This window comes from Pantoea wallisii, from assembly GCF_002095485.1.
GTDB lineage: Bacteria > Pseudomonadota > Gammaproteobacteria > Enterobacterales > Enterobacteriaceae > Pantoea > Pantoea wallisii.
Window position 1 is genome coordinate 1 of sequence record NZ_MLFS01000049.1, and the last position, 40,534, is coordinate 40,534.

Below are 40,534 nucleotides of genomic sequence, written 5' to 3' on the forward strand. Positions count from 1 at the left end.
TTGAGCTGGGAGCGGCGCGAGCGCGCGCCCTTCGCCAGCACGCGCACGCGCCCTTCGCTTTCGCTGAACAGATCGAGGAGCAGGCTGGTTTCGCTGTAGGGGCGACTATGCAGCACAAAGGCGCGTTGCCAGCCTTCCATCAGTTAATCGTCTGTATAGCCCAGGCTGCGCAGCGCACGTTCATCGTCCGCCCAGCCCGATTTAACTTTAACCCACAGCTCAAGATGCACTTTTGCTTCGAACATCTCTTCCATGTCTCTGCGCGCTTCAATCCCGATGGTTTTGATTTTGGCCCCTTTGTTGCCAATCACCATCTTCTTCTGGCCTTCACGCTCAACCAGAATCAGGCCGTTGATGTCATAACCGCCGCGCTCGTTCGATACAAACTGTTCGATCTCAACCGTAACCGAATAGGGCAACTCGGCGCCGAGGAAGCGCATCAGCTTCTCGCGGATGATCTCAGATGCCATGAAGCGCTGTGAGCGATCGGTGATGTAATCTTCCGGGAAGTGGTGATCGGAGAGCGGCAGACGTTTGCGCGCGATCTCCGCGATCGCATCCACGTTCTTCCCCGTCTCTGCGGAGATCGGCACAATCTCAAGGAAGTTCATCTGCTGACTCAGGAACTGCAGGTGCGGCAGCAGAATGCTTTTGTCCTGAATGTTGTCAACTTTGTTGACGGCCAGCACCACCGGCACCGTGCCGTCGCGCAGCTTGTTTAAGACCATTTCGTCGTCCGGCGTCCAGCGCGTGCCCTCGACGACGAAAATGATCAGCTCAACATCACCAATCGAGCTGCTGGCTGCACGGTTCATCAGGCGGTTAATCGCCCGCTTCTCTTCCATGTGCAGCCCTGGCGTATCCACATAGATGGCCTGATAAGCGCCTTCCGTGTGGATGCCCATGATGCGGTGACGCGTGGTTTGCGGCTTACGCGAGGTGATCGACACCTTCTGCCCCAGCAGCTGGTTCAGTAAGGTGGATTTGCCGACGTTAGGCCGGCCAACGATCGCAATAAAACCGCTGTATGTTTCGAGTTCGCTCATTCGAGTCCTGACGTGATCAGCGCCTGATGGCGCTGCGATGTACCTGTTTATTCGAGACCAAGCTTAATTAGCGCCTGCTCGGCGGCTGCCTGCTCTGCTTTACGGCGGCTGGAGCCTACGCCCACCACCGGTTCTGCCATGCCACTCACCTGACAGTGAATGGTAAATTCCTGATCGTGGGCTTCGCCACGCACCTGCACTACCAGATAAGAGGGCAGTGGCAGATGGCGCCCCTGCAGATACTCCTGCAGGCGCGTCTTGGGATCTTTCTGCTTATCGCCAGGGCTAATCTGCTCCAGGCGATTCTGATACCAGTCGAGGATCAGCTTTTCAACGGTCTGAATGTTGCTGTCGAGGAAGATGCCGCCAATCAGCGCTTCCACGGTGTCCGCGAGGATCGATTCACGACGGAAGCCGCCGCTTTTCAGCTCGCCTGGCCCAAGGCGCAAACACTCGCCCAGTTCAAACTCACGCGCCATCTCAGCCAGCGTATTGCCGCGCACCAGCGTGGCGCGCATACGGCTCATATCGCCCTCATCCACGCGCGGGAAGCGGTGATAGAGCGCGTTGGCGATCACATAGCTCAGAATAGAATCGCCCAGGAATTCGAGACGTTCATTGTGTTTGCTGCTGGCACTGCGGTGAGTCAGCGCCTGCTGCAGTAATTCCGGATGAGTAAAAGTGTAGCCCAGTTTGCGCTGCAGCTTATTAATGAGGATGGGGTTCATGCGATTCCAGTTAATCTGTGCGTCTGTCACTCTGCATACCAAACAGGGCTGAGCTTCCAGCACGTTCTGTTTGGTGTGCAGTGGCTTCCTGATAAGCAGGAAGCCACCCGTTTTTTATCAGTGGATGCCGCCAATGCGACTTAAGCGCACGCCGGTTGGCCACTGTCCTTCCTGTTTCTCAAAGCTCATCCAGATGGCTACCGCTTTACCGACCAGGTTCTTCTCAGGCACAAAGCCCCAGTAGCGGCTGTCGGCGCTGTTATCGCGGTTATCACCCATCATGAAATATTGCCCCTGCGGCACAATCCAGGTGGATTGCGGCTGACCTGGCTGCTGATAGTACATACTTGCCTGGCTCTGCGCTTCATTCACCAGCAGGATGTCATGGGTTACGTTGCCCAGCGTCTCTTTACGTGTACCGAGACGCAAGCCGCCGCGCATGGTTTCACCCTGCGGAACCTGGAAGAAGCCGTTACCGGTTTCGTTACCATCAAAGCCGCTAAATGTCTGAATAAAGTCGCTGGGCTCAACGCCGGTATAGGTAACAGGCAGCGCGGTATCGCACTTGCCGCTGCCGCAGCCCGGGTTGATGGTCAGGGTTTTGCTGTACGGATCGAACACCACTTTGTCACCCGGCAGGCCGATCACCCGCTTGATGTAATCCACGCTGGGATCTTTCGGGTATTTGAAGACGGCCACATCGCCGCGCTGCGGATGCCCGGTCGGGATCAGCGTGGTTTGCGTGATGGGATCTTTGATACCGTAGGCAAACTTCTCCACCAGAATGAAGTCACCGATCAGCAGCGTTGGCATCATGGAGCCCGAGGGAATCTGAAAGGGCTCAAAGATAAATGAACGCACGATCAGGACCACGGCCAGCACCGGGAACACCGACGCTGCCGTCTCTACCCAACCCGGCTGCGCCGACACTTTTGCCAGGGTTTTGCCGTCGAGCGCATTACCCGCCTGCGCCTGAGCCGCAGCCTGCTTTGCACGGCGTGCGGGTGCCCACTTAAAGCGATCGATACACCAGATGATTCCGGTTACCAGTGTAGCAATCACCAGAATCAGGGCGAACATGTTAGCCATTACAGTTCCTTATTTGCTGTCTTTACCGACATGCAGAATGGCAAGGAATGCTTCCTGCGGCAGCTCAACGTTGCCGACCTGCTTCATTCGCTTCTTACCGTCTTTCTGCTTCTGCAACAGCTTTTTCTTACGGCTGACGTCACCGCCGTAGCATTTTGCCAGGACGTTTTTACGCAGCTGCTTCACTGTTGAGCGAGCGATAATGTGGTTGCCGATTGCCGCCTGGATCGCGATGTCAAACTGCTGGCGTGGAATCAGATCTTTCATCTTCTCCACCAGCTCGCGACCACGATACTGTGAGTTATCACGGTGGGTAATCAGCGCCAGCGCATCGACACGTTCTGAGTTAATCATCACGTCGACGCGCACCATGTCAGAGGCCTGGAAACGTTTGAAGTTATAATCCAGCGACGCATAGCCGCGCGACGTTGATTTCAGACGGTCAAAGAAGTCGAGCACCACTTCTGCCATCGGAATTTCATAGGTCAGCGCAACCTGGTTGCCGTGGTAAACCATGTTGGTCTGTACGCCACGCTTTTCAATACACAGCGTGATCACGTTGCCGAGGAACTCCTGCGGCAGCAGCATGTGACACTCTGCGATCGGTTCGCGCAGTTCTTCAATATTATTTAACGGCGGCAGCTTAGAGGGGCTGTCGACGTAGATCACTTCACCGCTGGTGGTCTCAACTTCGTACACAACCGTAGGTGCGGTGGTGATCAGGTCAAGATCGTATTCACGCTCCAGACGCTCCTGAATGATCTCCATGTGCAGCAGGCCGAGGAAGCCACAGCGGAAGCCGAAGCCCAGTGCCGTGGAGCTCTCTGGCTCATAGAACAGGGAGGCATCGTTCAGGCTCAGCTTGCCCAGCGCGTCGCGGAAACTTTCGTAATCATCAGAGCTGATCGGGAACAGACCGGCATAAACCTGCGGCTTCACTTTTTTGAAGCCTGGCAGCGCTTTGTCCGCCGGGTTACGCTGCAGCGTCAGGGTATCGCCCACTGGCGCGCCGAGGATGTCTTTAATGGCGCAGACCAGCCAGCCTACTTCACCGCACTTCAATTCTGTGCGATCTACCTGCTTCGGCGTGAAGATACCGAGACGATCGGCGTTATACACCTGACCGGTACTCATCACCTTCACTTTGTCGCCTTTGCGCAGCGTGCCGTTTTTGATACGGATCAGCGAGACAACGCCAAGGTAGTTATCGAACCAGGAGTCAATAATCAGCGCCTGCAGCGGACCTTCCGGATCGCCTTCCGGTGGTGGAATATCACGCACCAGACGCTCCAGCACATCCGGCACGCCTACGCCGGTTTTCGCCGAGCAGCGCACCGCATCTGTGGCGTCGATGCCGACGATATCTTCAATCTCTTCCGCCACGCGCTCAGGATCGGCAGCAGGCAGATCGATTTTATTCAGTACCGGTACTACTTCCAGATCCATTTCCATTGCGGTGTAGCAGTTTGCCAGCGTCTGTGCTTCAACGCCCTGACCTGCATCGACCACCAGCAATGCCCCTTCACAGGCAGCCAGCGAGCGGGAAACTTCATAGGAGAAGTCAACGTGCCCTGGGGTGTCGATAAAATTGAGCTGGTAAGTTTCACCGTTTGGCGCGTGGTAATCGAGCGTTACGCTCTGCGCTTTGATAGTAATGCCGCGCTCGCGCTCCAGATCCATAGAGTCCAGAACCTGCGCCGCCATCTCACGATCGCTCAGGCCACCACAAATCTGAATCAAACGGTCAGAGAGCGTTGATTTACCGTGGTCAATGTGGGCGATGATGGAGAAATTTCTTATGTGCTTCATTTATATGAATATCTTCACGTAGAACATCAGTGGAAAACGTGAGCACAGACACATTCAGGAAAGTGAACTTTCAACGGAACCCTGTCGGCCTCATTAATGACGACGCATATTACACTGTTAACGCCGCGCGTTAAAGAATGGAACTGTGGGGAATCGCAACAGATTTCAGCGGTTAAGCCAGGAGGAGAAGGCCGCATTATGTGCGGCCCGAACGGGGATTAACTTTCGTTTTCTACCCGCAGCGCGTCCGGCGGTAGCGCCACGCTCAAAATCACCGGCTGAAAAGCTTCACGATCGCCATAACGGCTGGAAACACCTTTAGCGATAATAAAGCCGCCCACGCCGCCCAGCAGCGCGCCACTGGCGGCAGCGAGATCGCTGTGGAACAGCATCTGGAACAGGCCAGCCACCAGGAACAGCCCAAACAGCGGCGTCATGTACACCAGCAGTGCGGAGCCCAGTAGGCTGCTTTCACGAATACCCAGCTCGATACGCTGACCCGGCTGCAGGGGCTCCGGGCTGGCAATCGTCATCACGTGGGCGTTTTTGGGCCCCAGCTTATTCAGGGCGTGGCTGCCGCAGCCTTTACGCGCTGAGCAACTGTTACAGGAGGTTTTCGCCTCGGAATGCAGCGTCGCGACGCCCTCTTTCCATGCCACTACGGTGGCCCACTCTCTCATCATTTTGCTGAATCCGAATTTATGCTGTCCGCGATACGTTTAGCCGTGGCCGGTGGCAATTCGCCGACCACGGTAATTTCACGATTATCGCGCACTTCGGTCTGCACCGTACGACGTCCAGTGCGCAATGATTGCGGCGCACTGCTTTTATCGGCTGGCGTAATGTTGATGGCAAAACTGAACAAGCCATCGCTATATAGCCGCGACTCAACGGTTTTGTTCATTGCCGGGATATCGCGGCGGCTTTGAGAGATCAACTGCATGCCAGACGGCAGCCAGCCGGGTTGCCAGCTCAGCTGCACTTTGTCGCCTGCCGGTAACGACAGCGACGGCGGCAGATTGGCTTTTTCCAGACCCTGCATCAGGTTCCGCACGCCTTCATCAACGGCAAAACTGATGACGCGGAACTGCTCCAGCGTCTCACCATCGCGATCGAGCAGATCGATACGCAGCGGCAGTTTGGTATCGACGTCCAGCCAAACAACGTAGCTGTAGCGCGTACCATCACGTGAAACGATGCGCACCACTTCGCACATCTGGTCAGCCATGCGTGATCGGCCAACCGGAATAAAGTCGTAGGCTGTGCCTAATCGGGGAAAATCAGCGAACATCAGCGCGGGCAGCGCATCAATAATGTGATTGCCAGGCAGCGAAAACGGGTCGAGACCCGGCTCAAAGTAGCTGATGTCGTTACCGCGCTGGATCACTTCACGGCGCGGCCCATCCATCTGCAGAAGCTGGGCGAAAACACGATTATCGATGACAGCATGGCGGTAGCGCAAAGATTCAATGCCCAGTCTTGAGACATTGATGTAGGCGAATTCGTAGTTGAGGTTCTGGCTTGCCTGCTCCATCTGCTGTAACAACGCCCCGGAGGCAGTTGTCTGCGCCGGGGCGGTAGAGGACCAAAGCAGGCTGCCTGCCAGCAGGCTAACGGCACACCAAAGCTGCTTCATTACTGCTGTTGAGTTCCTAACGACTGAGTACCGGGAACGTTCGCCTGTGCCTGCTGCGGATCGTTTTTCTCAAACTGAACCTGATCGGCATGCAGACGGCGCTGTAACTCATAATCCTGCAGCATGGCATTAACGCGGCGACGCTGCTCCTGCACCTGCTGATTAGAGCTGTTGGTATCGAAAGCATCAGATGGCACACCCAGGCTAACCGGCGACGCTTTACCCATCATCGGCAGCGTATTGAACGCTGGCGCATCCGAGGTTTCACTTGTACTGCCAGCAGGCTGGCCGTTGTAGTGCTGCACGCCCACGATCACCGCCAGTGACACACAGGCAGCCACGCCAATTTGCGTGACCTGCGCCACCCAGTTGCCGCCACGACGCCAGAAAGGCATCTTCTGCCAGCGTGCGGGCTCAGGCTGCGCTTCAGGGATCAGAGGTGCCACTTTACGCACCGGCTCGTTTTCAATGGCCGCGGCCACGCGAGCGGAGATATCAAAATGCAGCACTTCACCGACATCACCCCGTAAGGTGTCGCGGATGAGATGGTAGCTCTCCCAGCTTTTTTGTAGATCTGCATCCTTCGATAACGACGCCAGCAGCTCGTTATCTAAAGTTTCACCATCCATTAAAGCGGAAAGTTTTTCTTTCTGCATGTTTTGGTACCCTTCCAGTAGCCGTTATCACTGACGTTGGATAAGCGGTTGAACTTTATTATCAATGGCTTCTCGGGCGCGGAAGATACGCGAACGTACCGTACCGACCGGGCAATCCATGATGGCGGCGATCTCTTCGTAACTCAGACCATCCAGCTCCCGAAGGGTTATGGCCATACGCAGATCTTCAGGAAGCGCCTCAATGGTCCGAAAAACAATTTGTTTCAGTTCGTCTGACAACATTAAGTTCTCAGGGTTCGAAATTTCTTTTAATGCACCCGCACTTTCGAAATTTTCTGCGTCGATCGCATCCACATCGCTGGATGGCGGACGACGCCCCTGAGCCACCAGGTAGTTTTTTGCCGTGTTGACCGCAATGCGATACAACCACGTATAAAAGGCGCTATCGCCGCGGAATGACTCCAGGGCACGATACGCTTTAATAAAGGATTCCTGAACCACATCAGGCACATCGCCCGATGGGACATAACGTGAAACCAGGCTCGCCACTTTATGCTGGTATCGAATAACCAGTAAATTAAATGACTTTTGATCTCCTTTCTGAACCCGCTCAACGAGAACCTGATCCGTTAACTGCTCGCTCATCCGAGGTAATGTCTCCCCAAATCTCTTTTTATGCGTAAGTGAACTGCCAGCACATCTCATGTGTTGTGAGCAAGCATGCGCTTAGAGTCCCATCCTGGCCTGAAGTTCACTACGACCTGATATTTTCCGTATCGGAACCACGACATCATTGTTGTTGATTGTCTTTCAGTGTAGCGATTGCCACGCTGGCGGTGTCGTTTGCGGCACCGATAATCGCTGGCAGAGTACCTTATGACGCCGCATTTTTCACCTTTATTCCCTGAATTTTCAGAGTGTTTGGTATAAAAAACACTTACTGCTTATTTTAAGACATAACTTACTGAATTAGCGTTATTATCTCGCAGTGCTGACTGATTTCGTCATGTCACCTGTTTAAAATACTTCACATCTGCTGGCTGCGGGCCTATGCTCGGGTGAATTTTTGTTTAGTAAATTAAACATCATGACACCACAACCCGATTATCAGTGCGATGTATTAATTGTGGGCAGCGGCGCCGCCGGGCTTTCGCTGGCGCTGCGGCTTGCCCCCTATTATCAGGTGACCGTGCTCAGCAAAGCAGAGGTCAATGAGGGATCGACGCTCTACGCGCAAGGCGGTATTGCCGCCGTGTTTGATGAGACGGACAGCATTGAATCACACGCGGAGGACACGCTGATTGCGGGTGCCGGCTTGTGCGATCGTGACACCGTTAACTTTATCGCCCGCAATGCGCGCGCCTGCGTACAGTGGCTGATTGATCGTGGCGTGGCGTTTGATAAAGAGACACAACAGAACGGCGAGGCGCGTTATCACCTGACGCGCGAAGGTGGCCATAGCCATCGCCGCATTCTGCACAGCGCAGATGCGACCGGCCGCGCGGTGGAGACCACGCTGGTGAGTCAGGCCCTCAGCCACCCTAACATCCGCATTCTTGAGCGCACTAATGCGGTAGATGTGATTCTTTCCGACAAGATAGGTCTGCCCGGGCAGCGCCGCGTAATGGGCGCGTGGGTCTGGAACCGCAATCGCGAGCGAGTAGAAACCTGTGCGGCACGCGCGGTAGTGCTGGCAACCGGCGGTGCGGCCAAAGTGTATCAGTACACGACAAATCCGGATGTCGCCTCCGGAGATGGTATCGCCATGGCATGGCGTGCCGGTTGTCGGGTAGCTAATCTGGAGTTTAACCAGTTCCACCCTACCTGCCTGTTTCATCCGCAGGCGCAAAACTTTCTGCTAACCGAAGCGCTACGCGGTGAAGGCGCCTGGCTATTACGTCCTGACGGCACCCGCTTTATGCCCGATTTTGACGAGCGTGCCGAGCTGGCTCCGCGTGATATTGTGGCCCGCGCGATCGACCACGAGATGAAACGTCTGGGGGTCGATTGTATGTATCTCGATATCAGCCACCAGCCGCCCGATTTTGTGCGCGCGCACTTCCCGATGATCTATGAAAAGTTGCTGACTTTTGGCTTCGACCTCACCCGTCAGGCCATTCCGGTTGTACCGGCCGCGCACTACACCTGCGGCGGCGTGATGGTCGATCGGCATGGCTGTACCGACGTTAACGGGCTGTATGCCATCGGCGAAGTGAGTTACACCGGCCTGCACGGCGCCAACCGTATGGCGTCGAACTCACTCCTGGAGTGCCTGGTATATGGCTGGTCCGCCGCGGAAGATCTGCTGCGTCGCTTGCCAGAGACTGCTGCCCCGCAAACCCTGCCGGCCTGGGATGAAAGCCGCGTGATGATGCGGATGAGCGCGTAGTGATTCAGCACAACTGGCATGAGCTGCGGCTATTGATGTGGGATTATATGGGGATTGTTCGTACCACTAAGCGGCTGGAGCGTGCGATGCGCCGTATCACGCTGCTGCAGCAGGAGATCGACGAGTATTACGCCCATTTCCGGCTCTCCAGCCCTCTGCTCGAATTGCGCAATCTGGTGCAGGTTGCGGAGCTGATGGTGCGTTGTGCGCTGGCGCGCAAAGAGAGTCGCGGATTACATTTCACCCGCGACTATCCGATGTGCCTGCCTGATGCGCTGCCGACCATCCTGCAGCCGAACGTTAGCGGAACAGATAGAACTCTTTCACCAGACTGAGCCAGTCCGCTGAGTAGCTCTTATCCTCATCGCGAATGGCCAGCCGCTCCTGCACTGTCTCACCGGCAGCGGGCGAAAGCCCTAACACCAGACGGTTTGGCGGACGTTGCGCATAAGGTGCCACATCATAGCGGTAACGCAGATGCCAGCCTTCCGCTCTGGCCAGCGTAATCAGCGCCTCGCCGGCCTCCGCCGGCAGTACAACGCAAAACAGCCCGTCCTCTTCAAGAAGCTGGGCCGCACAGCGCAGCAGCGTTGGGTGATCCAGCGTGGAGGTGCTGCGCGCAGTATCGCGCTCCGGACTGCCGGATGCCGTGCCTGGCGTAAAGAAAGGCGGATTGCTGACGATCAGTGAATAGCGCTTTTCGCTCTGTTCGCTCCAGCTGACAATATCCTGATGATGCACCCTGATGCGCCCGGCCCAGGGTGAAGCCAGAACGTTCTCCTGCGCCTGCGCTGCCGCGCTGCCCTCCAGCTCAACGGCATCAATGGTGACCGCATCCGGCGTGCGCTGCGCCAGCATTAGCGCAATCAGCCCGCTGCCGCTGCCAATATCCAGAATACGGCGCACGCCGGCGATCGGAGCCCAGGCCCCCAATAGCACACCGTCCGTGCCCACTTTCATCGCACAGCGGTCGTGCGCGACAAAAAATTGCTTAAACGTAAAACCATCTTTTCTTAACATCGTCCGCGCTGGCGGTTGTGGCTGAGGCATGCTGTACGACCATTGAATTTATTACTGCCGGAAGTGTAACGTGGTCACGACGTGAATTCACCTTCGCCTGTTGTACACAAACAGATGAAGATTGTGGCTGAACTGTCTATAATCAGCGCCCCAAACTGAGGTAGACCATGACCGTAACCACATTCTCCGAACTCGAACTCGACGAAAGCCTGCTCACTGCTCTGCAGGAGAAAGGCTTCACGCGCCCGACAGCCATCCAGGCTGCGGCCATTCCTGCCGCACTGGAAGGACGCGACGTTCTGGGTTCGGCTCCAACCGGAACGGGGAAAACGGCAGCCTATTTGCTGCCTGTTTTACAGCACCTGCTCGATTTCCCGCGTAAAAAATCCGGCCCGCCGCGCATTCTGATTGTTACCCCAACCCGTGAGCTGGCGATGCAGGTAGCAGACCACGCGCGCGAACTGGCGAAACATACGCATCTGGATATCGCGACCATCACCGGCGGCGTGGCGTATATGAACCATGCCGAAGTGTTCAGCGAAAATCAGGATATCGTGGTGGCAACCACCGGCCGTCTGCTGCAGTACATCAAAGAAGAGAACTTTGACTGTCGCGCGGTGGAAACCCTGATCCTTGATGAAGCTGACCGAATGCTCGACATGGGCTTCGCCCAGGATATCGAAACCATTGCGGGCGAAACCCGCTGGCGCAAACAGACTCTGCTGTTCTCCGCCACGCTGGAAGGCGACAACATCAAGAACTTCGCCGAGCGCCTGCTGAACGATCCGGTGGCGGTCGAAGCTGAACCGAGCAATACCGAGCGTAAGAAGATTCAGCAGTGGTACTACCGCGCCGATGATCTTGAGCACAAAACCAAGCTGCTGATCCACCTGTTGAAGCAGCCGGAAGTGAAGCGCGCCATCGTGTTTGTACGTAAACGTGAGCGCCTGCATGAGCTGGTCACCTGGATGCACGAAGCGGGAGTGCGCAGCAGCTATCTCGAGGGCGAGATGGTGCAGGCGAACCGCAACGAGGCGATCAAACGCCTGACCGAAGGCCGCGTCAACGTGCTGGTGGCGACCGATGTCGCGGCACGTGGTATTGATGTTGATGACGTCACGCACGTGATCAACTTCGACCTGCCGCGCACGGCGGATGTTTATCTGCACCGTATCGGCCGTACCGGCCGTGCAGGACGTAAAGGCACGGCGATCTCTCTGGTAGAAGCGCATGACCATACGCTGCTGGGGAAGATTGGCCGTTACGTTGACGAGTCGCTGAAAGCGCGCGTTATCGATGAGTTGCGTCCGACCACGCGTGCGCCGGGGCCAAAAGTGACCGGTAAACCGTCGAAAAAAGTGCTTGCGAAGCGTAAAGAGAATAAAGCCAAAGAAGACGATAAGCCGCGTGTGAAGAAGCGCCATCGCGACACGAAAAATATCGGTAAACGCCGCAAACCAAGCGGTGCCGAAACGCCGGATTCTGGTGCAGAATAAAACAGCAGCGCTGACATTAAATCGCCTCTTCTGAGGCGATTTTTTTGCGTTTGAGCCTGATAAATAGCGGTTTTACGCTGCGTTAAACGGCAAAGGCTCGCTTCTTATATTAATAAACAAAAAAAGCCGCGCTGATAAGCATCGATGCGGCCTGGCTTGCTGTGTGCTTTTTCGTCTGCCGATCGATTACAGGCTTTCAGTAAAAGTACGGGTAATTACATCACGCTGCTGTTCTGGCGTCAGCGCATTGAAGCGCACTGCATAACCAGAAACGCGGATGGTCAACTGCGGATATTTTTCCGGATGATTTACGGCATCCTCCAGCGTTTCACGACTCAGTACGTTGACGTTCAGATGCTGACCGCCTTCAATGCGCACCTGCGGTTTCTGCTCCAGGGGGATTTCGCGGTAAGCAATCTCGCCCAGGTCACTGATTGCAACAACCTGATCTTCCGTGAAATCACCCTTTGCACACAGGCAGCGGGCTTCGGCTTTCTCACTGTCCAGCAGCCAGAATGAGTTCAGCAGCTGCGGGTTGTGTGCCTGCGTAATTTGAATACCGGTAATCATAGAGGCCTCCAGGGCTTGGCGCTGTAGTAACAACACAGCGCGGATCGTAAGGAATGTGACGCTCTGGTATAACACTGCTCCTTACCGGGAGTGTTGACCTGTATCAATTTTGTCCGGCTTGCATAGCGTCACATCAATCAACCCATTGATTTTATACATATTATTGATTTAAATTTCTTTGTATTTTTTCAAATTATTTTTACCCTTCTGCTGCCGCGTGTGAAAGGCTAAGCTAAGTGCATTACTTTGCAGGGAGTTAACAATGGCTGAGAAGCTGACCTGGCACGATGTGCTGGCTGAAGAGAAAGAGAAACCGTACTTCAAGGATACGCTGAAAGCGGTTGCGAACGAGCGCGCGGCCGGCGTTACCGTCTATCCGCCGCAGAAAGATGTGTTTAACGCTTTCCGTCTGACAGAGTTAGGCGATATCAAAGTGGTCATCCTGGGGCAGGATCCCTACCACGGCCCCAGGCAGGCGCACGGGCTGGCCTTCTCGGTTCTGCCTGGCGTGGCGATTCCGCCGTCGCTTCTGAATATGTATAAAGAGCTGGAGCAGGACATTCCAGGCTTTCAGCGTCCGCAGCATGGCTTCCTGGAGAGCTGGCAACCCAGGGCGTACTGCTGTTGAATACCGTGCTGACCGTTGAAGCGGGCAAAGCACATTCACATGCGCGCTTCGGCTGGGAGACCTTTACCGACAATGTGATCAGTGCGATTAACAGCCATCGTGAAGGGGTCATTTTCCTGCTATGGGGGTCGCACGCGCAGAAAAAGGGCAGCATTATCGATGCACAACGCCATCATGTGTTAAAAGCGCCGCACCCTTCTCCACTCTCGGCACATCGGGGATTCTTTGGCTGTAAACACTTCTCACAGGCGAACGCGCTATTGAGCCAGGCAGGTGAGACACCGATTGACTGGACGCCGGTGTTACCTTAAAACAAAAACGGCCGCACGAGGCGGCCGCTTTTACGCTGCAAAGGCTTAGCCTTTGGCTTTGGATACGGCAACCATCGCCGGGCGCAGCAGACGACCGTTAAGGGTATAACCGCGCTGCATCACCATCAGTACATGGTTAGGCGCCACCTCTTCAGACTCCACCATCGACATGGCCTGATGCACATCCGGATTAAATGGCACGTGGGTTTCGCCCACGACTTCTACGCCAAACTTGCGCACAGCGCCCAGCAGTGACTTCAGCGTCAGCTCGATGCCTTCAATCATTGAAGCCAGTTCGCTGTTCTCTTTGTCCGCCACTTCCAGCGCGCGTTCAAGGCTATCGATAACCGGCAGCAGCTCGTTCGCGAACTTCTCCAGCGCAAATTTGTGCGCTTTTTCTACGTCCATTTCAGCACGGCGACGGATGTTCTCAATCTCCGCCTGAGCGCGCAGCTGTGCCTCACGCACGCCGCCCTGCGACTGGGCTAATTCAGCTTCCAGTTGCGCGATACGCTCATCACGCGGGTCCACCTCAGTTGCTGTCTCCGCGTCCGGTTGCTGTTGTTCCTGCTGAATTTCGTCTGAGACTTGCTCGTTTGGGGTGTTCTGTTCTTTACTACTCATGAATTTCTCCGCGTTTTGCACATTCATCTCGCTGGTTGGCTTATTATGGGGATCAGTTTGACGGTTTCAAGTGAACCCATCACATTGCCTGGCCGTTTTGGCTTATGAGGAACACCCGCTAAATGAACAAACACTTTAACTGCATTGGGATTGTAGGGCATCCGCGTCATCCTACTGCGTTAACCACCCATGAGATGCTCTGGCGCTGGCTAACGGCAAAAGGCTATGAGGTGATTGTCGAGCAGCAAATCGCGCGCGAACTGAACCTGAATGATGTGCGTACCGGCAGCCTGGCTGAAATTGGTCAGTATGCTGATTTGGCCGTTGTGGTTGGCGGCGATGGCAACATGCTGGGCGCGGCGCGGGTACTGGCGCGCTATGACATCAAAGTCATCGGGATTAACCGCGGCAACCTTGGCTTCCTTACCGATCTCGATCCGGACAACGCCCAGCAGCAGCTGGATGATGTCTTGCAGGGCGACTACTTTGTTGAAAGTCGTTTTCTGCTTGAAGCGCAGGTTTGCAAAGAGGATTGTTCACCGCGGATTGGCTCTGCCATAAATGAAGTGGTACTGCATCCGGGCAAAGTCGCGCACATGATTGAGTTCGAGGTGTATATCGATGAGGTGTTCGCCTTCTCGCAGCGCTCCGATGGGTTGATTATCTCGACGCCAACCGGTTCGACGGCGTACTCCCTCTCCGCGGGCGGCCCGATTCTGACGCCATCACTGGATGCCATTGCGCTGGTGCCGATGTTCCCGCATACGCTCTCGGCACGCCCGCTGGTGATTAATAGCAGCAGCACTATTCGCCTGCGTTTCTCCTCGCTGCGCAGTGACCTGGAGATCAGCTGCGATAGCCAGATCGCGCTCCCGATTCAGGAAGGAGAAGATGTGCTGATTCGCCGCAGCGCCAATCGGCTTACCCTGATTCACCCTAAAAATTATAACTATTTTAATACGTTAAGCTCTAAACTCGGCTGGTCTAAAAAATTGTTCTGAAAATCGGGGCTGGCTACTTTACTGGATAAAAAACCAGTTTATACTGTATGAAAAACCATATCTGTTTTTACATACAGGTGATTTATGCTGGCACAACTGACCATCAGTAATTTTGCTATCGTTCGTGAACTGGAGATCGATTTTCATCGCGGTATGACAGCGATTACGGGCGAAACCGGCGCGGGTAAATCCATTGCCATTGATGCGCTGGGCCTGTGCCTCGGCGGCCGTGCAGAAGCAGATATGGTGCGTCAGGGAGCCAGCCGTGCGGATATCTGCGCGCGCTTTCAGCTGAAAGCCTCACCCTCTGCGCAGGCGTGGCTGGTGGAGAATCAGCTGGATGATGGTAACGAGTGCCTGTTACGCCGCGTTATCAGCGCTGATGGTCGCTCACGCGGCTTTATCAATGGCACATCAGTGCCGCTGTCGCAACTGCGCGAGCTGGGCCAGTTGCTGATCCAGATCCACGGCCAGCACGCGCATCAACTCCTGCTGAAATCCGATCACCAGAAACATCTGCTGGATGCCTATGCGGCGCACGACACGCTGCTGGCTGAAATGCGCCAGCACTATCAGCGCTGGCATCAAAGCTGCCGGGCGCTGGCCCAGCATCAGCAACTATCACAGGAGCGTGAAGCGCGTCGTGAGCTGCTGCAGTATCAACTGAAAGAGCTCAATGAATTTGCCCCGCAGCCGGGTGAGTTTGAGCAAATCGATGAAGAGTACAAACGTTTAGCGAACAGTGGCCAGCTGCTCTCTACCAGTCAGCAGGCGCTGCAGATCCTTGCCGATAGCGACGACACCAACCTGCAAAGCCTGCTGTATAGCGCGCGTAATATGCTGGGTGAACTGGTCACGCTGGATGACAAAGTGAGCGGCGTCTTTAATCTGCTGGAAGAGGCCGCTATCCAGCTCAGCGAAGCCAGTGATGAACTGCGCCACTACTGCGAGCGTCTCGATCTCGATCCCAACCGCATGTACGAACTGGAGCAGCGTCTCTCACGTCAGATTGCGCTGGCGCGTAAGCACCATGTCTCTCCGGAAACGCTGCCGGTGCTGTATCAGCAGCTGCTTGATGAAGCGGAGCAGCTGTCACAGCAGGAAAGCGATCAGGAGGCCTTGCAGAGCGATGTGGTCGCGCACCATCAGGCAGCCTTGGCCAGCGCGGCTACGCTGCATCGGCATCGTGAACAGGCCGCACAGGAGCTGAGCCATCTGATTACGCAAAGCATGCGTACGCTGGCGATGCCGCACGGCCAGCTTGCTATCGTGCTGGAGTTCAATCCTGATCAATTGACGGCGGAAGGCGCCACCCGAATTGATTTCCGCGTCACTACAAACCCCGGACAACCGCTGCAGCCGCTTGGCAAAGTGGCCTCGGGTGGTGAGCTGTCGCGTATCGCACTGGCGATTCAGGTGATCACCGCACAGAAAATGGAAACACCGGCGATGATTTTCGATGAAGTCGATGTCGGTATCAGCGGACCCACCGCCGCCGTGGTGGGCAAAATGCTGCGCCAGCTTGGCGAATCAACCCAGGTGATGTGCGTTACGCATCTGCCACAGGTGGCTGGTTGTGGTCACCAGCACTTCTACGTCAGTAAAGAGACCGATGGTGCAATGACAGAAACACATATGCAGCCGCTGGATAAACGCGCCCGACTGCAGGAGCTGGCCCGCCTGCTGGGCGGCAGTGAGGTCACGCGTAATACGCTGGCGAACGCAAAAGAACTTTTAGCAGCCTGAGAACGCACTTTTTTCCGGCCTGGTGGTCATATGCTTGCTCTGTAGAGGTTTCCAATAGGTCAAAGGTTTATTATCATCGGCAGCTATATCGCCATAATAAAGCCTGCCGTATGCAGAGTTCAGAATTTGATGGCAACAAAACTGCCTGTTGAAGGCGTTTGGCCCCAGAAAAGGAATGTAGAGATGCGCTGTAAAACGCTGACTGCCGCGGCAGTGGTAATGTTGATGATGACCGCCGGATGTTCCACCCTTGAGCGCGTTGTGTATCGTCCGGATATCAATCAGGGAAATTACCTGGTCGCCAATGATGTTTCGAAAATTCACACCGGCATGACGCAGCAGCAGGTTGCTTATACGCTCGGCACGCCGATGATGCACGATCCATTCGGCAGCAACGTCTGGTACTACGTGTTCCGTCAGGAGCCAGGTCATGAGCGCGTGAAACAGCAGACGCTAACGCTGACCTTCGATAGCAATGGTACGCTGACCAACATCGATAACAAACCGCGCCTTACCGGTAGTGAAGGCTAAGTTCCCGGCATTAAAAAAGGCGCACAGGCGCCTTTTTTATTTCATGCTGTTATGCACTTACTTGTTTGCTGCTGAGCGCTCGGCACGCTGCCGACGCATCTCTTTTGGATCGGCAATCAGCGGACGATAAATCTCAACCCGATCGCCGTCAGCCACCACGTCGCCAAGTTTTACCGGGCGGCTAAAAATCCCCACCTTATTGCTTTGCAGGTCGATATCTTTGCGTAACGACAGCAGACCAGAGGCTTGAATCGCCTGCTCTACCGTCGCGCCCTCTTCCAGCTTTACCGCCAGCAGATACTGCTTATCAGGTAATGCATACACTACCTCGACATGAATATCAGCCACGGTAAACCTCTTTGGCACGCTGGGTGAATGCCTGCACCATGCTGTTTGCCAGCTCTTTAAAGATGCGGCCAAACGCCATCTCTACCAGCATATTGGTAAATTCAAAATCGAGACTCAGCTCAACTTTGCAGGCGTCGTCACCCAGGGAGACGAAGTTCCAGCCGCCGGTCAGCTTGCGAAAAGGTCCATCAACCAACTGCATATGAATGCTTTGGTTATCGGTTAACGTATTCCGCGTAGTGAAAGTTTTACTGATGCCCGCTTTCGAGACATCGACCGCTGCCGTCATTTGATTTCCGCTGTTATCCAGCACGCGACTGCCGGTACAGCCGGGAAGAAATTCAGGATAAGCATCTACATCATTCACGAGCCGGTACATCTGCTCAGCGCTGTAAGGGACCAACGCTGAACGACTAATCTGGGCCATAATGGTTCCTGTTCGTCACAAAACCGTTGAATTATACCATTTTAAGCCATTAAACAAAAATTCACGGCTTTGCCAGCTGTGCTAAAATAGTGTGTTTTTTACCGCCCCGCAGGACAGGGGATGCGCCCATAAACTGAGTGATGTAGACTACGCCGTACTATGACAAAGAAAAAAGCTCACAAACCCGGTTCAGCCACTATTGCCCTCAATAAACGCGCCCGCCACGAATACTTCATTGAAGAGGAGTTCGAAGCGGGGTTGTCGTTACAAGGATGGGAAGTCAAATCACTCCGCGCCGGTAAAGCCAACATCAGCGATAGCTATATTCTGCTGCGCGATGGCGAAGCTACCTGTTCGGTTCCACTTTTCAGCCGCTGGCTGTCGCCTCCACGCATGTGGTGTGCGATCCCACGCGCAACCGCAAACTGCTGCTAAATCAGCGTGAACTCGATTCACTCTACGGCCGCGTTAACCGCGAAGGCTTTACCGTTGTGGCGCTTTCGCTCTACTGGAAAAATGCCTGGGCCAAACTGAAGATTGGTGTGGCGCGCGGTAAGAAAGAGCACGACAAGCGTGACGACGTTAAAGAACGCGAATGGAAGATGGATAAAGCACGCATTATGAAGAATTCAAAGCGTTAGCACTGGATTCGGCAGTCATCTTTCTGTAGTATTGTAGTTTCTTGGGGCTGATTCTGGACTCGACGGGATTGTGAAGCCTTAGGAGCATGCCGAGGGGCGGTTTGCCTCGTAAAAAGCCGCAAAAAAATAGTCGCAAACGACGAAAACTACGCTTTAGCAGCTTAATAACCTGCTTTGAAGCCCTCTCTCCCTAGCTTCCGCTCTTAAGACGGGGATCAAGAGAGGTCAAACCCAAAAGAGATCGTGTGGATGCCCTGCCTGGGGTTGAAGCATTAAATCTAATCAGGCTAGTCTGTCAGTGGCGTGTCTGTCCGCAGCTGCCAGGCGAATGTAAAGACTGACTAAGCATGTAGTGCCGACGGTGTAGTAATTTCGGACGCGGGTTCAACTCCCGCCAGCTCCACCAAAATTCTTCAAAGATGGTTCCAGAGCCATCCGTAGAAGTCCTGAAAGCCCGCACGGCACAAGCCCTGCGGGCTTTTTTGTGTCTGTAACCGTCCGATACGATCCGCCTGAATCCACAGATAATTGGTACACGAATTGGTACACGTTATAATGTGCATCAAAAACGTGTACCAATTATGGACGGAAACCAGTCATGGCGCGGATGACACGCCCACTCACCAATAACGAAATCCTCAAAGCTAAGCCTCAAGAGAAAGACTTCACACTACATGATGGCGACGGCCTTTTCCTGCTCGTCAAAACATCAGGTAAGAAGCTGTGGCGTTTTCGCTATCAGCGGCCAAATAGCAGCAGCCGCACAAATCTTAGCCTTGGCTCTTACCCTGCCCTGACGCTCGCTGTTGCACGCCAGATGCGTGACCAATATTTGTCGCTGCTTGCGCAAGGGATCGACCCGCAAAAACAGCAAGAGGAAGTATCAGAGCAACGACAAATTGAGCTGGATAGCATTTTCTCAGTTGTGGCTGGGAGATGGTTTCAGCTCAAAAGCAAAAGCGTCACCGAGGATTATGCGAAGGATATTTGGCGTTCGCTGGAAAAAGATGTCTTTACCGCTATTGGTGAAATTCCTGTCCAACTACTTAAAGCTAGAACGATAGTAGAATCGCTTGAGCCTATCAAAGCGCGCGGAGCGCTTGAGACAGTTCGCCGTCTTGTTCAGCGTATTAACGAGATCATGATTTATGCGGTCAACACCGGGTTGATTGATGCTAACCCTGCTTCAGGTGTTGGGATGGCTTTTGAAAAACCCAAAAAGCAAAACATGCCGACATTACGACCGGAAGAACTGCCAAAGCTAATGCGTTCATTAGTGATGTCCAATCTCTCAATAGCTACCCGATGTTTAATAGAGTGGCAACTACTCACCCTGGTTAGACCTTCAGAAGCCTCGGGAACAGAGTGGGCAGAAATCGACTTGGATTCGAAACTTTGGGTTATTCCAGCAGAACGCATGAAGGCCAAGCGCGAACATATCGTTCCGTTATCGAAACAAGCTCTAGAGATTCTTGAGGTCATGCGTCCTCTCAGCGCCAACCGACAATATGTATTTCCAAGCCGAAACGACCCTAGACAACCAATGAATAGCCAAACAGCAAATGCTGCTATAAAACGGATAGGATATGGAGGGAAACTTGTTGCTCATGGTTTGAGATCTATAGCTAGTACAGCAATGAATGAAGCTGGTTTTAATCCTGATGTGATTGAAGCATCGCTTGCCCATAGTGATAAAAATGAAGTTAGAAAAGCTTATAATCGCTCTACATACTTAAGTCAAAGAACCGAACTAATGAATTGGTGGGGTTTACAAGTCAAAAAGCATTGATAATTGGGCAGCCATGATGGCTGCCTTTTGGTTCATAGAATATAAACACCTATTATGTTCCGATAAAATATTGAAGCCCCTTCCCCCCTGATTATAACTTCCATTGTATGTAAACCTCTAAAAGAGGTTGCCTCCGGAACGATTAATGTTTGGAACCCGAGATGACTTTCAAGATAAACACGATCAGCCCCATTTTGTTTTTGAAGCAAACCGTTTGTTAAGCTTACATTCAAGTCTTCTGCCAAGTCATCGCCTGCTTCTTTACCATGATTTCTTTTACAGAAAGTTATGTTTAATTTTTCAATTCCGGGGAATATTTTCAGTTTAAACTTTATAAGCTTGTGCTTAGATAAGAAAACTGAAAGTGATTTATATTCAACTTCAACTTCATTATTAATGGTGAAGCATTGAAATGAAAAATGATTAGGGTACAACACTGATGACGCCATCTTCTTATCATTCAATTTAAATGGCAATAGATCTTGATATGCATTCATGTCAAGAAGCTTTATTCTTCTATCTATTGACTTGCCATTTCCATCTGTTATGTTTGGTTCAATATACCTCATTATTTCGCCAGATCTTAATTTGTATTTTGTATATTCATTCGGGAAATCGACATAATCTAAAATACCTTGGCCTAACATAGCTGTATTTTTGTCAGCAAGTTGTTGAAGTTTAGCAGTCATATCGACTGGCAATCCTAATGCAGTTACTTCGCAAGACTCCCCTAATCCAAAATTGCCCCATATAACTTCATTTTCCGAACCGTAGTCCAAACCAATCCTAACGCCTAAATCAATATCTGTACCTAAATCATCATTAAGAGAAGGAAATATATAATCCGTAAGTATAAGCCTTAATGTTGATGCCGCATTAATTGCATCAGCAATAGCATTTTCCTTTAAAACATCTGAGCGTCCAAAAAAAGCCATTAGTGCATCACCCATCAACCTATGGGGATACCCATCTAGCGCCCTTACTATATCAATGCATGCTTGTAATATTCTATTCTTGACTATATAGGCTTGCTCTAGAGGCAATAGTAGAGATAGCCTTGAACTTTTTCTAATATCAATAAACATTGTTACTACATATTGACTGTGAGTAGTATTCAAACCGTTCAGCATTGCTAATTCCGGGTGAGTACCGATCCTATGTTCATTCACCCCTGCCTTGCTGAAATATGGCCTTATTTCATTTTGATATTCATATTCAATAAAATTACTGGGACTTGTTGAAAAAGACTCTGAAATTTCAACACTGTCATATCTATATGATTCCATGCCGAAATCAGGCCTACTATCCATTGACATAGATTTTCTTATTGCAGTACTTTTAATACCTTTGAAATTTTTCTCTGTAATAGCTTTCAGGCTCATGCGAAAACTCCATTAATGTAGTCAATAAACTTCAAAATAACCAGAATAATGATAACGACAAACGCAAACTTGGACCAACCAACTGCTGATGAAAAATGATTGAATTTAACCTTTGCAATATTTGATAGAATGTAGCTTTGTTCGCACATGTCAATTAGAATTTCATCTTCCGAAACGGATTTAAATTTATTATAATACTCTTTGTAATCACTATTTCTTGATATATATACGAATGAAATATTTGAAAGTGCATTAGCATCCTCTAAAGTACTTGTCCTCATATCTGGCACTATGCTTTTCAAAGAGTATGAAATCGATAACAGTATCGATGATGAAATTAAAAAAATAAAAACAAAAAAAACAAGGCTATAAGCATCACTCTTACCAAACAGATTAGAAAACTCACTTATCTTATTGGTGAAAATCGTCGCTAACGCTCCATTTGCAGCAAGGAGTAGTGCAGCCTTATTATTAGTTGTTGAAATATACCCATCCGTCCTTTTAATCACATCAAACTGCAATTTAATTCTTTCTTTATTCTTTTCAATATCCATACACCCTCTCACGAGTTCTTTAAAACAAAAACATAAATCAACCCTAAAAACAATATACAAACACCAACCCACCACTCATTTCATAATTCAATTCAATTCAATTAGAATATTTTTTCACTTAATTTTCTTTATTATTAAACTTGCCATTCAAATCCGCAAAAAGCGCCTAGCCCTATTAAAAAATAATTAAAATTATCATTTATTTATTCACGCATGAATTTAATGCATTTTTTATCTAAATTAACACATTGATTTGGCTGCTAAAGCTAGCAGGAAAGCTAAGCTCTACATGAGATCATGTTTGATTGGTATGTAGTTCAACAGTACTACATATACTCGCAAATAATAAGTAAATCTTTAGTTTTTAGTCAAAAATGTTGAGGTATTCACAATATCATCAGCAGATATTGTTAGTGCCAAACCCTCTAATTGCTGCAAAGCTCATAACACTTGAAATTCCTGCGGTTTGATCATTCATTATATGCTGGCGCGCAATGCTATCCCCGCCACGCCTGCCCGCTTTATGCATCACTTTTCATGCAGATGCATAATGCGGTCAAAGCCGCGCCCGGTATGGCCTGAACGGTGGAGAGCGATGCATAGTTTTGCATGCAGATCCATGCATGCTATACATGCACGGCTCTTTACAAAGCGGCTGGCCAGAAAAAGGGCTTCAAAAAGGTAAAGGACAGGCACACAAAAGCCGCTGGTCAGGCAGCGGCGGTGTGGGTTAATGAACCTGCCGGAATGCAGAACCATAACGTCCCAGCGTTTGACGTTCTCTTGCCGGTTCCGGTGGTACTTCCGGTACGTTTTCCGGCTGTGGCGGTGCGGTAATCACCTTTGTAATGCTCTCATTCGTCTTGAAAGTACAGGAGCAGTCCAGGTTAGTGCACTGGTGATAACGCTCTTTCACCTGTTCGGACATATATCGGCTCGATTTGGTATGTGCTGCGCTTTTGCAGTATGGACAGTGCATCATTTCTGGCTGCCCTCCTGAAGCTTTGCACGCTGCGCCCGGATTGATTCCGCCAGCTTCTGGCGGCGCATAGGATGGCGGTAAAGCTCCATATCAATACCCGTTAACGGCGGGCGATACAGACCAATATTTTCCAGCAGCGGTGCCTCATTTAGTATGCTGTCTGGCAGAGCAGCAGCCGCCCGCGTCAGCGCTTCACCAACCAGATAAGCCACGTCATTAATACTATCGCGGTCGTCTCCGGCAAACGTCGGGGAAAGTTCTTCACGACGGAGACGCAGCTTAATAGCCCACAGCAGCGACGGACTTACGTTACGCAGGGCTGACTGCCAGTGTGCATCCGCGAACCCGGTAAACGCCTCCCGGTGTGATTCCACGTACTCTTTACCACTGCCGCAGCATTTCAGCATCGCCTCCTGCTTATCCAGCGACAGCTCTTTGAGCAGTCCGCCAAACTCATCGGCCAGTTCCCGACTGGCGATGCGCTGAGAATGTTCGGCGCGCAGCTCGTCAGTGAGATTGCCTCGCAGGCTGCGGAAGCTCTTGCGCCAGTTGCTCTCAGCTTCTTTCCCTGCCTCGATGGCCGCCTGCTGCTCTTTTTCACAGCGGGCAATATCGGCGCAGATGCCGTTATAGGCTTTCATCCTTTCGGTATGTTCAGCGCGGGCTTTCTCGAAGCGTTCCAGTGATGCAGGTTTCTGTTCCGGGGTGGTCATGGTGGTCTCTCATCGTTTGTAAAGGATGAGGCCATTCTGTCGTGTACCACAGGACAGCGCATTTCATTACTTTCCGCCTGTAGATGAGCAGACAAGGGAACAACCGGTGCGAGACAGCCCCTTAAGAGATTATATTTCTTATATAACTGTTCACTAGTATTCACTGAGACAAAAAAGATAATAAATACAGTAATTAAGGTTGTGAACACTTTAAAATTAAGTCTTCACTTAGTATTCACCCGTATTCACGCAACTCCAGACAACAGCTTTTTTCTGGCGAGCCTTTTTCAGCGTTTAATCCTATCAATAACATCCTTTTGATTGCCTTAAACTTGCAAATGGCAAATGTTTGCAGTTCATTGCAATTTAATGGCAAACGATGGTTAAAAAATAATCATGCGTACTTATCTCAGCAAGCCGGACACTTGTTTACTTACCGAAAAATATTCTCAAAATAGGGGGTTACCTAAAGACACCACCGGAACCGGGCAGCACCGGCCGGACTCATAATGAGGTAACACCATGCACGCAGTTTCATCCCTACCAGCCCCTGCCGTTCCCGTAATGCGCGATGTTGTTTACCCGCGCGACCGCTTCATGCGCCTGCCGGAAGTCATCAGCACCTGTGGCCTGTCACGCTCAACCATTTACGACTTAATCAGTCGTGAGCAGTTCCCGTCGCAGATTTCCCTCAGCGGTAAAAATGTTGCCTGGCTGGCGTCAGAGATTGACGGCTGGATGCAAGCCCGCATCGCACAACGTGCCGGAGGTACAGCATGATTACGCTGGATATCAGCACGAGAACCTGTCCGCTCACCCGCGAAGAGGCCACTTATGTCGCAGAAATCCTGACTTCAGCCGTCAGCGGCAAACCCGCTGCCGCACCAGCCTTTACCGGTGGGATCCACGGCCATATTTCCGTGCTGAGTCAAAAAACGAAGCCTGCCTGGCAGAAAGCAAAGAAAGGGGACGGGGAGTTCCGATCAAATCCGCCGCAATCCGATCACGTCCTGACCGGTTGCTGAGGAAAACACCCCGATGTGTAAAAAAAGGCTTTTCTCTGGCGAGCGCCCGTTATACAGTTTTCGTGCTGCCGCAAAATCGGCAGCCGGGCGTGAGAACCCGAGCAAAACAAAGGCGACACAACACGCGCTAGGCGTGTTTTTTTGTGTCATCGCCTCAGTGCACCCATTATCCGGGCAACGGTTCTTTCGCCGTTGCGCCATCTGCGTAATGGTGGCCCGGGCGGGGCAGCCTTCGGGCTGGCCGGTTTCCTTTGTTGCCGGTTTCTCACCCCCGTCCGGGCTACCACCCAAGCGTGAGAACTTCTGTGGTAGCTCTTTTCAGCTAACAAAGGAGTTATTCATCATGGCAGTGATCTTCTGCACGTCTCGTTCCGAATTCACCTTTATTTTTGCCGCCATACGCCGCACCGATGCAGCCGCACGTCCCTGCATGCTGCGTACCGTGGCCGGCGATGAGCGAAGCGCCCGCGCCAGCCTCGCCCGCGATTACGTCCTGTCCTTTGCCGGCCGTCTACCGGTTAAGGCGGTGGCCGCATGAACACGCTCACAAAGCGCCTGAATAACAGTGAGACCTATCCCATTCCCCACGCTGACTATCTGGGCCTGCTCCACGCGCATGCGGTCGGCGTGACCGTGCTTGATATGTTCGACTCGGTGAACGGTATGAGCGCACGAGGCTGCGTGCCGGACGGCGCGGCGCTGGCCTCGGTCGTCGCCCTGCTCACCGACCAACTCGGTAAAGTCGTTGAAACCTGTGAATCCCGCATGTTAGCCACGGAGGCCCGCCATGATGACCGTTAATCACTCATGCCTGCCCGTTGAGGTACGCACTGCCGTTTACCGCCGCGCGCTGGCGCAGGGTTATCTCAACGCCTGCACAACGCTGGGCATCACCGTTTCGGCAACGCTCGACGAACTACAGATGACCATCGCGCTCGAACTGGAAGGATTTTACGTGCGTCGCCACGGCCCGGACGCAGGCATGGAGATGGCCTGCACGATGCTGGGCGATATGGTTGAGCCGGACCTGCTGACCGCACCGCCGCGGCTGACGCAGCTCGGCGTCACCATGATGGATGAACTTTTCCGCAGCCAGCTTGCGGCCGCCAGCCGCATCATGCTGCACTGAGGGAGAAAATGCAGATGAAACATATCGTCTCTGACACCGTTAAGGCGGCCACCGGATTCTGGCCGCAGCTTCTGCCTGCCCTCGGTATTAGCGTGCTCGCCGGGGGGCGACACGGTGCCTGCCCGGCGTGCGGCGGTAAAGACCGCTTCCGCTTCGACAATCAGGACGGGCGCGGAACGTGGCTGTGTAACCAGTGCGGGGCCGGTGACGGCCTTAACCTTGTGGAAAAGGCGCTCAGTATCAGCGCTAAAGAGGCCGCCATGAAGGTGGCCGGAATGCTCGGCACGCTGCCGGAGTCAGCCCCGGTTATGCATGATGAAGCCGCAGAAAAAAGCCGCACGCAGGCAGACGCCGCCGCACGGGCGCAGGCACTTATAGCCGCTGCCGTCAGCCGCACGGACAACGCCTACCTTTCAGCGAAAGGGCTACACGGCACGCAGGCGCTCACACTTGGGGAGGCGCTGCGCTGTGGTGGTGTCAGCTTTGCCGCCGGGGATGTGCTTATCCCGCTGACCGGCGAGGACGGTACCGCCATTAACGTGCAGCTCATCAGCGCCGCAGGCGACAAGCGCACCCTGCCCGGCGGACAGGTGAAAGGCACATACTGGCTGGCCGGTGAGCCGGATGGCAAAACGCTGTGGCTCACTGAAGGATACGCAACCGGCCTGACCGTGCACCGGCTGACCGGGCAGGCGGTTTACGTGGCGCTGAGCGCCAACAACCTGCCCTCACTGGCAAAGCGGCTGCGTGAGTCATACCCCGGCGCGCTGATGATGATTGCCGCTGACCGCGACAACAACGGCACCGGCCAGTTAAAGGCAGAGGAAGCGGCGAAAGCCTGTGGCGGTAAAGCCGCCCTGCCGCCGGTTGCGGGTGACTGGAACGACGTATGGCAGATGCAGGGTGATATCGCCACGCAGGCGCAGCTCAACGGCTTCACGCAGCCGCAGCCTTTCAGCCCGTTTGAATCCGTCAGCGAGGCTGACCTGAAAGCAATGAGCGCCAGCCAGAAAGCTGAGCTGCTGGTCGCCCATTACGGAGAGGCGCTGGCCGTGCCGCCGGTCGGGGAGGAAATCTGCCGCTATGAGAACGGCGCATGGCAGGTGATGGAGGCGAAGACACTGCGCCGGGAAATCGCCGCGCTGTTTCAGAAAGTACGCGCACCGTTCTCGGCCGCCGGTATCGGCAGCGTGCTGGACACGCTCAAGCTGATGGTGCCGCAGATGGGTAAACCGTCCCGCCGCCTGATTGGTTTCCGTAACGGCGTGTATGACACCACGACAGGCACCTTCAGCCCGCACCGCCGCGAGCACTGGCTGCGCACTGTCAACAGTGTGGATTACACCGCCCCGCGTCCGGGTGAAAACCTCGCAGACCACGCCCCGGCCTTCTGGCGCTGGTTAACGCGGGCCGCCGGGCATAATCACGACAAGCAGGAGCGCATTCTCGCGGCGTTATTTATGGTGCTGGCAAACCGCTACGACTGGCAGATGTTTCTCGAAGTTACCGGCCCCGGCGGCAGCGGTAAAAGCGTCATGGCCTCGATAGCCACTCTGCTGGCCGGAAAAGACAATACCACGTCAGCCACTATCGACACGCTGGAATCCTCGCGCGAGCGCGCCAGCGTGGTGGGCTTCTCGCTGATTATCCTGCCTGATCAGGAGAAATGGAGCGGCGACGGCGCGGGCATCAAGGCGATTACCGGCGGCGATGCGGTGGCCATCGATCCGAAATATCGCGATGCTTACTCCACACACATCCCGGCGGTGATTCTGGCAGTAAACAATAACCCAATGCGCTTCAGCGATCGCAGCGGCGGCGTGTCGCGCCGTCGGGTAATCCTGACGTTCCCGGAGGTAATACCGGCTAATGAGCGTGACCCGCAGTTGCTGGATAAAATCAGCAACGAGCTGGCTGTCATTGTTCGTCATCTGATGCAGCGCTTCGTGTCACCAGATGAAGCGCGCGAGCTGTTGCAGGCGCAGCAGTCATCCGGCGAAGCGCTGGAGATAAAGCGCCAAGCTGATCCACTGGTTGATTTCTGTGGTTATCTGATGCCGCTAAGCACGCCGAACGGACTGTTTATCGGCAACGCCAACATTCGCCCGATTAACCCGAAACGCTATCTCTACCATGCGTATCTGTCATTTATGGAATCGCGCGGCCATCAGCACCCGCTCAGCCTGACGGCTTTCGGTCAAGCGGTGCCGCAGACGCTGAAAGAGTATGAACGTGTACTGCTCAAGCGCCGGACGAATAACGGTATACAGACCAATCTCACACTGCACGAAGACAGCGAAGCTGACTGGCTGCCCTCGTGCAGCGGCTAATAGCATTACATCACTTAAACCGGCTCAGGCCGGTTTTTTATATTTTAGGCTATTACTAACGTCAGCCAAGGTCAGCTGTATGCAATGAGTGGGCATTGTTAACAACATCCTATACGAATCAACGTGGATCAGGTCATTACTATCGGGATGATTGACGATCTGTGAAAAGGATGTATGATCTTTATATCAAGTTTTGGGAATGAAGAGGCGGCTCCCAAAAGAAAACCGCCAAGTTGGTAACTTCGACTCGATAATTGGTCTGGTACTCCAACCGCGCCGGCTGTGAGGTCGGCTCCTTTATTTTTTTGGCAGTGGATACCTCAAGCGCACTGATTTTGTGTCTATATCTCTTGGGCCTTTCGTTGAGTCATAAAAATACCAGATGTTAAATTTCCTTTCGGTATGCCATGTATCGTTTTGCAAATTATCCCAGCCAAGATATGAAGCAACCCTATTTGAGATAGAGATTTTTGCCTCAGAGGAAGCTTTCCCCTGATAAGCACACATGACTGCACCAAGAAAAAAATCCGCTATTTGAATGTTCTCAGATGACTTGGAATCCTTTGTCACCACGCGAGAAATAATTTCAGGCCTGCCAAATTTCCTTTTAAGTATGTTGTTAGCAATAACATGAAACTCTTCATCAGCTTTCTTATAACGAGACGCTATTGGGTCAACCTCAATTCTAAAGTAACTTTCTCTATCGGGATGGGCTGATATTACGCTGCTTATTTTTGTAGTTAGCAGCTTCGTGAAATGTTTCCTTCTTGCAATATCATAATCGCCATTATGATATGTCTTATTCACCATAGACTTTTCGATTACGATACAGTGAAACGCTAACCATGGAACCTTGAAAAACAACTCGATAAGTTCATTGTAAAATTCGGCATATCGCTTCGAATGGGCTTTTTGCCATTTGATCTCTTCATAGAAACCATGTTTATCGCGTAACTCTCTAACTACTCGAGCAAAGTCTCCACGTCGCTGATACTTCATCCATAAACTGCCGAAGCCGTAGAACCTTTGGCCGTCAATGCCTGATTCGTCACAAGCAACGTGCCAGATTAATTTACCGGGGTTATCACTATCAGTCATTGATAAGCTCGCATCGGATTCGTCCCAAGCTGGTTATTTAACCACAAATGTAAGCTATTGATAAAGATCGCTTTAATATCAAGCTGGCAGGCTAGCTTTGGTGGGCCTTCTCTTTTCCCTTTCTACCGTTCCACAACTTCGAGTCTTCCCTGTGGGTAGAAGCAACATTTCTCAGCCTATCACAAAGCATCGGCCGTTTTTGACATAAGTGAGAATATGGCAACTGATATCATCAAATTGGTTACAGCTATAGCAAACGGCGCTTTATCCAGCTCAGTTGAGCTACTCTCCGTCAATCAATATAAACTGATAACAGCATTGTCTGGTCTTGGCACAGATCTGATCATTGCCAGCATGCAGCATCTGATAACATCACCTCACATATACCGGCTTTTGCCAGTTTTTTATCCCCTAAACAAAGGTAATCTCCCTCAGTGCACACTAGTGTACATCTCCTCTTAAACCCATCACTACCTAAGCTAATGAATGTAAATAATAAAAATATAAAGTGAACAGTGTGAACACTTTTCCTGGAAATCATTTTATTCAGCTATGGCGCCATGCATCCGTTATCCAAGCTGAGCAGCTCCGAGAGATGAGATCCGATAATTGGTACACGTTTAGGTACACGGAACAAAGTTGAATTAGATAAAACCTCAATTTTACATGAGCTTGCGAATATTATTCAGACTCCGCCAGCCCCGTGAAATGCTCTTGCATAATAAATCATAATAAATCACCTTATAGAAAACCACACATTTCGAGTAATGCACAAGATAAATACCTGTTTCTTCTATTTACCGATTCCATTAATGCAATAAGTCCACACTTCAAAACTGTGACGACTCTGAAGAATGCCCTGCAGCATGCAAATGTTCAATAACTCTGTTCTCAACAGATTTCAGCCACTGTTCAGCTGTCATACCCCATCTTTCCGGCGCGAATTCGCCACGATAGCGGGCTATCAAAATTGCACATCCATCTGTTTGCTCTTCCAGCTCTTTCAAATTAGCCAAAAGCATTCTTAATGAAAAAGACGTGGACGTTCTCAAATAGTCATTAAGTAATTCATCAAAATCACAATCCTCATCAATTAAATCGCAATCTTGTCCAAAATACACAATCACCAGCGTATCAAGTTCACACGGTTTAGAAGTATCTGTATCCATAACTCTATCTCTTAAGGCACAGGGTAAGCCGTTACTATAAAATAAAGCTTATTGTGGTATTGACGTGCTTTTATTATAACTCTCGCACCATAAGTGTTTTTAACCTGGTTAGTAGCTTTATTAATATAGACACCCACCGGGCTATTAAAACGATGCTTCAAAGGTAACTTTAACTCTGGACCATATGCTTTACCGTGTTTTCTATAGCACGTACCCTATTATGTGCGCGCACTACGGACAATAATTGTTCAGTCGCCCTGTGATCCCCGCTTCATCTTTTGCTGTAAAATCGCAGTTTATGATCATTTTTAAAGCCTCAAGCACGCGTGTCTGTTTATGTGTGGATCGCATAGCCATTACAGTTCTGCCTGGTTAGAGCACATCCGTCTCTACCCTCAAACCAGCCTCCTTTAAAACGTAGGCCTGTACGCCATATGTCGTTTCCCTGTAACAGCGCTATGATTCACTTACAGTTTTATCCTAAAGCCTGATATTGCTCTCTGTGCCACTCTTAACTACGCTCATAACACTAATGACGTTCAATGAGGGAATATGATGAAAAAGACACTTATTGCAGTATCAGCGCTTCTTCTGGCTTCTTCAGCTTTTGCTGCCACTACACATGCGACAGATGAGACCGTAGCCAATGCACAGGCGGGTGCTAACACCGCCAAAGAGAAACTGCATGAGGCGCAGCATCAGGGTGAAGAGCAACAGCTTAAAGCCAAGCATGCCGCTCAAGGCAAAAGCGATAACCTGAGCAGCAAAGCGAGCGAAGGCACGCAGAAGACCTGGAATAAGACCAAAGAAGATACTGAAAAAGGTTGGGATGCGACCAAAGAAGGTACGCAGAAAGGCTGGAACAAAACCAAAGAGGGTGCCAGCGATCTGAAGAAGAAAGTGACTGAATAACTTCTTCGGCTGATTCAACAGAGTCAGCAAAACTGGTTATGAACATAAATGCCTGATGCCCTGCATCAGGCATTTTTTATGGATTAAAACGCCTTACCAGGTTTAAACTTCTGCCAATATCCTGTTCATTCCAGCCGAACATTAAAAGAAAAAGCGCTAATGAGAAGAACAAGTAACTTGTCGCTGCTTCAAATAGAGGAAGCCACTGATATTGCTCAGGCGCGTTCAGAACTCCTTCTGGATCAAAAACCAACCGGACTTATCGTGTCCGGAAAAATTCTTGAAGCGGCAGTAGAGGTGAGTGCAGGACGCTATGTGCTGTTCCTGACTGATGATGTTATTTATGAAGAGTCACTCACCGTCATTCTCTGCTCTCTCACTGCGGGTATCGAAGAGATTATTACCCTCGGCGGTGCATATAGTTCGGGTTTGTTCCAGCAACTAATAATAAGTGATAACCGCTTAAGCTTCAGGTTTATTGGTGATGCCATCTGGCATATAGAGATCGAAAACAGACCGCGCTTTAAACTGCCCTTCCTGGGCGATCCCAAAGGCGTTAAACGAAAAAATCGTCTGGGGAAGATCATGAATATCACGACGACACAAGGTTGATTGCGCCAGGTCCCAGGCTGGTGACAGCCCTTTTAAGGCTAAACAGGTTATGGCCACGCTTTGCATCTCACCCCCAATCCCCCTACACTTGCCGCATCACCCTTAACCTTAAACGCTGCTTATGTCCGACTCTTTCAAACGCCAACCGCTGCCCTTGCCTGGCGGCCAAAACAAAGTGCTGTTGCACTCCTGCTGCGCGCCCTGTTCCGGGGAGGTCATGGAAGCGATGCTGGCATCCGGCATTGATTACACCATCTTCTTCTACAACCCGAATATCCATCCGCTGAAAGAGTATGAGCTGCGCAAAGAGGAGAACATCCGCTTTGCCGAGCAGTTTGGCGTACCGTTCGTTGATGCGGATTATGACAAAGATAACTGGTTTGATCGTGCACGCGGCATGGAGTGGGAACCCGAGCGCGGCGTGCGCTGCACCATGTGTTTTGATATGCGCTTTGAGCGCACCGCGCTATATGCGCATGAGCACGGCTTCCCGGTTATCACCAGTTCGCTGGGGATTTCGCGTTGGAAGAATATGCAGCAGATAAATGATTGCGGTGTCCGCGCGGCGGCAAAATATCCGGATATGCTGTACTGGGAGTTCAACTGGCGTAAAGGCGGTGGTTCATCACGCATGATTGAGATCAGCAAGCGGGAGCGCTTTTATCAGCAGGAGTACTGCGGCTGCATCTACTCGCTGCGCGATACCAACCGGCACCGCGTCGCCAGCGGTCGGGAACGTATTGAGATCGGCGTGCAGTACTACTCGCCGGACGAGTAAAAAACAGCGGCTGACAATCATCAGCCGCTGCTGTTAAGTCACCACGCCAGCGTTTTGCCGCTGTACTCCACGTAATGATGGCCGCCCTGCCCGCTAAACCGCTGCATCTGCGCCACCAGCCCCTGTGCGCTCTCTGCTGCGGTAATATCTGCGCCCTCGCCGCCCATGTCGGTTTTTACCAGCCGGGATGCAGCGATAGCAGCGTCATCCCCTGCGGTTCAATCTGCTTCGCCAGCGCGCGGCTCAACATATTCAACGCGGCCTTGCTGGCCGAATAGAGCGGCAGCGTGGCATCCGGATTCTCTGTCAGGCTGGCAAGCTGCGAGGTCGTAATGCCCAGCACGCTATCACGATCCCGCAGCAGCGGCACAAGGTTCTCGCTCATGCGCACTGGCGCCACGGCGTTGGTGAAGAACAGCTCGCTTAACTGCGCATCGTCAACCTCGCTCAGTGAGTGTTGCGGGCCAAGAATGCCGGCGTTAACCAGCACGTAGTCAAACTTCTCTCCGCTTAACGCCTGCACAAACTGCGTGCGCTGCTGCGCATCCGTGATATCCAGCGCCAGCCAGCGTAGCGCCGGATGCTGCAGGGAAATGCTGGTGCTGCGATAAGTAGCCGTTACGTCCCAGCCGCTATGCAGGAGTTGCTCTACAACGGCCATGCCAATACCTTTGGAGGCGCCGATGATTAATGCTCGCTGTTGGCTCATGGTGTCACCTTTGTCAGGGGGCAGCCTGGCTGCCCTTTCTTGAATTAACGCAGGACTAACGTTAGCACGACGATGACTGCCACACTTATCAGCAGGTGGCACACGAGACGATCAAGATCCGGTCTGCGCATAGTCCCTCCCGCTTAAAACCACTGGCCGAAGCGTTTGATGTACAGATGCTTCATACCCTGTGCCACCAGACAGTAACCCAGCAGTGTCGCCAGCAGCCACGGGAAGTAACTCCACGGCAGCGGCACCAGCCCCACCATGCTGCCGAGCGGTGAGAACGGCAGCAGAATCCCGGCGATCATGACGCCAGCCGTGGTCAGCAGCACCGGCAGCGCCGCACGACTCTGGATGAACGGAATCTTGCGGGTGCGCAGCATATGCACCACCAGCGTCTGCGAGAGCAAACCCTCCACGAACCAGCCAGACTGAAACAGCGACTGCATAGACGGCGTATTGGCGGCAAACACATACCACATCAGCGCAAAGGTAGTGATGTCGAAAATCGACGAAGTGGGCCCTATCCACAGCATAAAGCGCCTGATGTTCTGCGCATCCCACTTACGCGGTTTACGCAGAAACTCGCGATCCATTTTGTCCCACGGCAGCGCCAGTTGTGAGAGATCGTACATCAGGTTCTGAATCAGCAGATGGATCGCCAGCATGGGCAGAAACGGAATGAATGCACTTGCCACCAGCACGGAGAACACGTTGCCAAAGTTAGAGCTGGCGGTCATGTTCAGATACTTGATGATATTGCCGAACGTCTCGCGCCCTTTCATCACGCCCTGTTCCAGCACCATCAGATCCTTCTCCAGCAGAATAATGTCAGAGGACTCTTTAGCGATATCCGCTGCGCTATCCACGGAAATGCCGACATCCGCATCACGCAGCGCTGGCGCATCATTGATACCGTCCCCGAGGAACCCTACCGTGTGTCCCTGCTGTTGTAGCGCGCGAACCAGACGCGACTTCTGCAGCGGCGTCAGTTTGGCAAACACAGCGTGACTGTCCGCAGTCTGCGCCAGCTGCTCGTCGCTCATGGCGGCCAGCTGCTCGCCCGTAATAATCTCCCCGCTGTCGATGCCCACCTGCTGGCAAATACGCGCGGTAACCACCGGATTATCACCGGTCAGCACCTTCACGCTAACGCCGTTCTCACGCAGCGCGCTAACCGCTTTCATCGCACTCTCTTTAGGCGGATCAAGGAAGGTCAGCATGCCTTCAACGATCAGCCCCTGCTCATCGGCCACGCTTAACGGCTGCGCTAAGCCTGGTTCTGCTAACGGGCGACTGGCAACCAGCAGCACGCGAAAGCCCTGCTGATTGTACTGATGCGCCAGCGCCAGCAGCTCGTCGCGGCGGGTGGCATTCAGTGGCTGAATTCGTTTGCCCTCGCGCTCTGCGCTGGCGATGCTCAGCATCTCTTCCACCGCGCCTTTGCAGATCAACAGCTGCTGATTCAGGCGGCGATCATGCACGACCACCGAGACGCGGCGCCGCACAAAATCAAACGGCAGCTCGTCCACTTTGCTGTAGTAATCCCCCATCGTTGTGCTGATACGATCTTTACCGTAGCGCAGGATGGCGCGATCCATCAGGTTTGGCGTTCCGCTCTGATGGTGGCTGTTGAGCCAGCTCAGCATCAGTACGCGTGAGTTTTCCACGCCCGCACAATCGAGGTGATGCTCAAGAATAATGTTGTCCTGCGTCAGCGTGCCGGTCTTATCGGTACACAGCGTGTCCATCGCGCCCAAATTCTGGATGGCGTTCAGGCGTTTAACGATCACTTTGCGCCGCGAAAGCGCGATCGCCCCTTTTGCCAGGTTGGAGCTGACAATCATGGGCAGCATCTCCGGCGTCAGGCCGACCGCCACCGCCAGCGCAAACAGTGAAGCATCCAGCCAGTCGCCTTTGGTCAGGCCGTTAATCAGCAGTACCACCGGCACCATCACCAGCATGAAGCGGATCAGCAGCCAGCTGACGCTGCTTACGCCACGGTCGAACGCAGTTTGTGAGCGCTGACCCACAATCGATTTTGCCAGGCTGCCAAAGTAGGTCTCGTTACCGGTAGCCACCACCACAGCTTTCGCGCTGCCGCTGGCCACATTGGTACCCATCAGGCAGATGCTGCCCAGCTCCAGCAGAGAGGCACCCGGCTGGCTGGCGCTGGCGGTTTTGCTGGTGACGTGGCCGGTAACATCATACTTCTCCACCGGCAGGGACTCGCCGGTGAGGATCGCCTGGCTGATGAACAGGTCACGCGAATCAAGCAGCCGCACATCAGCAGGCACCAGATCGCCCGCGGAGAGCAGGACAATGTCGCCCGGCACCAGCGTGCCGATCTCTGTTTCGCGTTTTACCGGCGCATCCTGCGGTGACGGGCGGCGCAGCACGGTGGCGGTAGTCCGTACCATGGATTTCAGGGCCTGCGCCGCTCTGTTGGTGCGGAACTCCTGCCAGAAGCGCAGCAACCCGCTCAGGGTTACCATCGTCACAATGATGATCACGCCGGTCAGTTCAGTCTCCTCGCCGCGGCGCAGCGGCAACCAGTAATCTGTGAAGAAGCTCACCAGGGCCAGCGCCATCAGTACATAGATAAAGGGGTTGTTGAAAGCCTGGAGCAGCTGCACTCCGGCTGGCGGCGCTTTATCGTGTTCGACCACATTGTGCCCATAGACCTTCAGTCGGGCTTCGGCTTCCCGCTCGCTCAGGCCTTGTGCATCACTGCGCAAGCGCAGCAGCGTTTCGTCCGCGCTGAACCCGGCTTCGCGCTCAATGAGCCAGGGCATTTTCTGGTGTGACTGGCGAATGGCACGCCACGCTTTTTTATTTTGATTGAGTTTCATGTCAGTCATGATGACACTCCTCTTCTCTTTTTTACGGCAATAAATATCCCTGCGTGCGCAGCACACAATAAAAAGGGACGCAATTTCACGTTATTTACGCGTTTAAATTAAAAGTAACCTGTCGGGAATTTCCATATTACCTCCCGGAAATAAAGGGCGCAGAGAATCACACGCAATAAGCGTGAGAAAAAGAGATACGCGCTCTGTTCCGGCACAATAAACGGCAATGATGCGTTTAACGTGCAGGCGAGAACAGCAGGCTAACGATTAGCGCGCTGTGGAAGGCGGAGGGAAAAGTGTGTTAAAAATCATATGCATGATGAAACCCCTACGGACCTGAGCCCGCTGCTACGTCATTATCAGGGAACAATCATCAGAAAAAGGTGAGGATTGCTGCCCGCCGTGTTGGCAAGCAGCGACAAAAGTGTTTGCGCGTCAGCTTGCCTTGTATTGCCATTGATAAGGGTGACTGTCCAACGAAACTCTCCTGTGTGAAGTTGCGGCTATTATATTTATCGACTCAATGAAGTAAAGGTAATTATCCCGGCGTTAAGATCGGTTTAATTTCTGTTGCCGTTTGGTTGATAATTCACGCCCCTCTTTAATAACATTCTGTCTTAATAAATTTGCTTAAAAACGCCCCTGACGCGGATCGCGCGATGCGGGCTTATAACTGAACCGCCGCACTTAGAACTATAAAGCATATGCATAGCCATAAATTGACTATTCTTAGCTGTAGCGCTCTCGTACACTCGCGTTACTTTCTAAGGCAAGGAAACAACATGAAAAAAATTATTCCCTCACTGCTGGCGCTCTCGCTGGTTGCCGCCTTTTCCAGCCAGGCCGCCACACCTAAAGATACGCTGGTGATTGCACAGTCAACGGATGACGCGGATAGCTTCGATCCGGCACAGGGCTTTGAACTGACCACAGTGCAAGCGTTCACTAACATCTATCAACGCCTGGTACAGTCCGATCCCTCCAATCCGACCGACCTCAAACCCACGCTGGCAACGTCATGGCAGCCCGGCAGCGATAACCGCAGCCTGACGTTTGAGCTGCGTAAAGATGCCAAATTCGCCAGCGGCAATCCGCTGCGCCCGGAAGATGTGATCTTCTCCCTGGGCCGCGTCGTAAAACTCAACCTTGATCCCTCCTTTATTCTTACCCAGCTCGGCTGGAATAAAGACAATGTGGACACGTTCCTGAAAAAGGTTGATGACAACCACGTGCAGATTAGCTGGAGCGCTAACGTCAGCCCGGCCTATGTGCTGAGCCTGCTCTCAGCGCCGGTGTCGTCAATCATTGATGAGAAAACCGCGCAGGCTAACGCGAAGAGCGGAGACTTTGGTCATGCGTGGCTTGGCACGCACTCTGCAGGTAGCGGCCCCTACCAGATCCGCAAAGTGGTACTGCATGAGGCGGTGCTGCTGAGCGCAAACCCCAGCTCGCCGGCGGGCGCGCCGAAGCTGAAAAATATTTTGATCAAAAACGTGCCGGAACCGGCTGCGCGTCGTCTGCTGCTGGAACAGGGTGATGTTGATATCGCGCGTAACCTGGGTGCCGATCAGATCGCCTCACTGAAAGGTAAAGCGGGCGTGAAAACCGAAGCGATTCCGATGGCATCGCTCTACTACATCCAGTTCAACGTGGGTAAAAACCCGGTCCTGAAAAACCCGGCCCTGTGGGAAGCGGCGCGTTATCTGTTTGACTATAAAGGCATCGCCGACGATCTGCTGAAAGGCCAGTTCGAAGTGCATCAGACTTTCCTGCCAAAAGGCTTCCCCGGCGCGCTGAACGACACGCCATACAGCTACGATCCGGAAAAAGCCAAAGCGATTCTGAAGAAAGCCGGACTGACCAACGTCAGCTTTACGCTCTCCACCAGCAATCAGCCACCCTATCTCGACATCGCGCAGGCACTGCAGGGCAGCTTCGCCAAAGGTGGAGTGAAAGTGGAGGTTCAGCCGGGCCTCAGCTCTGAAGTCTCTACGCGCGTGAAAGCGCATCAGTATGAGGCCACCCTGAACGCATGGGGCGCGGACTATTTCGATCCCAACACCAATGCCGCTTCATTCGCGTATAACCCGGAAGATGGCAGCAAAACCATTGCGTACCGCTCTGACTGGCACATTCCGGCGCTGAGCAAGCAGACGCTGGCTGCCACCGCCGAAGCCGACAGCAATAAGCGCGTCGAGCTCTACCAGGCGATGCAGCGCGAAGTGCTGAAGAACTCGCCGTATGTGATTGGCTTACAGGCGCGTAACCTGATTGCGCTGCGCGATAACCTGAAGGGTTATGTACAGGGCATCAACCCGGACATGGTCTACTACGCGCAGGTTGAGAAGTAATGGCAGTCTCGTCATCCAGAGCCGGGTTCGCCCGGCCACTCTGGCAGCGCGTTAGCCGCCTCGTCACCAGCCTGCTTTCGCTGCTGGTGACGCTGGTCGGTCTGTTAGCGTTCACGTTTATGCTGTCACATCTCTCGCCGGTCGATCCGGTACAGCAGATTGCCGGCGATCACGCCAGTGAAGCCACTTACGCGCAGGTGCGTCACGATCTCGGGCTGGATCAGCCGGTGCTGGTGCAGTTCTGGCGCTACATCAGCCACCTGGCGCGCGGTGATTTAGGCCTGTCGCATCTTACCAATCAGCCCGTCAGCGCCGATCTGCTGCGTACCTTCCCGGCCACGCTTGAGCTGGCAACCTGCGCGATGATCTTCGCTGCCGTATTCGGTGTTGCCCTGGCGCTGTTAGCCGCCTGGAAACCGGGTAGCATTATCGATAACGTGGCGCGCTTTATTTCGCTGCTGGGCTATTCGGTGCCGGTGTTCTGGCTTGGCCTGCTGGGTTTGCTGCTGTTTTACGCCGTGCTGCACTGGTCCGCCGGGCCAGGCCAGCTGGATGATATCTGGATCTATACCCTTGAACCGCGAACCGGCTTTGTATTGATCGATAGCTGGCTGTCGGGCGATCCCGAGATGTTCCGTAACGCCATCGCTCACCTGTGGCTGCCGGTAGTGATTCTGGGCCTGCTGGCGATGGCCGGCATTACCCGTCTGCTGCGCGCCGCGCTGCTGGAAGAGAGCAGCAAAGAGTATGTGATTCTGGCGCGCGCCAAGGGCGCCGGTCGCGGCCGTATTCTGCTGCGCCATATCTTCCCCAACGTACTCGGCACGCTGATCACGGTTATCGCACTCTCGTACGCGACGTTGCTGGAGGGCTCAGTGCTGACAGAAACCGTGTTCGCCTGGCCGGGTGTGGGCCGCTATATGACCAACGCCCTCTTCTCTTCCGATGTACCGGCGATCCTCGGTGCCACGCTGCTAATTGGCAGCTGCTTTATTCTGCTCAATGCCGTGGCTGATGCCCTTACCTGGTTAACCGATCCGAGAACCCGATGACTCAACAACTGCATGAACTGGAAACCGTGCGCCCGCGTCGCCGGCGCGCCCGTGTGACCTCGCTCTCCATCGGCCTGACGCTGGTGGTGATTCTGGTGGCGATGGCGCTGTTTGCCCCCTTGCTGGCGCCGTTCGATCCCAACGCGCAAACCATTGGCCAGCGCCTGCTGGCGCCCTCTGCGCAGCACTGGTTTGGCACCGACGGCTTTGGTCGCGATCTGCTCTCCCGCGTGATTTACGGTGCGCGCCCGACGCTGCTGCTGGTGTCGCTGATTCTGGTGCTCACGATTCCGGTGGGTCTGCTGATCGGCATCACCGCCGGATACGTAGGCGGCTGGACCGAGCGCGTGCTGATGCGCATCACGGATATTTTTCTGTCGCTGCCGAATCTGGTGATTGCGCTGGCGCTGGTTGCGATGCTCGGCCCTGGCTTGATA

General features: G+C 53.0%; 38 protein-coding genes, 1 other RNA gene and 5 pseudogenes. 21 read left to right on the forward strand and 23 right to left on the reverse strand.

Annotation, left to right across the window (positions count from 1 at the left end):
• The 9 genes from recO to rpoE form a co-directional block, all read right to left on the reverse strand.
• Positions 1–140 (reverse strand): DNA repair protein RecO (gene recO / locus HA48_RS16175; protein ID WP_208613148.1); only part of this gene is annotated, 140 nt, incomplete at its 3' end.
• A 3-nt stretch (positions 141–143) separates the two neighbouring features.
• A complete protein-coding gene (gene era, locus HA48_RS16180; RefSeq protein WP_128602243.1) occupies positions 144–1,046 on the reverse strand; it encodes a GTPase Era in 903 nt (300 codons plus the stop codon).
• Between the two features lie 47 nt (positions 1,047–1,093).
• Positions 1,094–1,774: a ribonuclease III gene (rnc, locus tag HA48_RS16185; protein WP_021506523.1), complete on the reverse strand. Its 681-nt coding sequence runs from the start codon at positions 1,772–1,774 to the stop codon at positions 1,094–1,096.
• A 117-nt stretch (positions 1,775–1,891) separates the two neighbouring features.
• Positions 1,892–2,863 (reverse strand): signal peptidase I, encoded by a 972-nt coding sequence (gene lepB / locus HA48_RS16190; protein ID WP_128602244.1) that lies wholly within the window; start codon positions 2,861–2,863, stop codon positions 1,892–1,894.
• Positions 2,864–2,872: 9 nt separating this feature from the next.
• A complete protein-coding gene (gene lepA, locus HA48_RS16195) occupies positions 2,873–4,672 on the reverse strand; it encodes a translation elongation factor 4 (RefSeq protein ID WP_128602245.1) in 1,800 nt (599 codons plus the stop codon).
• A gap of 218 nt (positions 4,673–4,890) precedes the next feature.
• A complete protein-coding gene (gene rseC / locus HA48_RS16200; RefSeq protein ID WP_128602246.1) occupies positions 4,891–5,355 on the reverse strand; it encodes a SoxR-reducing system protein RseC in 465 nt (154 codons plus the stop codon).
• Entirely contained in the window at positions 5,352–6,308 is a 957-nt protein-coding gene (gene rseB, locus HA48_RS16205; protein WP_128602247.1) for a sigma-E factor regulatory protein RseB, read from the reverse strand. The genes rseC and rseB overlap by 4 nt, the downstream gene beginning before the upstream one ends.
• A complete protein-coding gene (gene rseA / locus HA48_RS16210) occupies positions 6,308–6,964 on the reverse strand; it encodes an anti-sigma-E factor RseA (RefSeq protein ID WP_128602248.1) in 657 nt (218 codons plus the stop codon). The genes rseB and rseA overlap by 1 nt, the downstream gene beginning before the upstream one ends.
• A gap of 27 nt (positions 6,965–6,991) precedes the next feature.
• Complete coding sequence (rpoE, locus tag HA48_RS16215; protein ID WP_010617748.1) at positions 6,992–7,570, reverse strand: RNA polymerase sigma factor RpoE; 579 nt, start codon at positions 7,568–7,570, stop codon at positions 6,992–6,994.
• A 442-nt stretch (positions 7,571–8,012) separates the two neighbouring features.
• Between rpoE and nadB the strand changes: the two are divergent.
• A pseudogene (gene nadB, locus HA48_RS16220) lies at positions 8,013–9,649 on the forward strand (L-aspartate oxidase).
• Here the strand turns inward: nadB and trmN are convergent.
• Positions 9,615–10,364, reverse strand: coding sequence for a tRNA(1)(Val) (adenine(37)-N(6))-methyltransferase TrmN (gene trmN, locus HA48_RS16225; RefSeq protein ID WP_128602249.1), 750 nt, complete (start codon positions 10,362–10,364; stop codon positions 9,615–9,617). The pseudogene nadB and the gene trmN sit on opposite strands and share 35 nt — an antisense overlap.
• Before the next feature lie 137 nt (positions 10,365–10,501).
• Between trmN and srmB the strand changes: the two genes are divergently transcribed.
• On the forward strand, positions 10,502–11,830 hold the full coding sequence (gene srmB / locus HA48_RS16230; protein ID WP_128602250.1) for an ATP-dependent RNA helicase SrmB: 1,329 nt from the start codon (positions 10,502–10,504) through the stop codon (positions 11,828–11,830).
• Positions 11,831–12,016: 186 nt separating this feature from the next.
• Here srmB and grcA read toward each other — a convergent pair whose 3' ends face one another.
• Entirely contained in the window at positions 12,017–12,400 is a 384-nt protein-coding gene (gene grcA, locus HA48_RS16235) for an autonomous glycyl radical cofactor GrcA (RefSeq protein WP_128602251.1), read from the reverse strand.
• A 262-nt stretch (positions 12,401–12,662) separates the two neighbouring features.
• Between grcA and ung the strand changes: the two are divergent.
• A pseudogene (gene ung / locus HA48_RS16240) lies at positions 12,663–13,339 on the forward strand (uracil-DNA glycosylase).
• 45 nt (positions 13,340–13,384) lie between these two features.
• Here the strand turns inward: ung and grpE are convergent.
• Positions 13,385–13,963, reverse strand: coding sequence for a nucleotide exchange factor GrpE (gene grpE, locus HA48_RS16245; protein ID WP_128602252.1), 579 nt, complete (start codon positions 13,961–13,963; stop codon positions 13,385–13,387).
• 122 nt (positions 13,964–14,085) lie between these two features.
• Here grpE and nadK point away from each other — a divergent pair, with 122 nt between their 5' ends.
• The 3 genes from nadK (at position 14,086) to bamE (ending at position 17,241) form a co-directional block, all read left to right on the forward strand.
• Entirely contained in the window at positions 14,086–14,964 is an 879-nt protein-coding gene (nadK, locus tag HA48_RS16250; RefSeq protein WP_128602253.1) for an NAD(+) kinase, read from the forward strand.
• Positions 14,965–15,048: 84 nt separating this feature from the next.
• Positions 15,049–16,710, forward strand: a complete 1,662-nt coding sequence (gene recN / locus HA48_RS16255; RefSeq protein WP_128602254.1) for a DNA repair protein RecN — start codon at positions 15,049–15,051, stop codon at positions 16,708–16,710.
• Positions 16,711–16,893: 183 nt separating this feature from the next.
• On the forward strand, positions 16,894–17,241 hold the full coding sequence (bamE, locus tag HA48_RS16260; RefSeq protein ID WP_128602255.1) for an outer membrane protein assembly factor BamE: 348 nt from the start codon (positions 16,894–16,896) through the stop codon (positions 17,239–17,241).
• Positions 17,242–17,298: 57 nt separating this feature from the next.
• Here bamE and HA48_RS16265 read toward each other — a convergent pair whose 3' ends face one another.
• Together HA48_RS16265 and HA48_RS16270 are read right to left on the reverse strand one after the other, a co-directional pair.
• The gene (locus tag HA48_RS16265) at positions 17,299–17,589 is read right to left on the reverse strand and encodes an RnfH family protein (RefSeq protein ID WP_128602256.1); all 291 of its coding nucleotides are present in this window, start codon (positions 17,587–17,589) and stop codon (positions 17,299–17,301) included.
• On the reverse strand, positions 17,582–18,016 hold the full coding sequence (locus HA48_RS16270) for a type II toxin-antitoxin system RatA family toxin (protein ID WP_128602257.1): 435 nt from the start codon (positions 18,014–18,016) through the stop codon (positions 17,582–17,584). The genes HA48_RS16265 and HA48_RS16270 overlap by 8 nt, the downstream gene beginning before the upstream one ends.
• Positions 18,017–18,175: 159 nt before the next feature.
• Here HA48_RS16270 and smpB point away from each other — a divergent pair.
• From smpB to HA48_RS16285, 3 genes and pseudogenes are all read left to right on the forward strand, one after another.
• Positions 18,176–18,657: pseudogene (gene smpB, locus HA48_RS16275) on the forward strand (SsrA-binding protein SmpB).
• Between the two features lie 43 nt (positions 18,658–18,700).
• Positions 18,701–19,063: a transfer-messenger RNA gene (gene ssrA / locus HA48_RS16280) on the forward strand.
• A 192-nt stretch (positions 19,064–19,255) separates the two neighbouring features.
• Positions 19,256–20,446, forward strand: a complete 1,191-nt coding sequence (locus tag HA48_RS16285; protein WP_128602258.1) for an integrase domain-containing protein — start codon at positions 19,256–19,258, stop codon at positions 20,444–20,446.
• 32 nt (positions 20,447–20,478) lie between these two features.
• Here HA48_RS16285 and HA48_RS16290 read toward each other — a convergent pair whose 3' ends face one another.
• The 4 genes from HA48_RS16290 to HA48_RS16310 all read right to left on the reverse strand — a co-directional run bounded on the left by HA48_RS16290 (position 20,479) and on the right by HA48_RS16310 (position 24,077).
• Complete coding sequence (locus tag HA48_RS16290; protein WP_128602259.1) at positions 20,479–21,828, reverse strand: nucleotide-binding domain-containing protein; 1,350 nt, start codon at positions 21,826–21,828, stop codon at positions 20,479–20,481.
• Complete coding sequence (locus HA48_RS16295) at positions 21,825–22,382, reverse strand: Pycsar system effector family protein (protein ID WP_128602260.1); 558 nt, start codon at positions 22,380–22,382, stop codon at positions 21,825–21,827. The genes HA48_RS16290 and HA48_RS16295 overlap by 4 nt, the downstream gene beginning before the upstream one ends.
• 730 nt (positions 22,383–23,112) lie before the next feature.
• Positions 23,113–23,364, reverse strand: coding sequence for an ogr/Delta-like zinc finger family protein (locus HA48_RS16305; RefSeq protein WP_072215516.1), 252 nt, complete (start codon positions 23,362–23,364; stop codon positions 23,113–23,115).
• Positions 23,361–24,077, reverse strand: a complete 717-nt coding sequence (locus HA48_RS16310; protein WP_128602262.1) for a hypothetical protein — start codon at positions 24,075–24,077, stop codon at positions 23,361–23,363. The genes HA48_RS16305 and HA48_RS16310 overlap by 4 nt, the downstream gene beginning before the upstream one ends.
• Positions 24,078–24,599: 522 nt before the next feature.
• Between HA48_RS16310 and HA48_RS16315 the strand changes: the two genes are divergently transcribed.
• The 6 genes from HA48_RS16315 to HA48_RS16340 are packed head-to-tail and all read left to right on the forward strand — an operon-like array spanning position 24,600 to position 28,561.
• On the forward strand, positions 24,600–24,857 hold the full coding sequence (locus tag HA48_RS16315) for a helix-turn-helix transcriptional regulator (protein WP_128602263.1): 258 nt from the start codon (positions 24,600–24,602) through the stop codon (positions 24,855–24,857).
• On the forward strand, positions 24,854–25,102 hold the full coding sequence (locus tag HA48_RS16320; RefSeq protein ID WP_128602264.1) for a hypothetical protein: 249 nt from the start codon (positions 24,854–24,856) through the stop codon (positions 25,100–25,102). The genes HA48_RS16315 and HA48_RS16320 overlap by 4 nt, the downstream gene beginning before the upstream one ends.
• Before the next feature lie 13 nt (positions 25,103–25,115).
• The gene (locus HA48_RS16325; RefSeq protein ID WP_128602265.1) at positions 25,116–25,640 is read left to right on the forward strand and encodes a host cell division inhibitor Icd-like protein; all 525 of its coding nucleotides are present in this window, start codon (positions 25,116–25,118) and stop codon (positions 25,638–25,640) included.
• Entirely contained in the window at positions 25,637–25,903 is a 267-nt protein-coding gene (locus HA48_RS16330; protein ID WP_128602266.1) for a hypothetical protein, read from the forward strand. The genes HA48_RS16325 and HA48_RS16330 overlap by 4 nt, the downstream gene beginning before the upstream one ends.
• Entirely contained in the window at positions 25,890–26,231 is a 342-nt protein-coding gene (locus HA48_RS16335) for a DUF5375 family protein (protein ID WP_128602267.1), read from the forward strand. Before HA48_RS16330 ends, HA48_RS16335 begins: the two co-directional genes overlap by 14 nt.
• 14 nt (positions 26,232–26,245) lie before the next feature.
• Positions 26,246–28,561 carry a primase-like DNA-binding domain-containing protein gene (locus tag HA48_RS16340; RefSeq protein WP_128602268.1) on the forward strand — a complete coding sequence of 772 codons (2,316 nt, stop codon included), beginning with the start codon at positions 26,246–26,248 and terminating at the stop codon, positions 28,559–28,561.
• Positions 28,562–28,858: 297 nt separating this feature from the next.
• On the opposite strand, the gene HA48_RS16345 is transcribed toward HA48_RS16340, so the two are convergent.
• From HA48_RS16345 to HA48_RS22980, 3 genes and pseudogenes are all read right to left on the reverse strand, one after another.
• Complete coding sequence (locus HA48_RS16345; RefSeq protein ID WP_128602269.1) at positions 28,859–29,659, reverse strand: DUF3800 domain-containing protein; 801 nt, start codon at positions 29,657–29,659, stop codon at positions 28,859–28,861.
• 830 nt (positions 29,660–30,489) lie between these two features.
• Positions 30,490–30,828 carry a contact-dependent growth inhibition system immunity protein gene (locus HA48_RS16350; protein WP_128602270.1) on the reverse strand — a complete coding sequence of 113 codons (339 nt, stop codon included), beginning with the start codon at positions 30,826–30,828 and terminating at the stop codon, positions 30,490–30,492.
• 11 nt (positions 30,829–30,839) lie between these two features.
• Positions 30,840–30,998 (reverse strand): annotated as a pseudogene (locus tag HA48_RS22980) (RNase A-like domain-containing protein); the annotation flags it as partial.
• 385 nt (positions 30,999–31,383) lie between these two features.
• Between HA48_RS22980 and HA48_RS16355 the strand changes: the two are divergent.
• The 3 genes from HA48_RS16355 (at position 31,384) to HA48_RS16365 (ending at position 33,130) form a co-directional block, all read left to right on the forward strand.
• Positions 31,384–31,740: a hypothetical protein gene (locus HA48_RS16355; RefSeq protein WP_128602271.1), complete on the forward strand. Its 357-nt coding sequence runs from the start codon at positions 31,384–31,386 to the stop codon at positions 31,738–31,740.
• A gap of 159 nt (positions 31,741–31,899) precedes the next feature.
• Positions 31,900–32,352, forward strand: a complete 453-nt coding sequence (locus HA48_RS16360) for a hypothetical protein (protein WP_128602272.1) — start codon at positions 31,900–31,902, stop codon at positions 32,350–32,352.
• Positions 32,353–32,473: 121 nt separating this feature from the next.
• Positions 32,474–33,130 carry an epoxyqueuosine reductase QueH gene (locus tag HA48_RS16365; protein ID WP_128602273.1) on the forward strand — a complete coding sequence of 219 codons (657 nt, stop codon included), beginning with the start codon at positions 32,474–32,476 and terminating at the stop codon, positions 33,128–33,130.
• Between the two features lie 38 nt (positions 33,131–33,168).
• On the opposite strand, the pseudogene HA48_RS16370 reads toward HA48_RS16365, so the two are convergent.
• Together HA48_RS16370 and mgtA are read right to left on the reverse strand one after the other, a co-directional pair.
• A pseudogene (locus tag HA48_RS16370) lies at positions 33,169–33,839 on the reverse strand (SDR family oxidoreductase).
• A gap of 143 nt (positions 33,840–33,982) precedes the next feature.
• A complete protein-coding gene (gene mgtA, locus HA48_RS16375; protein ID WP_128602274.1) occupies positions 33,983–36,703 on the reverse strand; it encodes a magnesium-translocating P-type ATPase in 2,721 nt (906 codons plus the stop codon).
• 773 nt (positions 36,704–37,476) lie between these two features.
• On the opposite strand from mgtA, the gene HA48_RS16380 reads away from it, so the two are divergent.
• The 3 genes from HA48_RS16380 to HA48_RS16390 all read left to right on the forward strand — a co-directional run.
• Positions 37,477–39,045: an ABC transporter substrate-binding protein gene (locus HA48_RS16380; RefSeq protein WP_128602275.1), complete on the forward strand. Its 1,569-nt coding sequence runs from the start codon at positions 37,477–37,479 to the stop codon at positions 39,043–39,045.
• Entirely contained in the window at positions 39,045–40,097 is a 1,053-nt protein-coding gene (locus tag HA48_RS16385) for an ABC transporter permease (RefSeq protein ID WP_128602276.1), read from the forward strand. Before HA48_RS16380 ends, HA48_RS16385 begins: the two co-directional genes overlap by 1 nt.
• The coding region (locus tag HA48_RS16390) for an ABC transporter permease (RefSeq protein WP_128602277.1) at positions 40,094–40,534 on the forward strand (441 nt) is incomplete at its 3' end. The genes HA48_RS16385 and HA48_RS16390, both read left to right, overlap by 4 nt.

Excerpts from the sequence above, each read along its gene's own strand:
- HA48_RS16330 (WP_128602266.1), top strand. The coding sequence starts at position 25,637 with ATGAACACGCTCACAAAGCGCCTGAATAACAGTGAGACCTATCCCATT.
- HA48_RS16355 (WP_128602271.1), top strand. The coding sequence starts at position 31,384 with ATGAAAAAGACACTTATTGCAGTATCAGCGCTTCTTCTGGCTTCTTCA.
- HA48_RS16270 (WP_128602257.1), bottom strand. The coding sequence starts at position 18,016 with ATGGCCCAGATTAGTCGTTCAGCGTTGGTCCCTTACAGCGCTGAGCAG.
- HA48_RS16285 (WP_128602258.1), top strand. The coding sequence starts at position 19,256 with ATGGCGCGGATGACACGCCCACTCACCAATAACGAAATCCTCAAAGCT.
- HA48_RS16315 (WP_128602263.1), top strand. The coding sequence starts at position 24,600 with ATGCACGCAGTTTCATCCCTACCAGCCCCTGCCGTTCCCGTAATGCGC.
- rnc (WP_021506523.1), bottom strand. The coding sequence starts at position 1,774 with ATGAACCCCATCCTCATTAATAAGCTGCAGCGCAAACTGGGCTACACT.
- HA48_RS16385 (WP_128602276.1), top strand. The coding sequence starts at position 39,045 with ATGGCAGTCTCGTCATCCAGAGCCGGGTTCGCCCGGCCACTCTGGCAG.
- HA48_RS16345 (WP_128602269.1), bottom strand. The coding sequence starts at position 29,659 with ATGACTGATAGTGATAACCCCGGTAAATTAATCTGGCACGTTGCTTGT.
- rseC (WP_128602246.1), bottom strand. The coding sequence starts at position 5,355 with ATGATGAGAGAGTGGGCCACCGTAGTGGCATGGAAAGAGGGCGTCGCG.
- HA48_RS16360 (WP_128602272.1), top strand. The coding sequence starts at position 31,900 with ATGAGAAGAACAAGTAACTTGTCGCTGCTTCAAATAGAGGAAGCCACT.
- lepB (WP_128602244.1), bottom strand. The coding sequence starts at position 2,863 with ATGGCTAACATGTTCGCCCTGATTCTGGTGATTGCTACACTGGTAACC.
- HA48_RS16305 (WP_072215516.1), bottom strand. The coding sequence starts at position 23,364 with ATGATGCACTGTCCATACTGCAAAAGCGCAGCACATACCAAATCGAGC.
- HA48_RS16340 (WP_128602268.1), top strand. The coding sequence starts at position 26,246 with ATGAAACATATCGTCTCTGACACCGTTAAGGCGGCCACCGGATTCTGG.
- era (WP_128602243.1), bottom strand. The coding sequence starts at position 1,046 with ATGAGCGAACTCGAAACATACAGCGGTTTTATTGCGATCGTTGGCCGG.
- srmB (WP_128602250.1), top strand. The coding sequence starts at position 10,502 with ATGACCGTAACCACATTCTCCGAACTCGAACTCGACGAAAGCCTGCTC.
- rseB (WP_128602247.1), bottom strand. The coding sequence starts at position 6,308 with ATGAAGCAGCTTTGGTGTGCCGTTAGCCTGCTGGCAGGCAGCCTGCTT.
- mgtA (WP_128602274.1), bottom strand. The coding sequence starts at position 36,703 with ATGACTGACATGAAACTCAATCAAAATAAAAAAGCGTGGCGTGCCATT.
- rseA (WP_128602248.1), bottom strand. The coding sequence starts at position 6,964 with ATGCAGAAAGAAAAACTTTCCGCTTTAATGGATGGTGAAACTTTAGAT.
- bamE (WP_128602255.1), top strand. The coding sequence starts at position 16,894 with ATGCGCTGTAAAACGCTGACTGCCGCGGCAGTGGTAATGTTGATGATG.
- HA48_RS16295 (WP_128602260.1), bottom strand. The coding sequence starts at position 22,382 with ATGGATATTGAAAAGAATAAAGAAAGAATTAAATTGCAGTTTGATGTG.
- HA48_RS16310 (WP_128602262.1), bottom strand. The coding sequence starts at position 24,077 with ATGACCACCCCGGAACAGAAACCTGCATCACTGGAACGCTTCGAGAAA.
- HA48_RS16325 (WP_128602265.1), top strand. The coding sequence starts at position 25,116 with ATGTGTAAAAAAAGGCTTTTCTCTGGCGAGCGCCCGTTATACAGTTTT.
- lepA (WP_128602245.1), bottom strand. The coding sequence starts at position 4,672 with ATGAAGCACATAAGAAATTTCTCCATCATCGCCCACATTGACCACGGT.
- nadK (WP_128602253.1), top strand. The coding sequence starts at position 14,086 with ATGAACAAACACTTTAACTGCATTGGGATTGTAGGGCATCCGCGTCAT.
- recN (WP_128602254.1), top strand. The coding sequence starts at position 15,049 with ATGCTGGCACAACTGACCATCAGTAATTTTGCTATCGTTCGTGAACTG.
- HA48_RS16335 (WP_128602267.1), top strand. The coding sequence starts at position 25,890 with ATGATGACCGTTAATCACTCATGCCTGCCCGTTGAGGTACGCACTGCC.
- HA48_RS16290 (WP_128602259.1), bottom strand. The coding sequence starts at position 21,828 with ATGAGCCTGAAAGCTATTACAGAGAAAAATTTCAAAGGTATTAAAAGT.
- grcA (WP_128602251.1), bottom strand. The coding sequence starts at position 12,400 with ATGATTACCGGTATTCAAATTACGCAGGCACACAACCCGCAGCTGCTG.
- grpE (WP_128602252.1), bottom strand. The coding sequence starts at position 13,963 with ATGAGTAGTAAAGAACAGAACACCCCAAACGAGCAAGTCTCAGACGAA.
- HA48_RS16350 (WP_128602270.1), bottom strand. The coding sequence starts at position 30,828 with ATGGATACAGATACTTCTAAACCGTGTGAACTTGATACGCTGGTGATT.
- rpoE (WP_010617748.1), bottom strand. The coding sequence starts at position 7,570 with ATGAGCGAGCAGTTAACGGATCAGGTTCTCGTTGAGCGGGTTCAGAAA.
- HA48_RS16365 (WP_128602273.1), top strand. The coding sequence starts at position 32,474 with ATGTCCGACTCTTTCAAACGCCAACCGCTGCCCTTGCCTGGCGGCCAA.
- trmN (WP_128602249.1), bottom strand. The coding sequence starts at position 10,364 with ATGCCTCAGCCACAACCGCCAGCGCGGACGATGTTAAGAAAAGATGGT.
- HA48_RS16320 (WP_128602264.1), top strand. The coding sequence starts at position 24,854 with ATGATTACGCTGGATATCAGCACGAGAACCTGTCCGCTCACCCGCGAA.
- HA48_RS16380 (WP_128602275.1), top strand. The coding sequence starts at position 37,477 with ATGAAAAAAATTATTCCCTCACTGCTGGCGCTCTCGCTGGTTGCCGCC.